We start from the raw sequence: 55,120 nt of genomic DNA on the forward strand, positions 1-55,120 counted from the left end.
GCGAGGTCAGCACCCGGCCTTCCCTGCGCCCTCTTGGACAAGAGGGTGGAGCGACCAGGCAAAGCTCGGGCGAATTGAGCCGCGAGGCTGCGAAGGCGTGTCTGCGATTCAAATGCAAGCTGGAAGAGCGAAGCTGCTGCCTCATGCTCCGTCATTACGAGCGCAGCGACTCGTCCGCCGAAGCCTTTGGCGAAGGCGGAAGCAATCCAGAATCTTTCCGCAACGGCAGTCTGGATTGCTTTGTCGCAAGGGCGCCTCGCAATGGCGGCGTGAAGCGATCGTGCTCTATCGCTCTACACGTCCGGCCTCACCGTCCCGCTGGTGCCGACATCGCGCCGTTGGTGTAGCGCGACCAGTCGGGCGTGGTTGGCTGCGACGGCCAGATCGCGGCGTTGGCGTCGCGTACCGACTGGGTGATGGGGGCGGGTTGCGCCTTGCGGGCGTGGTGGCGGTCGCTGGCGGTGGCGGTCTGGATGGTGGCGGCGGCAATCAGTGCGGCGCCGAGAATGGCAAAGGTCTTTCGCATGGTTGTTTCTCCCGTGACGACGCTCCGGCTGTGAAAAATGTCGTCGTCGCCGCTGACATGGCGATGCGTCCCGCCGAATGTCAGCAGCGCTGGCTTCACGAACGGAAGCGCTGCCATCAAATTGGGGCGAGCAAATTTCTTGGGCCTGGCCAAAAATTCGGCAATCGCCTCGCACCTCCGGTGGACTTGACCGGTGCAATCCGATTGAATGGGCTCCAATCGAGTTTTCAGGCGACAACGATGTCGAAATATCTGCTAATCCTCCTCCTGATCGCCTCGCCGGCGGCCGCGCAAGTCAAGCCCGCGCCAAAGACCTCGGCGGCGCATCCGGACCCCTGCGCCCCGATCGGGCGCACCGCGGACGGCAAGCTGGTCTACTCCATGAAATGCGAGAACCTGCCGGCGCCGCCTCCGCCTCCACCGCAGGCGGAACTGAGGGAGGCACCCGCGCCCGCCGCCGAGCCTGAGCCCGAGACGCGCCGGAGCGGCATTTTCGGCTGGTCCTACGACCGCAGGTGACTTGAGGTGACTTGCCGCGCCCCTTGCGCGATCCTGTCTGGAATGCTCTTTGCTTGAAAGTTCCCCGTGGGGCGCATCGCCCCCGATCCAGAGAGATGAGATGAGCAAACTCGTTATCCGCGCCGGCGATTTCACCTTCGATGCCCGCTTCGAGGAGCAAGCGGCGCCCAAGACCGTCGCCGCGTTCCGTAAAGCGCTGCCGTTCGAAAGCCACATCATCCATGTGCGCTGGAGCGGCGAAGCGGTGTGGATGCCGCTCGGCGACCTCGATTTCGGCGTCGGCTACGAGAACCACACCAGCTATCCCGCACCCGGCCAGATCATTCTCTATCCCGGCGGCATCAGCGAGACCGAGATCCTGATGGCCTATGGCGGCGTGAGCTTCGCCAGCAAGATGGGCCAGCTCGCCGGCAATCACTTCATCACCGTGACCTCGGGCCTGGAGAATCTGGCGACCCTCGGCAAGAGCGTGCTCTGGAAGGGCGCGCTGCCGATCCGCTTCGAGGAAGTCTGAGTGACTGATACACGCTACCCGCGCGATCTCCGCGGTTACGGCCGCAACCCGCCGCATCCACAGTGGCCCGGTAACGCGCGGGTGGCGGTGCAGTTCGTCGTCAATTTCGAAGAGGGCGGCGAGAACAACATTTTGCACGGCGACCGCGCCTCGGAGGCCTTCCTGTCCGATGTGCTGGGCGCGCAGCCCTGGCCGGGCCAGCGCCATGCCAACATCGAATCCATGTTCGAATACGGCTCGCGCGCCGGCTTCTGGCGGCTGTGGCGGATGTTCAGTGAGCGGAAGTGGCCGACCACCGTGTTCGGCGTCTCCACTGCGCTGAAGCGGAATCCGGAGATCGTCGCGGCGATGAAGGAGTCCGGTTGGGATATCGCAAGCCACAGCCTGAAATGGATCGAGCACAAGGACATGACCGAGGCGCAAGAGCGCGCCGAGATCGCCGAGTCAATCCGCGTCCATAGCGAGGCGACCGGCTCGCGTCCGCTCGGCTGGTACACCGGGCGCTCCTCGATCAACACCAACAGGTTGTTGATGGAGGAGGGCAGCTTCCTCTATCTCTGCGACTCCTATGCCGACGATCTGCCCTATTGGGTCAAGGGCGCGAAGGGCAAGCAGCTCATCATTCCCTATACGTTGGACGCCAACGACATGCGGTTCATCAACCCGCAGGGCTTTGCCGAAGGCGAACAGTTCTACACCTATCTGAAGGATGCCTTCGACGTGCTCTACGCCGAAGGTGAGACCGCGCCGAAGATGATGTCGGTCGGATTGCACTGCCGTCTCGCCGGACGTCCCGGCCGCGCCGCGGGGCTGATCCGTTTCCTGGATTATATCGGCAAGCACGAGCGTGTCTGGGTGCCGACGCGGCTCCAGATCGCGCAGCATTGGCACGACACGCACGCGCATCTGGCGGCGGATGCGTTCGAGATCGGATGAAGCTGTGATGTCGCAAATTTCGCTCGCCGATCTCAACGTTGCAAGCAAGGCCGACTTCGTCGCCGCGCTTGCCAATGTCGTCGAATATTCGCCGTGGATCGCCGAGCAGCTTGCCGCGCAGCGGCCGTTCGCCGGCATCAATCAGCTGCACGCGGCGCTGATGGCGGCGATCCAGGCTGCCGAGCCCGACGTGCAGCTGGCGCTGATCCGGGCGCATCCCGATCTCGCCAACAAGACCCAGCGTGCGGCGGGCCTGACGGCGGAATCGACCGACGAGCAGAACAGCGCCGGCCTCGATCGTCTGTCGGATGCCGAATACGCGGCGTTCGAGCGCGTCAACAATGCGTACCGCGAAAAATTCGGCTTCCCCTATATCGTCTGCGTGCGCCGTCATACCAAGGATTCCGTGCTGCGCGACTTCGAGACGCGGCTGCTCAACATCGGCAAGACCGAAACGCGACGCGCGATCGAGGAGATCGGCCGCATCTCCGCGCTGCGGCTCGACCAGCTCGTCATCGCCAACGACAAGCTCAAGGTGCACGGCCGACTCTCGACGCATGTGCTGGATAATCACGCCGGCAAGCCCGCGCCCGGTATTCCCGTCGAGCTCGTCGAGCTCGCCAATCTCGGCGAGAGCCGCGTCATTGCACGCGCCGTCACCAACGCAGACGGTCGCACCGACCAGCCATTGATCGGCGGCCGCCCGCTGCCGATCGGTCGCTACGAGCTTCGCTTCAGCGTCGCGAAATATTACGCCGAGCGCAACGTGCCGCTGTCCGACCCCCCGTTCCTCGACGAGATCCCGCTGCGCTTTGCGATCAGTGAGCCGGAAAATCACTATCACGTGCCGCTGCTGGTGACGCCGTGGAGCTATTCGACCTATCGCGGCAGCTAGACGTGCTGCGCGGATGATGCGGCTGCCGCAGCATCGGCCTCCGCCGCTGCACCGCCGCTCAATCCGTTGAAGAAGGCATTGAGCAGCACCGAGACCACCGCACAGAGCAGGATGCCGGACTCCAGCAGCGGCTGGAGATCATGCGGCAGGTTCCGGAAGAAGCCAGGCGCGGCGAGCGGGATCAGGCCAAAACCGATCGAGATCGCGACGATGAAGAGATTGTAGCGGTTGGTGCGGAAATCGACCGCGGTGAGGATGCGCGCGCCTGTTGCCGCGACCATGCCGAACATCACGAGGCCGGCGCCGCCGAGCACCACCAGCGGCACCGCCTCGACCAGTGCGGCGAGCTTGGGCAACAGCCCGAGCACGAGCATGATGCCGCCGCCTGCGATCGTCACCCAGCGCGAGCGCACGCCTGTTACCGAGACGAGTCCGACATTCTGCGAGAACGAGGTGTAGGGAAAGGTGTTGAAGATGCCGCCGAGCAGCGTCCCGACGCCGTCAGCGCGCAGACCCTTGCTCAGCGCTTCGCGGTCGATCGACTTGCCGGTGATGTCGCCGAGCGCGAGGAACATGCCGAGCGACTCGATCATCACCACGATCATGACGACGCACATGGTGATGACGGGCACCAGATGGAATTGCGGCATGCCGAAGCGGAACGGGATCACGATCGCGCCCCAGGAGGCCGCTGTGACCTTGTCGAAGTGCATCACGCCCAGAACGGTCGCTAGCACGGCGCCGGCGATGATGCCGAGCAGAACGGAGACGTTGGCGAGGAAGCCGGTGCCCCATTTGATCAGGCCGAGGATGAAGAGCAGCACGAACAGCGAGATGCCGAGGCCCTGCAACTGCCCATAGGCCGGATTGGGAAAGCTGCCGGGGATGCCGTCGACCACCTTCGTCAGCGTCGGTAATCCGCCGCCCGCCCAGTTGATGCCGACCCGCATCAGGGAGATACCGATGACGAGAATGATGGTGCCGGTGACGACGGGTGGAAACAGCGGCAGCAGCCGGCTGACGAACGGCGCGACGATGATGCCGAACAGGCCGGCTGCAATCACCGACCCGTAGATGCCGAGCAGGCCGATGTCAGGTGAAGCCGCCATGGACAGCATCGGGCCGACCGAGGCGAACGTCACGCCCATCATCACCGGCAGGCGGATGCCGACGCCGGGAAGACCGAGACATTGCACCAGCGTCGCAAGCCCGCAGGCGAACAGATCGGCGCTGATCAGGAAAGCGACGTCCTCCGGCGGCAGCTTCAGCGCTCGTCCGATGATGAGGGGCACCGCGACCGCGCCGGCATACATCACCAGCACATGCTGGAGCCCGAGTGCGAGTAGACGCGGGACAGGCAGAACCTCGTCGACGGGATGCACTTCGCTGGTCATGGATCAATCCCCCGAAATATGCCTATCCAAATTTGTCGTGCAGCGCCGGAAACAGTCGGTCCGGCTTGAAGGGCGGCGCCGTGAAGCGGATGCCGGTCGCATCGGCAATCGCATTGCCGAGCGCAGCGGCGACCGGATTGTAAGGACTCTCGCTCATCGACTTCGCGCCGAGCGGACCGATCGTGTCGGACGTCTCGGCGAAGAAGACCTCCATGCGCGGAACGTCGGCGAAGGAGGGCAGGTGATAGTCGCGGAATTTCGGGTTGGTGACGCGGCCGGTCGCGTCGATCACCATTTCCTCGTAGAGCGCAGCACCAAGCGCCTGCGCCACGCCGCCCTCGACCTGGCCGCGGCACTGCATGGGGTTGGCGACGACGCCTGCATCCGCCGCCTGCACGCTGCGGAGGATCCTGAGCTCGCCGGTGCCCTTGTTCACGGCGACGCGAAAGCCCTGGACGTTGAAGCCGACCGAGCGTGGCGTTCCGCCGGAATTGCCGCTGGCCGCGAGCGGTTGACCACGTTCGCGTGCAAGCTTCGCCAGTTCGGTAAAGGACATCCGCCGAACGCCGCTGACAACCGTCTCGCCCTCGAGCGTACAGGTTCCGACGTCGCACAGCCACGCGTCCGCGGCGGCCGCCTTCAGATCCGTCGCAAGCTGCATTGCCGCGGTATGCGTCGCCTTGCCGGCGACGAAGGTGCCGGCGCTGCCGTAGGCGCCGGTGTCGTGGCCGCCATGGGCGGTGTCGGACTGGCGCAGGCGGATTCTGTCGACGGTTGTCGCGAGCGTCGTCGCCGCGATCTGGCGGTGCACGGTGCTGGTGCCGTTGCCGAACTCGGCGGTGCCGACGGTGAGATCGAAGCCGCCGTCGTCGCTGAGCGCGATCATGGCGTCCGCGATGTGGCCGGCCGGCGGCACCGTGTCGATCATGGTCAGCGCAACGCCATCGCCGATCAGCCATTCCGGCGACAGCTCCGGCTGCGGGCCATCCGCCTGCATTGCACGCTCGACGAGGTCGAGACACTGGTCGAGCCCGTAGGAGCCGTAGAGCACGTCGTGAAATTCGGACGGCGGCGGCGACAGCATGGGATCGCCGGGCTTGACGATATTGCGCCGGCGCATGTCGTAAGGGCTGATGCCGAGCTGCTTTGCGAGCTCGTCGATCGCGGCTTCGACCGCGATCAGCGTCTGTGGCAGGCCGTAGCCGCGAAACGCGCCAGCCGGCACCGTGTTGGTGTAGACGGCGTAACCGTCCACCCGCTTGTTCGGGCAATTATAGACGCTGATGGACTCTCCCATCGCGTGGAACATCACGGGGCCGGCGTGATTGCCATAGGCGCCGGTGTTGGAGAGCACATCGAGCTGGAGCGCGGTGAGCTTGCCGTCGGCATCGGCGCCGGCCTTGATGTGGACCCGCATCGGATGCCGCGTCGAGGTCGCGATGAACTGCTCCTCGCGCGTCAACTCCAGCTTCACAGGCCGGCCGGTCTTGAGCGCGGCGAGCGCAAGAATGTCCTCGACGAACATCTCCTGCTTGCCGCCAAAGCCGCCGCCGACGCGCTCGCAGAACACGCGGACCTTGTCCATCGGAAGCTTGAAGATGTCCGACAGCGCGCGCCGGGTCAGGAACGGCACCTGCGTCGAGGTGCGGACGTTGAGCACGCCTGTTGCATCGAGCCAGGCGAGGCCGCCATGAGTCTCCAACGCCGCATGCTGCACGCGATGGCTATGGAAGGTTGCCTCGTAGGTGACGGCCGATGTCGCGAGCGCAGCCGCCACGTCACCGTACTCGCCATGCGTCTCCGCAACGAGGTTGCGCTGGGCGTCGGCGACGCGATTTTCGGTGGTGCGGTCGGGATGAATGATGGGCGCACCCGGCGCCATCGCCTGTTCGGGATCAATCAGCGCAGGCAGGATCTCGTACGCGACCTTGATCCGGCGACAGGCCTCCTCCGCAGCGCCCTCGGTCTCGGCCACGACCGCGGCAACTTTCTGGCCGATGAAGCGGACGACATTATCGAGGATGCGGGTGTCCTCGGGGTCCATCCAGTCCTTCTCATGCCGCGCGGTCGAGATCAGCACCGATGGCGCATCCTCATGCGTGAGCACCGCATGCACGCCGGCAACACCGAGCGCCTCCGACGTGTCGATCGCGACGATCCTTGCGTGCGCATGCGGCGAACGCAGCAGCTTGATGTGCAGCAGACCGTCGATGGCGGTGTCGAAGGTGTAGCGCGCCTTGCCACGCACGACGTCCGGACCTGCGGGCGCCGGCAGGCTGCGGCCGAAGGCAGCGCCGGCCTCGACGCTCTCCTCGACATTGGTCTTGCCGAGGATCGCATCCTCGATCGCGCGATAGCCGGTACAGCGGCAGATATTGCCCTTCAGCGCCACGCCGAGATCGGTGCGCTGCGCCTGGTTCAGCGAGGCGCAGGTCAGGATCATGCCGGCGGTGCAGAAGCCGCATTGAAAGCCTTGCGCGTCGAGGAAAGCCTGCTGCATCGGATGCGCGCCGCTCTCTCCACCGAGTCCTTCGATCGTAGTGACGATGTGCCCCTCGGCGCGAAATGCCGGGATCAGGCAGCTATGCACGGGCTCGCCGTCGAGCAGCACGGTGCAGGCGCCGCAGTCGCCGGCATCGCAGCCCTTTTTCACGCCGAAATGGCCAAGCTCGCGCAGGAACGTGCGCAGGCACTGCCCAGCGCGGGGCTCCTGCGGAAACGTCGTGCCATTGACCTCGAAGCTCATGACGACGCTGCTCCCAGGAGTTCGCCGCGAATCTCTTCGGCGAGCCGCAGCGTCATGTGCTTGCGCCAGAGCGGCTTGCCGTGGATGTCGGTGTGGTACAGGTCATCGGTGATTTGCTGCATGATCGCGTCGCGAAGCGCATTCGCGTCCGGCGCTTTGGGAAAAGATAGCCGGATCGGCCGTACGGTCGAAGCGGTGACCGTGAGTGCGAACGTGCCATCGGTGTCAAAGCTGCCGATCAGAAGTGCCGCCGAGCGGCCGACCGGAGCGAGCGAGATCTGGCGAAACGCCGTGCGGCGCTTCAGCGCGGCAATCGGGATATCGATTTGCCGGAGCAGGTCGCCCGGCGTCAGACGATTGCGCTGATTGCCCGTGACGAAGTCGATGACGGGAATCTTCAACTCGCCGCCGCCAGCCTTCCAGATCGTGCAGACGCCGTCGAGTGCTGATGTGAGCGAGATCATCGGACCCGCCGGCAGCGACATGCAGAGATTGCCGCCGACGGTCGCGGTCTTCCAGATCTTGAAGGAAGCAAGGAAGGCGCGGCAGCATTGGCCGATCAGCGGTGCAGCGAGCCAGTCAGGTGGGCAGGTGAATGCATCGAGTTGTGAAATAGTGCAGGTGGCGGCGATGGTGAAATGGTTCTCCGCGATCGCCAGTGCCGGCCATTTAAGATCGGCAAGATCGATCAAGCGTGTCAGGTGCGCCTGCGGTTCGGAGAACAGCCAGGTGCCGCCTGCGAGCCAAGCATCACCTGACGTCCAAACGGGCAGTTGGGAACGCGTTTGCGGATGGGCGACCGCTGTGATGGTATTCAAATCCATGGCTGCGCCGACGCTTGCCCCGAGTGATTTGTGCTGAGGGAAAGTCTTGCAAGACCAGCGCCAAGTGGCAACAACAAGTCGGAGCAATCACGCGATTGGGCTGGCCTCAGCCTTGCAGGCCAGTCGTTAACACGGGTGAGGAGAAGCAGATCATGAGCGACGCAAAGCCGATCTGGATCATGGATCCGCTGGCCATCCTTGCCGACGGGGCCGAACGCGGGGTCGTGATCCGCGATGGCCGGATCGTCGAGCTCGTGCCGGCCGGGGGTGTGCCTGCGACTGCGGATGTCGCGGTGTTCGATGCAAGCGACCACGTCGTGCTGCCGGGCCTCATCAACACTCATCATCATTTTTACCAGACCCTGACCCGGGCGCTGCCGGCGGCGATGGACCGCGAGCTGTTTCCCTGGCTCCAGGCGCTCTACCCGGTATGGGCGAAGCTGACGCCGGAGCGGCTGCAGCTCGGCGTCACCGTGGCGATGTCCGAACTGCTGCTCTCGGGCTGCACCACGACGACGGACCACCACTACGTCTTCCCCGCAGGGCTGGAGGAGTCGGTCGATATCGAGGTCGACGTCGCAAAGCGACTTGGTGTGCGCGTGCTGCTGACGCGCGGCTCGATGAACCTGTCGCAACGCGACGGCGGCCTGCCGCCCGACAGCGTCGTGCAGGACGAGGACACGATCCTCGCCGACAGCGCGCGCGTGGTGACGAAATATCACCAGCGCGGCGCGGATGCGATGGTACAGATCGCGCTGGCGCCATGTTCGCCCTTCTCAGTGACGACGTCCCTGATGCGCGCCACCGCCGATCTCGCCGACAAGCTCGACGTCCGCCTGCATACCCATCTCGCCGAGACCGAGGACGAGAACAAATTCTGCCAGCAGATGTACGGCTGCCGCCCGCTCGACTATCTCGAGCAATGCGGCTGGCTCAACGCGCGGACCTGGCTCGCCCACGGCATCTTTTTCAATGCCGACGAGATGAAGCGGCTCGGCAAGGCGAAGACGACCATCAGTCATTGTGCGTGCAGCAATCAGATTCTCGCGTCGGGTTGCTGCCCGGTGTGCGAGATGGAGGAGGCCGGCGTCGGCATCGGGCTCGGCGTCGACGGCTCGGCCTCGAACGACGGCTCGAACCTGATGCAGGAGGTGCGCGCCGCGTTCCTGCTGCAACGGGCACGCTATGGGGTGACGAAGGTCAGCCATAAGGATGCGCTGCGCTGGGCCACCAAGGGCTCGGCGGCCTGCGTCGGGCGGCCGGAGCTCGGCGAGATTGCCGTAGGCAAGGTGGCCGACCTCGCGCTGTTCAGGCTCGACGAGCTGCGCTTCTCCGGCCATGGCGATCCCTTGGCCGCATTGGTGCTGTGCGGGGCGCATCGGGCCGACCGGGTGATGGTGGCGGGGAAATGGGCCGTGATCGACGGAGCGATCCCGGGCCTCGAAATTGCCGATCTCATCCGGCGCCACAGTTCCGCGGCGCGGGCGATGCAGGCGGGATAATCTGCGCAAAAATAGAAGGAGGGGGCGACCACAAGTGCCGGGTGCTTCTGGCCACCCCCTCCGAACCTGTTCCGGGAGGAGCAGGTGATTTGGGCAATGCAAGAAGCGTGCTACTTGCCCGGCAGCTTGTCGTCGATGCCCTTGACGTAGAAATTCATACCGAGAATCTGGCCGTCAGCGAGATTGGCGCCGCCCTTGCACTCGACCTCCTTGCCGTCCTGCCCAACGACCGGGCATTTGAACGGGTGCAGCTTGCCCGCGGTGATCGCGGCCTGGGCATCCTCGGCGATCTTTTTCACGTCGTCAGGCATGTTGGTGTAGGGCGCCATCGCGAACATGTGGCTGTCGAGGCCGCCCCAGGTGTCTTCGGACTTCCAGGTTCCGGCGAGCTCGGCCTTGACGCGCTCGACGTAGTAGGGGCCCCAGGTGTCGAGGATCGAGGTCAGCTGGGTCTTCGGACCGAACTTGATCATCTCGGAATCCTGGCCGAAGGCGAACTTGCCGCGTTCGCTGGCAATCTGCATCGCCGCCGGCGAGTCCGTATGCTGCATGATGACGTCGGCGCCCTGGTCGATCAGCGCCTTGGCGGCATCGGCCTCCTTGCCCGGGTCGAACCAGGTGTTGGCCCAGATGATCTTCACCTTGATGTTCGGGTTGATGGTCTGCGCCGCCAGCATCGTCGCGTTGATGCCGGAGACGACCTCCGGGATCGGGAACGAGCCGATATAGCCGAGCACGCCGGACTTCGACATCTTGGCCGCGATCAGGCCCTGGATGTAGCGGCCCTGGTACCATTTGGCCGAGTAGGTCGACATGTTCTTGTCGCGCTTGTAGCCGGTCGAGTGCTCGAAATGTACGTTCGGGTACTTCTTGGCGACCTTCAGCGTCGGGTCCATGTAGCCGAAAGACGTGGTGAAGATCAGCTTGTTGCCGGCGCGAACGAGCTGCTCGATGGCGCGCTCGGCGTCAGGACCTTCGGGCACGTTCTCGAGCGTGGTGGTCTCGATCTTGTCGCCCAGTTCCTTGACCAGCGCGAGACGCCCCTGCTCGTGCTGGTAGGTCCAGCCGAGGTCGCCCACGGGGCCGAGGTAAATGAAGCCGACTTTCAGCTTGTCGGCGGCGGAGGCTGCACTGACGCTTCCAGCAAGCAAAAGCCCGGCAGCGAGCGCAAGAACTGATTTCCTCATCATCAATCTCCAAACATCAGGGGAAAGCCACGATCCGCAACACGTGCGCCCCATCGCACACGCCGCGGAAATGAAACTCAGCGGTCAGGCACGAACACGGTGCCGAGCGCGGCCGGTGCGGTCGAGCCGCCGGTGCGCGCGCGGGAGAGCAGGACCAGCACGATGACGGTCGCGAGGTAAGGCAGAGCCGACATGAATTGCGAGGGAATGCCGACGCCCCAACCCTGCGCGTGCAGTTGCAGGATGGTCACCGCGCCGAACAGATAGGCGCCGACGACGAGCCGGCCGGGCCGCCAGGACGAGAACACCACCAGCGCCAGCGCGATCCAGCCGCGGCCTGCGGTCATGCCCGGAATGAAGAACGGCGTATAGGCGAGCGGCAGGTAGGCGCCAGCGAGACCTGCGCAGGCGCCGCCGAACATCACGGCGAGGGTGCGGATGCGCAGCACGGGATAGCCCAGCGCATGCGCGGAGACGTGGTTGTCGCCGCAGGCGCGCAGGATCAGTCCCGCGCGCGTGCGGTAGAGGAACCACCAGACACCGATGATGAGAGCGACGGAGAAGTAGACGAACGCATCTTCACCAAACAACACGCGGCCGATCAGCGGCATGTCGGTGAGGCCTGGAATGTAAAGATGCACCGCCGGCGTGATGCGTTCGCCGACGAAGCCGGCGCCGATCAGGCCGGAGAGACCGACGCCGAGAATGGTCAGGGCGAGACCCGTCGCGACCTGGTTGACGGCGAGCCCGAGGGCCATCAGCGCGAAGATCAGCGACATCAGCGTGCCCGCGACGATGCCGAACAGCGCGCCGATGAAAATCGAGCCGGTGAGCCACGCCCCGCCAAAACCGCAGGCCGCGCCGACGATCATCATGCCCTCGACGCCGAGATTAAGCACGCCGGAGCGCTCGGTCACGAGCTCGCCGGTCGCTGCGATCAGCAGCGGCGTCGACGCCGCGAGCACCGCCAGGATGATGGCTTCAATGAGTTCCACTGGCCACCTGTCGGTTCGGGAAGATAAGCTTGAAGCGGTAGAGAATGAGGGAATCGCAGGCGAGCACGTAGAACAACAGAATGCCCTGAAAAACCTTGGTGACATCCAACGGGATCTTCATCGCGATCTGCGCCTGCTCGCCGCCGATAAAGGTCAGTGCGAGAAAAAGGCCTGCAATTAGTATTCCAAGCGGGTTCAGCCGACCGAGGAAGGCGACGATGATCGCGGTAAAGCCGTAGCCCGGCGAGATGCCGGGCTGGAGATGTCCGACCGGACCTGCGACCTCGATGATGCCGGCGAGACCTGCCAGCGCACCGGAGACGGCGAAGGTCAGGATGATCAACTGGTTGGCGTTGAAGCCGCCGAACCGTGCCGCGCGAGGCGCTGCGCCGACAACGCGGATCTCAAAACCCTTGATGGTCCGTCCGAGCAGGATTGCCGCTGCTGCGACGACGAGCAGGGCGATGATCGAGCCGAGATGCAGCCGGCCGCCTTCGATCAGCAGCGGCACCGTTGCGACCGGATCGAATTCGGCCGTGGTCGGGAAGTTGAAGCCTTGCGGATCGCGCCACGGGCCGCGCACGAGATAGTCGAGGAAGAGGTCGGCGACATAGACCAGCATCAAGCTGGTCAGGATCTCGCTGGCGCCGAATTTCACCTTGCAGATCGCCGGGATCAGCGCATAGAGCGCGCCTGCTGCGGCTGCGAGCACGAACATTGCCGGCAGCACCCAGACGCCGGCATCGGTGCCTTGGGTCTTGACCGCGATCCAGCTTCCGGCGACCGCGCCGATCAGGAATTGTCCTTCGGCGCCGATGTTCCAGGCATTGGCGAGATAGCAGAGCGATAACCCGATCGCGATCATCACCAGCGGTGTCGCCTTCACCGCGATCTCCTGCAGCGAATAGCTGTCGGTGAGCGGCGCGATGAAATAGGCATGCAGCGCGAGCAGCGGATTCTTGCCGAGGATCGCGAACAGGATGGTCATGGTGACGATGGTCAGGCCGATCGCAATCAGCGGCGAGACCAGCGCGATCGTGTTGGAGCGCTCTGCGCGCTTCTCAAGCACCAACTGCATGCGCGGCCTCCTTCGGCTCCAGGCTGCTGCCGCCCATGAGAAGGCCGAGCTTTTCGCGGGTCGCCTCGCTCGTTGCGAGCGGTGCTGAAAGATGGCCGTGGAACATCACGGCGATGCGGTCGGCGATCTCCGCGAGCTCGTCGAGATCCTGGCTGGTCACCAGCACGGCGGCACCGGCCGTCGCAAGATCAAGCAACGCCTGGCGGATGACGGCGGCAGCGCCCGCATCGACGCCCCAGGTCGGCTGGCTCACCACCAGCACCGCCGGGTTGCGCAGGATTTCGCGGCCGACGATGAACTTTTGCAGATTGCCGCCGGAGAGGGATGCTGCTTCGGGATCGCGCTTGGCCTTGCGGACGTCGAACGTCTCGGTCGCGCGGTCCACGGTCTTCAGCGTGGCCGCGGTGTCGATGAAGCCGTGATTGACCATGCCGCTGGCGGCATGCCCGGTCAGAAGCGCGTTCTCCGACAGCTTCATGCGCGGTGCCGTGCCGTGGCCGAGCCGCTCCTCGGGCACGAAGGCGGCACCCAGCTTGCGCCGTTGCGTGATCGACAGATGCCCGGCCGCAATGCCCTCGATCACCACCGTGCCGGGGTCCTTCGAGAGTCGCTCGCCGGAGAGCGCGGCGAACAGTTCGTCCTGGCCGTTGCCGGCGACGCCGGCGATGCCGAGGATTTCGCCGCCTTTGAGCTCGAACGAGATGTGCTCGAGCCGCACGCCGTGCGCCTCGGCTGGTGCGAGCGAGAGATCGTTGACGACGAGCCGCGGCACGGTGGTCTTCCGGCCAGCGGCAGCCTTCACTTCCTTGATCTCACCGCCGACCATCATGCGCGCGAGCGAGGCGGCGGTCTCGAGCCTGGGATTGCAGGTGTCGACCTTCTTGCCGCCGCGCAGGATGGTGGCGGTATCGCAGAGCCGCTTCACCTCCTCGAGCTTGTGGCTGATGTAGAGGATGGCGCGGCCTTCGGCCTTGAGGCGTTCCAGCACGATGAAGAGCTGGTCGGCTTCCTGTGGCGTCAGGACGGCGGTGGGCTCGTCCAGGATCAGGAATTTCGGGTCCTGCATCAGCGCGCGGACGATCTCGATGCGCTGACGTTCGCCGACCGACAATTGCCAGACCTCGCGCCGGGGATCGAGCGGCAGTCCGTAGGTCTTCGACACCTGCTCCAGCCGCGCCGACATGTCCTTGAAGGATTCCTTGCCGTCGAGACCGAGCGCGACGTTCTCGGCGACAGTGAGATTGTCGAACAGCGAGAAGTGCTGGAACACCATGCCGATGCCGCGGCTGCGAGCTTCCGACGGACCGGACAGCAGGATTCGTTCGCCCTGCCAGCGAATCTCGCCGGCGCTGGGCTGGATCAGCCCGTAGATCGACTTGACCAGGGTCGACTTGCCGGCGCCGTTCTCGCCGAGCAGGGCGTGGATTTCCTTCGGCCAGATATCGATGTCGATGGAATCATTGGCGAGGAAATCCCCATAGCGCTTGGTGAGCCCGAGCGTCTGGAGCAACGGCGACTCGCCGGAATGCAGGCCGTTAGGCGTCGAATCTAACATTCGCTGATGCACTTGCATGGGTGAAGTGCCTCAATACTGGGCTAGTTTGAACCGCCGCGTAAGGTGTGAAAAAGCGTCATCCCTTGCTCAACGCTTCGGCAGGCGATTGACGTTGGCGAGTCGTCGCTCCTGCCGGGCGAGGATCGGATCAAGCGGTATTGGGGAGCGCCGTTGCCGTCCTCTCCCCCGCGTAGTGCCTGTTGCAAAATTGTGACGCTTCAACTCAAATCGGAACCTGCTGTGCAGGTCTGACGTGAAGTTGAGCAAAACCGCGCCAGCACGCGTATGCAATTCCTGATCGAGATCACAATCGCGTCCGACCATCGTCCCTGCACGCTTCGTTCGACATAAAAGACAAACAAAATCAAACGGGAATGACCGACAAGGACTGATATTGCGGAGCCGCGCGCACGCCACGGCGAAGCGCAAAAATCCTCAAAATTCCGAGGTGGAATACCGCCGGCTGCCAAAACATGCGGCATGCCTTGAAAGAAGTTGAGGCTTCTCACTCCTGGAGATCGGCGCAAGTGTCGCACCCAAGGGACGTTCATTTTTACGTGTCCAAACTTGGGGGTATTCAGGATGTCGTTTCGTTTGAAGGCAATTGCAGCCGCAGCGCTGTCACTTGCCACGCTCGCCACCTCTGGCCTGGCTCAGGCGGCGGATCTGCCGGTCAAGGCGGCCAAGAAGCCGGCCGACCTCCCGTTCTTCCTGGTGATCGATGACCGCGTGTCGTTCTCCTGGATGCCCAAGGGTACCGATCCCGGCATGTGGAGCCGGCGTCCGGACGGCAGCATCAACGGCACCACAGCCAAGCAGGTCTACTCTTTCACCCACTTCGACCTCTGGGCCTACGGCACCAACTTCTTCACCATCTCGATGTTCAAGTCGGGGTCGAACGACCCGGCGTCGCCCTGTATCGCGCCTGGTCTGTCGGCGGCCCTTACGCCTGCCAGCTGCGCTGGCGCGACCGAGATCTATGGGCTGTTCCGTTCGACCTTCGGTTGGAACGAGCTGTTCAACACCAAGGCCTTCAGCATGGGGCCGCTGCACAACATCTCGTTCGAAGTCGGTATGGATGGCAACTCGGAAAACACCTACCTCGCGCCGGCCAAGCGTGACGTGGTGGCCGGTCTGCAGTTTGCCTTCGATCTTCCCTACAAGGGCTACATTAACGTCGCTCCGTTGATGTACTGGGAGTTCTCGAACCGCAACGCCTTCACCCAGTGCGGTGGCGGTTTTGCCGGTGGCGCGATTCCGGGCGTGAGCTGCAACCTGAATGGCAACGTCAGCTACGACCCCACCTGGGCGGTCGAAATCAACTACTACATGGACCTCGGCTTCCTGCCGCCGAACATGCAGTTCTGGTCGATCAGCGGCCGCGCCGGCTGGTACGGCCCGAAGGGCGACTCGAACGGCCTCTCTGCGCTGTCCGGCGCCGGTATCTTCAGCACCAAGTCCAAGGTCGAGCTGAACAGCGAACCGATCCGTCTGACCTTCGACGCTTCGAAGGCGGTCTGGGGTGACAAGTATTCGCACTTCGTCGACCTCTGGGTCGCCTACCGTTACTGGCAGAACAAGTTCGGCCTTGATCATAACGCCATGGCCGGCGTCTGCACGGTCGCTGCGACTGGCGAGAGCACCAAGAGCTGCACCGAGTCGACGGTTTACGGTGGCATCACTGTGAAGTTCTGATCGGCTGACGGCCTTTGAATTACAACGATGGCGTCGTGCAGGAATGCGCGGCGCCATTGGTGTTTTCGTAGGGCGGGCAAAGGCGCAAAGCGCCGTGCCCACCATCCTCCCAGACGATTGGCGATTGGTGGGCACGCTTCGCTTTGCCCACCCTACGATTTCGAGATTGTGGTAGCGCTTATCTCGTCCACACGCCGTCGTGCAGCGCTTCGGCTTCGTCTTCCAGCAGTGGCCCGATGACCTCGGTCGGCCGCTGGCCGCTGGCAAAGACCTCGCGGCAGGGCAAATCGAGCGTGGGGTTCTCCGGATGGTTGCCGGTGACGCCGCGCAGGCGGTGCTCGCTGAGGCCGTAGACGACGCGGCCGATCCCAGCCCAGTAGATTGCGCCAGCGCACATCGCACACGGTTCGGCCGAGGAATAGAGCGTGGCCTTCGCCAGCACCTCGCGGCTGAGCGCGCGGCAGGCCTGCGTGGCGGCCAAGCGCTCGGCATGCGCTGTGCCGTCGTGATCCGGCATGTAGCCGTTCTCGGTTTCGATCAGCACCTTGCCGTCCGCATCGACGACGATGCAGCCGAAGGGATGATTGCCATGGGTAAGCGAACGGCGGGCAACCGCGAAAGACAGACGCAGAAAGTGCTCGTCGCGTTCTGACGCGCTGTCCATCGATGCTCCGCGGTTAGTGGCCCGCCATATGCCGGCCGACCACGGTGAGGTCGGCTTCGCTGGTCGGTGCTTCATACACGAATTCGCCGTGGAACATCACTACCAGCCGATCGGACAGTTCGAGCAGCTCGTCGAGATCCTCGCTGACGAGCAGCACGGCCGCGCCGCGGTTGCGCGCGGCCATGATCTCGGCGTGGATCTGCGCGACCGCCGCGAAGTCGAGGCCGAAGCAGGGATTGGCCGCGATCAGCACCTCGACGTCGCCCGCAAGCTCGCGGGCGAGCACGGCGCGCTGCACGTTGCCGCCCGACAGCGCCGAGATCGGCGTATCCGGCGTTCGGGTCTTGATCTTGTACTGGCCGATCTTCTTCTTCGCATCATCGCGGAAGGCGCCGCGGTTGAGCCACCAGCCGCCGCTCGCGAACGGCGCGCGGTCGAACTCACGGAAGGCGATGTTGTCGGCGACGCTCATGCCGCCGACGCAGGCGTTCTTTAGCGGCTCCTCAGGTAGCAGCGACATCTTGTGACGGCGCATCTCCTCGCGGCTGGCGTGATAGGGATCGCCAGCGACACGGATTTCGCCGCGTTCGGCCTCGCGTTGGCCCGCCAGCACCTCGACCAGCTGGCGCTGGCCGTTGCCGGAGACGCCCGCGATGCCGACGATCTCGCCAGCGCACACGGTGAGCGAGACGTCGTGCACGGCGATCGCGCCGGCATCGTCGAGCGCGCGGACTTTCTTCAGCTCGAGGCGGGCCCTGCCGGCTTCGCCGGTGCGCGGCGGCTGGACTGTCAGTTCCTCGGCACCGATCATGGTGCGCGCCATCTCATCCGGCGTCAGCTCGGCGACTTTGCCGGCTCCGGCCAGCTTGCCGCGCCGCAGGATCGTGACTTCGTCGGCGAAAGCCATGACCTCGCGGAATTTGTGCGTGATCATCAGGATGGTCAGCTCGCCCTTCACGACCATGTCGCGGAGCATGCCGAGCACCTCATCGGCCTCTGCCGGCGTCAGCACCGAGGTCGGCTCATCCAGGATGAGGAAGCGGCGCTTGAGATAGAGCTGCTTCAGGATCTCGCATTTCTGCCGCTCGCCGGCGGAGATGTCGGAGACCTTTGCCGAGAGCGGCACTTTGAAGGGCATGCGGGCGAGGAACGCCTCGAGCTCCTTCATCTCCTTCGACCAGTCCACCACGGCCGGCACATTGTCGCGGGCGAGCACGAGGTTCTCCGCAACCGTCATCGCCGGCACCAACGTAAAATGCTGGTAGACCATGCCGAGCCCGAGCGCGTGGGCGTCCTTGGGGTTGGCGATGGCCTGCTCGCGACCGCCGACAATGATGTCGCCTTCGGTCGCGTGGTAGTAGCCCATGATGCATTTGACGAGCGTCGACTTGCCGGCGCCGTTCTCGCCGAGCAGCGCGTGGAACGAGCCCGGCCGTACCTTCAGCTCGACATTGTCGAGCGCGAGGAAATCGCCGAAGCGCATGGTCATGGCGATGGCGTCGACGCCGAAGGCGCCTGACGGCGGAGGCGTCTCGCCGATAATCACGAAATCGCTCCAATGAAGGCGTCCGAGGTCGAGACCGCGCCGAACACGCCGCCCTGCATCTTGATCATCTTGAGCGCATGCTCGTGATTGCTCTTGTCGGTCGCGCCGCAGCAATCGTGCAGCAGCACGCATTCGAAGCCGCGGTCGTTGGCCTCGCGCATGGTGGTATGGACGCAGACGTCGGTGGTGATGCCTGTGAGAACGATGTTCTCGATACCGCGCACGCGCAGGATCAGCTCCAGATCGGTGGCGCAGAACGAGCCCTTGCCGGGCTTGTCGATGATGGGCTCACCCGGCAGGGGGGCAAGCTCCTCGATGATGTCCCAGCCGGGTTCGCCGCGGATCAGGATGCGGCCGCACGGGCCGGGATCGCCGATGCCGGCACCGATCTGGCGCGAGCGCCAGCGCTTGTTGGCGGGAAGGTCGGACAGATCAGGCCGATGGCCTTCGCGGGTGTGGATGATGTGGAAGCCCTGGGCACGCATCGCTGCGAGCAGCCTCTTGATCGGCTCGATCGGCGCCCGCGTCAGCGAGAGGTCATAGCCCATCTTGTCGACATAGCCGCCGACGCCGCAGAAATCGGTCTGCATGTCGATGATGATCAGCGCCGTGTTCTCGGGGCGGAGATCGCCATTGTAGGGCCAGGCATAGGGCTCGGACTTGATGGTGCGCTCGGGCATGGACGACCTCGTGCGGGTTTACCGGGTGATCGAGAGTTCTGCGGGGGCGCCGGTCAGCGTCCGCTTCGGCGAGCAGGTGATGATCATGATCGCCAGCGTCAGGATGTAGGGCGCGGCGTTGAAGAGGTGATAGCCGGAGGTCACGCCGACCGATTGCAGCGCGGGTCCCAGCGCCGCGGCGCCGCCGAAGGCGAGCGAGGCCCACAGGCAGAGCAGGGGATCCCAGCGCGCGAAGATCACGAGCGCGACGGCGGTAATGCCCTGTCCGGAGGACAGGCCCTCGTTCCAGCTGCCGGGATAGAACAGCGACAGGAACGAGCCGCCGATGCCGGCAAGGAAGCCGCCTGCCATGGTCGCGCGCAGGCGGATCAGCAGCACGGAGTGGCCCATGGCGCGTGCGGCATCGGAACTCTCGCCTGCCGTGCGGATGAGAAGGCCCCAGCGTGTGGTGCGGAATGCCCAATAGAGGATCGGCGCCAACGCGACGCCGATCAGGAAGAGGACATTGACGCGTAGTGCCGCGCGCAGCTGCGGGATGTCGCTCCACCAGCCGAAATCGATTGCTGGCAGCCGCGGTGCGGTCGGCTCGATCAGCGGCTTGCCGAGATAGAAGGCGAGCCCCGTGCCGAACAGCATCAAGGCGATACCGACCGCAACGTCGTTGACGCGCGGCAACGAGCAGATACCGGCATGTAGCGCGCCGAGCAGGGCGCCGGTAATGCCGGCAGCAAGCACGCCCAGCCAGGGCGACCCGGTAACATAGGAGATGCCGTAGGCGCTCATAGCGCCCATCACCAGCGTGCCTTCAAGGCCGAGATTGATGCGGCCGGAGCGCTCGGTGATGCATTCCCCTAAGCTCACGAACAGGAACGGCGTGGAGACGCGAATGGCGCCGCCGAGCACCGCAAGCGGGACGGTCCAGAGTCCGATCGATCCGTCTGCCATCAGGACTTGCCTTTCAGGAACCCGATGCGGCCGTAGAGCGCATCGCTGGCCAGCACGAAGACGAAGATGATGCCTTGCAGCACCAGCACGGAGGCGTCGGGCAATCCGAGGCGGCGTTGCAACAAGCCGCCGCTGGCGCTGATACCGCCGAGCAGGATCGCGACAGGAATGATCGCAAGCGGATTTTGTCGGGCGAGGAAAGCGACGAGGATCCCGGTGAAGCCGTAGCCCGCCGCGAGGTTGGCATTGGTGCGCCCCTGCACGGCTGCGACCTCGACCATGCCGGCAAGACCCGCCGCACCACCGGCGAGGAAGCAGATGGTCAGGATCAGCTTGCTGACGCCGAGGCCGACGATCTTCGCAGCGCGGATGTTGCCGCCGGCAACCCGCGCGGCGAAGCCAAACACGGTGTGATAGATCAGGATGTAGGCGGCGATCGCGGCGATCAGGCCAAACACGAGGCCCCAATGCACGTCGGTGCCGGGGATCGAGCCGATCATGTTGGCGGCACCGATCTCGCGAGTCGACGGCTTGTTGAGGCTGGCGGGATCGCGCATCAGCCCCTCGACGAGATGGTTGAGGATCGCGAGCGCGATGTAGACGAGCAGCAGGCTCGAGATGGTCTCGTTGACGCCGCGATACTGCCGCAGCGCACCGGACAGCATGATCCACAAGCCGCCGCCGACCACGCCTGCCATGACCATGGCAATCTGCACGATGAGTGGCGGCATGCCCTGAAGCATCAGTGCGGCACTGGTCGCCGACAGTGCGCCGATCAGCAGCGCGCCTTCGCCTCCGATGATCACCATGCCGAGCTGCGCGGGCAGCGCAGTGCAGAGCGCGGTGAGGATCAGGGGCGCGGCTCGCGTCAGCGTGTTCTGCCAGGAGAACCAGGTGCCGAAGGCGCCGTAGTACATGTAGAAATAGAGGTCGAGCGGGTTCTTGCCGAACATGGCGACGAAGATGCCGAAGACCACGAGCGCGCCGGCCAGCGCTGCGCCCGGGATCAGGATATATTCGATCGTGCCGCCATGGCGTTGGAGAAAGCCAGGGTCGGCGGCCGGGGCAATCGTCCCGGCCGCCTCGGCGGAATCCGCCGCTTCCGATGTCACGAAGTCGCTCCGATCACGCCTTCGACGAGATAGTCCATCTTCTCGAGCTCAGGATCTTTCTGGCCGCGATCGGTGCCCGCCGCGATGACCGTCTTGCCCTTGTTGTCGACGAGCCCACCCTTGAAGATGGCGTAGCCTTCGGCCGACAGGAATTTTGCCTTGACCTCGTCGGCATGCTTGCGCGCTTCGGCGGAGACCGCCTCGCCATAGGGCGAGGTCTTGACGATCTCTTCCTTGAGGCCGCCGCGATAGAAGTTCGGGATGCTCTCACCGGCTGCGATCATCTTGACGAATTTCGGATAGAGGGCTTCCCAATTCCACTCGGCGCCGGTGAGATACGCCTTCGGCGCGAGCGGCGACTGGTTGGTGTGGTAGCCGCAGACGAAGGCACCGCGGCGTGCCGCGTTCTCGACCATGGTCTTCGGACCGTCGACGTGGCAGGTCAGCACATCCACGCCCTGATCGATCAGGCTGTTGGTGGCTTCGGCTTCCTTGACCGGCATCGACCAGTCACCGGTGAAGATCACCTGCGTGGTGGCTTTCGGGTTGGCGAGCTTCGCCCCAAGCGCGAAGGCGTTGATGTTGCGCAGGACTTGCGGGATGGGCTTCGCCGCGACGAAGCCGAGCTTCCCGCTCTTTGAGGTGTAGCCGGCGACGATGCCGGAGATGTACTGGGCTTCGTCGATATAGCCGAAATAGCTGCCGGCGTTCTTCGGATCCTTGTCGCTCCACAGGCCGCCGCAGTGCTCGAAGCGCAGCTTCGGGAACTTGTTGGCCATCTTGATCATGTGCGGGTTGTAGTAGCCGAACGAGGTCGGGAAGAGCAGCGTGGCGCCGTCGAGGTTGATCATGGACTCGATCGTCTTCTCGACCGCGTCGGTCTCCGGCACCTTCTCTTCTTCGACCACCTTGAGGCCGGGAATCTTCTTCAGCGCTGCCGCGCCCTGCGCATGGGCCTGGTTGTAGCCATAGTCATCGCGCGAGCCGACATAGATGAAGCCGATGGTCGTGTCGGCCGCGAAGGCTGGGCGGACGCCCGCTGCCGCGCCGAGAGTGAGGGCCGCGCCGCCTTGCAACAAATGCCGTCGTGAAATCCTGCCAAAATCCATTGCTTGCTCCCCTGGCGGATGCACCGCCTTGATCTCGCGGCTACCACCGGTTTGGCGGCGCCCGGATAAGTTGTCGCAAGCTTCGTGCCAGAGACTACGAAGCATGCATTTTGATGCAAGCATCTGAAAAATAACGGATATACCTCTTATAAAGATCTTGCCGAGGAAAATGGCAGATCAATTTATAGGCAATATTATTTGATTGTATGCAGTGGAGTTAAGCAGTCTTAACCAGCTCTCGCATGTGTATGACAGGCGTCGGACGGTCTGCCGGCAAGGCGCATTCATGCTAACCACGCGCTGATTGGGATGGCGCTGGCTGCGCGATTTTGCTGGCACCGAACTTGTATCGATTGTGGCCAGGGCCGCCGCCGTGGTCCTTAGAAGATGGGAAGCTCGCCGAGATGGGTGCTGGTAACGCCGTTCACGATGCATCGCTCGGCAAGGAGATCGTTCGCCGCATCAACGAGCTCGGCGCGATCTCGGACGAACCCGAAAGGCTCACCCGCATCTATCTCAGCAAGGAGCTGCGCAAGGCCGCGGATCTCATCCTGACCTGGATGCGCGAAGCCGGCATGAGCGCGCATCTTGATGCGATCGCCAATGTCTGCGGCCGCTATGAAGGTGAACGGCCGGGTGCGCCATGCCTGATGCTCGGCTCGCACTACGACACCGTGCGCGATGCCGGCAAATGGGATGGGCCGCTGGGTGTGATCACCGCGATCGCTTGCGTCGCCGACCTCAACCGCCGTGGCAAGCGCCTGCCGTTCGCGATCGAGGTCATCGGCTTTGCCGATGAGGAGGGTGTGCGTTTCGCCTCCACGCTGCTCGGCAGCCGTGCCGTGGCCGGCACCTTCGACGAGAGCGTCCTCAATACGCGCGACCGTGACGGTGTGTCGATGCGCGATGCACTCGTCAAGTTCGGTCTTGACCCCGATCACATCGGCGCGGCCGCGCGGGCCCGGCGCGAGCTGCTCGCCTATCTCGAACTCCACATCGAGCAGGGTCCGGTGCTGGAGGCACAGAACCTGCCTGTCGGCGTGGTCACCGCGATTGCGGGTGCGACCCGGCTCGCCGCCCGCCTCACCGGCATGGCCGGTCACGCCGGCACCGTGCCGATGGCGCTGCGCCGCGACGCGCTCGCTGGCGCTGCCGAATGCATCGGCGCGATCGAGCAGTTCTGCCGTACCGACGAGGGCGGCCTGGTCGGCACCGTCGGCTATATCCAGGCGACGCCCGGTGCCACCAACGTGATCCCCGGCGAGGTGTCCTTCACCATCGACATGCGCGCTCCGACCGACATGCATCGCAAGCGTGCGGTGGCCGACATCGTTCGCCAGATCGAGGCGATCGCAAAGCGCCGGCAGTTGGCGCTTCAGCTCGACGTCACCCATGAGAACCGCACCGCGCCGTGCGCGCCCTGGCTCAGGGACCAGATCGCGCAGGCGATCGCGGCAGAAGGTTTTTCCGTGTTCGAGCTGCCGAGCGGGGCAGGGCATGACGGCATGGCGATGATCGACATCGCCGATGTCGGCATGATTTTCGTCCGCTGCCGTGGCGGCATCAGCCATCACCCGGACGAGCATGTCGAGCTGGCCGACGCCGACGCCGGCGCGCGGGTGCTGCTCAAGGTGATCGAGAATTTCAGGCCGCGGGAGGGATAGCGGGCTCGAACTGTCAGGAGTTCGCACGTCATCGGGGCGAGACACGAATCAGCCATGCTTGGGATGGTGACCGGCCGGCGCCGGGATCACGAGACACCAGGCGCACATGAACAGCGATATTTCCTTGCCGTCACATCGCGGAAACCGATTTTACCAGGGCATGGCTGCGACCTTCGTCGCCAACGCCCTTCAAGCGGTCAATTTTCTCGGCGATCGATTACTAAGAAGGTCGCATCATTCGTTGTCGGCGATCGAGGACCTTTACCGGCACTCGATGGACAGCGCTTTTTCGGTGACCGAGTCCTTTCTCGTCACCGGGGCGCCGCACGCATCCGCCTACTATCCGCGTGACTTCGCCTGGTTCTACCCCGATGTCCTCGACCCCGAAACCATCATGGATGCGCAGGACGCAGTGCGCCGAGCCCGGTTGCTCGAAAAGAGCGTCCGCCTGTTGCTGGAGGCGGTTCGCGCCGACGTCGTCACCACGACCATCGTTCCTGCGGGACGCGGTCGATATCTCGGCGTGAACTATTTCTCGCGGCCCTCGGATACGCTGCTCGGCATTCTCGCCGGTCTCCAGCAGATGATGAGCGCCAACGAGAGGGCGTCATCCTATCTGGCGATGTCGCAATGCGCGCATGCCGGCCGCCTGCTGCTGGCCGAATACGGCGGCGACCTCAAGCGTGCGATCCTCCAGCTCGCAAGCGAGCTGGAGCCGTTCGACGATGACGGTGTCAGGTATCTGCTCTGCGACGCCCGCGCGCCGCGTTCCGCGGCGACAGACACGCGTGCCGAACGCAGGCGTTTTGTCACCAATGCCTGCGTCTATACGACCTTCGTGTGGGGCGTGCAGCTCGGGGTCGTCGACGAGGGCGAGCTGACGCGGCTGCTCGGGCGCGACCTCGCGCACTACAAGAAGGACCTGCTCCGTCTGTTCGGCAGCGGGGGCTATATCAGGCACTCCCTGGACGGTGCGGCTAGTTCGCCAGTGTTATCGGTCGCGCTGGATTTTGTCAGCGTGCATCGTGGCTTCTGGGATATGAGCGATGAGGGCGAGCGCGCGCTGTTTGCGGCCACGACGGATATGATCCTCGTCGAACCGCGGTTTCGCATCCCCAGCACCTTCCACTTCCTGGTATCCGCCGATAATCCCCGGAACAAGATGATCCACAAGATCGCGGCACCGGCCTATCAGGGGCGTTCCTCCTGGCCAACATTCAACGTCGAGTTTGCCGATCGCATGCTGGATTTTGATGAAGCCTCAAGGAGCGATACCTATCGGGCCTGCGCGCAGGGGATATTGAAGGATATCCGGACAGCAACCGAGGTCCACGGCGGCTATCAGGAACTGATCTCGGAGCAGGGTCTGAAGTATCGCACCTGGGCCTACAAGGGCGCCGTGGCGCACTCATGGTTTCCACGCTTCCTGTCCGTCTGGAGGAGGGCGTACGGAACGCCGCTCCTCCGTTGGGATGACGGGCGCTAACCCGCGGTCACGTCGACCAGCTCGCCGCCCTCGAGAACCTTGGCCGCCTTGGCGCGGTCGAGGTCACCTTCCCAGGCGGCGACCACGACCGTCGCCACGCAGTTGCCGACGAGGTTGCCAAGCGCGCGGGCCATGCCGATGAACCAGTCGACCGAGAGCACCAATACGAGGCCGATCGCGGGAATGCTCGGCACCGCATTGAGCGTCGCGGCCAGGATCACGATGGCCGAGCCCGGCACTCCGTGCGCGCCTTTAGAGGTGATCAGGGAGACGCCGAGCACCAGCAGCAGATCGCCAAAGGAGAGCGGCGTGTTGGTCGCTTGCGCGATGAACACGACGGCAAGCGTCAGGTAGATCGAGAAGGCGTCGAGGTTGAAGGAATAGCCGGTCGGAATCACGAGTCCGACCACGGAATCCTTCACGCCCATGCGCTCCAGCTTCTTCATGATCTGGGGCAGCACGGCGTCCGAGGACGCGGTCGCGAGCACGATGGTGAGCTCCTCGCGCAGGTAAGCGAGGAATTTGAGGATGTTGATTCCGGCAAGCGCCATTACGCTGCCGAGTACGCCGAGCACGAAGATGCCGACCGAGACGTAGAACAGCATCACCAGCGACACGAGCTGCTTCAGCGAGCCGACGCCGTATTTGCCGACGGTGTAAGCGACCGCGCCGAGCACGCCAAGTGGAGCGACACGGACGATAAGGCCCATGATACGGAACAGCACGGTGGAGGCCGCGTCGACGATGGAGGTAACGAGTGCTCCCTTCTCGCCACCGACGAGTGCAAGGCCGACGCCGAACAACACGGCGAAGAACAGCACCTGGAGCACGTCGTTGCGCGACAGGGCGTCGAACGAGGTGGTCGGGATCACGTTCATCAGGAAGGCGCCGATGCCGCCGCCGGACAGCTTGTGGGCGTTGTCGGCGTAAGTGTTGAGCGCCTTGGCATCCAGCGTCGAGGGATCGATGTTCATGCCGTGGCCGGGGCCGAACAGGTAGGCGAGCAGCAGGCCGACCACGAGGGCGACCGTCGTCATGACCTCGAAATAGAGCAGCGCCTTGACGCCGACCCGGCCGACCTTCTTGAGGTCGCCGGCGCCGGCAATGCCGTGGACGACGACACAGAACACGATCGGCGCCACGATCATCGAAATCAGCTTCAGGAAGGCGTCGCTGAGGATCTTGAGTCCGATGGCGAAGTCCGGGACGGCCATCCCCAGGATGACGCCAAGCACCAGCGCAGCCAGGACCTGGACGAACAGCGAGGCGTAGAGCGGTTTGCGCTCGGCGGCCGGGGCCGCAGCAATGGTCGACATGATGGACTCCCCCGATTTGACGCGTCTTCGACGTCAAAAGGAGCAACTACCGTGCCAGAATGTCGCGGTGAGAGCCGAAAACGCTCTATTCCGCCGCCTTGGCCGTCTTGCCGAACATCCGTGTCGGGGCCGGGAAGCCGCAGGAGCTGCCGTCGGTGACCTTGACCTGGTCTTCCCACGGCAGGCGATAGGTGCCGGCGACCATGTCCTGCATGAAGGTATAGGGGCAGTCCATCGCGCCGCCCTTCACCGCGACATAGCCGCGGTGCCAGAGCTGATAGATGTTGTTCTCGACGCCCCAATTGATGCGGGCCTCGCGCACGAGATCGGGCCGCACCTCGGCGGTGATGATCTCGTCGGCGCGGCCGGTGGTGCCGTGCGCCAGCACCGTTCCGTCGAAATTGACGATCATGCCTTCGCCCATGGAATCGAACGAGCCGTCGCTGCCGCACATGCAGACGTTTGCGGTCACCATCAGGTTCTGGAACGAGTTGGCCTGGTTGGTGAAGCGCCAGGCGTCGCGGATCGGCGCGGTGTAGCCGGCGGTGCGGATCATGATCTCTGCGCCCTTGTAGGCGCATTCGCGCGCCATCTCCGGAAACATGCCGTCGTGGCAGATGATCAGTGCGATCTTCGCGCCGTTCGGCCCCTCGATCACGGGAATGCCGACGTCACCGGGCTCCCACGGCTCGACCGGAATCCAGGGATGGAGCTTGCGATAGTAGAGCTTGATTTCGCCGTGGTCGTCGATGATCAGTCCTGAATTATAGGGATTGCCGTGCGGGTTGAACTCCATGATGGAGAAGCAGCCCCAGATCTTGTTGTCGACGCAGGCCTTCTTGAAGGCCGTGACTTCGGGCCCGTCGAGCCGGCACATGATCTCGGGATTAGTGTCCATCGAGAGGCCGTGCAGCGAGTATTCGGGGAACACCACCAGATCCATGGTGGAGAGATTGCGTCGCGCCTTGCCGACCATCCAGACGATGCGCTCGGTCTGCCTGGCCAGATCGGCCTGCGTCACGACATTCGGCAGTTGTAACTGCACCAGCCCGATGACCACGCCGTTGGGAGATTTGTTCAGCCCGCCAAGCCCGTTCATGATCAGCTCCCTTGCCGTCCGCGCGGCGGCTCCCTTGCCGTCCGCGCGGCGCCGTTGCACGCGGTTCTCGGCAGAGCAAATCCGATTTCGGCGACGCGCAAAAGTCCATTTTTCAGGCGGCGGGGGAAAGTCGGTCGCGCGAGGACCGTGGGTGTTCCCCAGAGGAGGCTGACGCCCATTGTTGCAGCGCTGAGTGCCTCAAGTCTCGGCTTGACCCTCCAAATCGCCTGATGTCAGACTTATGACATGAGTACAGCAAAACGACATATCGCCAGCCTTCGTGACGAATATGCCGAGATGACGCGGCAGCGCATCGTTGCCGCTTTCGTCGAGACGCTGGAGGACGAGGCGGCCGACGACATTTCCATGGCCGCCGTGGCCAAGCGCGCCAAGGTGGCCGAGCGGACCATCTATCGGCACTTCAAGACCCGTGCGGAGTTGTCTGCTGCGGCCGGCGAATGGATCGAGGACAACGTCTTCAGCTACATTCCCTTCACCTCGCCCGATGAGCTGCCCGAGATTTTCCGCAAGCTGTGCAAGCGGTTTGATCGTCATCCGCATCTGGCGCGCGCCATTGCGGTGACGCGGGCGGGCAGGCGGATGCGCGCGGACTTCCGGCGACACCTGATCGGGCAGCATCACAAGGCGATGGCGCCATTGGTGCGGCATCTTCCCGCGAAGGAGGTTCGGCAAGCGGAAGCGCTCGCGTCTTATCTCAACAACGTGCTGGCCTGGAATGCGATGCGCGAGGACTTTGGCATGTCCAGCGCCGAGATCGCAGACGCGATCGAGTGGGCGCTCACCACCCTTTTGAAGGATGTCCGTCAGCGCGACGCCGCCGCGGCGCGCGGCAGCAAGGCCGGGAAACCGGCGCGGAAGCGAGCCGCGGCCGCGAAAGCACCGGCGTAGCGTGAGGCAGACCATGAATGCGATCCCCGACGATCTCCTGATCAACGCGGCCGACGAGGTTCGCATCCGCCAGGATCTGGTGCTGACGGCGCTCGGCCGCGGCCCGGCCGATCGCTGCTTGCGGGTAGGCAGGTTGCTCGACGTGCACACCCGCAGCTGGAGCGAGGATCAGGAGATCGTCTTCAAGGGGCGGCGGATCGCCTGGGTTGGGCCGGCCGGCAGCTATCCCGGCGAGGTGCGCGAGCGCGTGCATCGGCCGGATCTTGCGGCCGTCCCCGGCTTCGGCGAGGTGCACAAGCATATCGAAAGCTCGCATCTGACGCCGGAATGGGAAGCGGCGCTGGTGCTGCCGCATGGCAATACCTGGACCTGCGAGGCGAGCCACGAGTTCTCCAACGTCAACGGCGCACGCAATCTCGAATTCTGGTTCGAAGCGCGCCGCCGCGGCTCGCCGCTCAAGATCTTTCCGCAACCCGGTTCGGCCGTGCCACCGACGGCTTACGAATGGGGCGGCGGCTGGTATGGCCACGATGAGCAGGCGCGCTTCATGGCCGAGAGCCTGATGGTCACCGGGCTTGACGAAGTCATGGACTGGCCGGCGGTGTGGAATCCCGACAATCCCTCCTACAAGCGGCTCTGGGGCATGATCGAGGCGACGTTCGCAGCGCGCGGCGTCGTCGAAGGCCACGCCTCCGGCTTGCGGGATCTGCCTTCCATCAACGCCTTTGCCGCTGCCGGGCTCGCGTCCGACCACGAAGTGCAGACTCCGGAGGAAACCTGGGACAAGCTCACCCGCGGCTTGTTCATCGAGCTGCGTGTCTATGCCATGGACGAGATCGTCAAATGGCTGCTCGCGAAGGGTTTGCAGGACTGGTCGCAGATCGCGTTCACGACGGATGACCGCAGTGCCAGCCACACGCTCGAGCTCGGCGCCAGCGATCACAATGCGCGGGTCGCAATCGAGGCCGGCCTCGCGCCTGAGATCGCAATCCAGTGCCTCACCATCAATCCGGCGCGGCACATGCGCATCACGCCGTTCGTCGGCAGCCTGGCTCCGGGGCGTTTCGGCGACGTCGTGTTGCTCTCGGATGTTGCCAAGCTGACGATCGCCGAGGTGTGGGCCGATGGCGCGCAGGTCTCCGAAGGCAAGCGTTACGTCGGCCAAGTGCCCGAGATCCAGTGGCCGGATTGGGCAACGAAGACGGTCAACATCAAGCGCTCGATCAAGCCTCAGGATTTCGAGCTGCGGGCCGAGGCCGGCCGTGCCACGATGAAGGCGGCCGTGATCCGTCCCTTCCATTGGCATCCCGAATTCTACACGCTCGAACTGCCGGTGCGTGACGGGGCGGTGCAGCGCGACGAGAGCGAGGCCATCACCAAATTCGCCATCGTCGACCGCTTTTCCGGTGACGGGCGCGTCGCGAAGATGTTTTGGCGCGGCTGTGGACCGCGCACGCCGGACACGGCCGTTGCTTGTTCGGTGGCGCACGACAAGCACAATATCTGGGTGGTCGGCTCGTCCGACGCGGCGATGGCAAAGGCGGTGAACGCGCTGATCGAGCTTCAGGGCGGCTGGGCGCTGGTGCGCGAGGGCGAACTCGTCGCCACCGTACGCTTCGAGGTCGGCGGGCTGATGAGCTGTCGCTCGGCGCAGGCGCTCGATGCCGAGATGCAAGCGCTCTACGCAGAAGGCCGCAAGGTCGAGTGGATGTACGAGCCGACGTTCCGGCCGCGCTGGTATCCGGGATTCCCGGAGCGGCTGATGTTTGCGACGCTGACCTGTGCCCCCTGGAGCTGGGTGCTGGTGGCGCCGTGCGAGCAGGCGCCGCTCGGATTCATCAATGTGCAGACCGGCGAAGCACACCCGGTGGTCTGGTAGGGGATTGAGATGAACGAGATGACGAAGCCGCAAGCTGCTCCCGCCGAGCCGGCGCCGCCCGCAGCCTCGGGGCTGCTGGATCGTGCCTTCCGTCTCACCGAGCGTGGCACGAGCGTTGGCCGCGAGGTGATGGCTGGCGCGACCACGTTCGCGGCGATGGCCTACATCATCGCCGTGAATCCCGCCATCATGTCCAACGCTGGAATGGATCGCGCCGATCTCGTCAGCGCCACAGCACTCGCCGCGATCCTCGGCTCGGTGATGATGGGGCTGTGGGCCAACCTGCCGCTCGCGGTCGCGCCCGCGATGGGATCGAACGTCATCTTCACCTATGTCATCGTCAAGCAGATGGGCATGCCCTGGCAGGGCGCGCTCGCCATGGTCGCCTTCACCGGCGTGCTGTTCCTGATCCTGAGCCTGTCGAAGCTGCGCGAGAAGGTTGCGAAGGACGTACCGGAAGCGCTGAAGATCGGTATCCAGGCGGCGGTCGGCACCCTCATCGTCTTTATCGCGCTGCGAGGTGCGGGATTTGTCGTGCAGAATCCATCGACCTACATCGCCATGGGATCCCTGCGCAGCCCTGCGGTGTTGCTGACGCTATTCGGCCTCCTACTCACGCCGGTGCTGGTCGCGCGCCGGGTGCCGGCAGCGCTGATCCTGTCGATTGCGTTGCTCACCGTGATCGGCTTCTTCGTTCCCGGCGCCAACGGCAAGATGGTGACGTCGGTGCCATCAGCGATCATGTCGTGGCCACGCTGGCCGACCAGCACCTTCATGGCGCTCGATATCGGCTATCTCTTCAGCCATTTCGTCGTGGCGCTGCCGCTGCTGTTCTATTTCCTGTGCGCTGAATTCTTCTCGACGCTGGGCACGCTGATCGGCGTGACCGGAGCGGCCAATCTGCGCAAGCCCGACGGCTCGATCCCCAATGCCACCGCTGCATTCGCAACCGATGCGACGGCGTCCATCGTCGGCCCGTTGCTGGGCACGTCGGTGGTGACGGCCTATATCGAGTCGATCACCGGTGTGCAGGCGGGCGGACGCACCGGCCTGACGTCGCTGACCGTCGCAGGGTTCTTCTTTCTCGCGCTGTTCTTCTGGCCGATCTTCGTCATTATCCCGGCGCAAGCGACCGCGCCTGCGCTGGTGCTCGTCGGCGTGCTGATGATGCAGGGCCTCGCCCGCATCGACATGACCGATCTCGGCAATGCGGTTCCGATCGTGCTGACGCTGCTCGTCACCGTGCTGACCAACAACCTCATCAACGGAATGGCCTTGGGCACGCTGAGCTACATCGCCTTGGAAGTGGCAGTCGGCCGGCGGTCGCAGATTCCGGCGATGGTGTGGGGCCTGGGCGTCGTGTTCATCGCTTACGCGATCGTGATCGCACAGATATTCTGACGCGTGCGTTAAGCCGCGAGGTCCAGCAATCTGCACGATCCGCGTACCAGCGCCTTGCGTCCGGCCGGTGTCATCGCCGGAACGCCGTCATCAACTGCGACAAGGCCGAGATCGACCAGGCTTTTGACGACATAAAACTTCGATAGGCGACCGTTCAACACCGGATTGCGAAGTGCCTTAAGCACTTCCCACTGGTCGGGCGAAAGATCGAAGTCGAAATCGTTGCTCATGTTGCCTCAAGCGGTAGTAACGTTCGTGCGCCTCTGTTAGCGGCGCTGCATGAAGACCATGCGACGACAATGAGTCGGGAATTCGGTGAGCAGTCTAGAACGTCTCTTCACGAATTGCCGCACTTCGTTGCGTCACAAGAATTAAGATCGTTTGCGCACGAATATCGTCCCGCTCTCCGATCACTAATTGATGATTTGCGCTTGATCGCGCGGCGAGAGCGCCGCAGTGCACGGGAAGCATCACTGTCCCATTCTGCGTCGCAATATGCACAGAAATCGTGAGGCGAGAGGGACGTGATTCTGCTACGCTGATTCGCGGGGATTGGCTTCACACGACAGGAGTGTGAGTGCATGAAGAGGCTGGTGGAAATTCGCAGTCAGGAATTCCTCTGCCGCGAGCGTGCGGCGCTGGATGCGGAGCGCCGGGTGTTTTGGCTCGCGCAGGCCCAGGAATGGGAGCAGCGCGCGCTCGACGAAATTGCGTATCACTTTCGGGAGTGCAACCTCGTCCAGGCCGAGTTGGCTGCCGCCTGACGCCGGACGACAGGTTTGATCGCCGTCTACTGATAAGTCGCCACGATGTCGGACACGGCGCGCTCGAGCTGCTGCGCGGTGGCGCATTGGCGCACCACGCTGCAAAACGTCGCATAGCGCGGCATCTCGGAATCGCCAAAGCCCCAGGCGAGCCGTCCCTCGGGATTGAGCCAGACCAGCCGCTTCGAGCGTTCGGAGATGCGGCGCAGGATGTCGGCGCGCGGATCGAGATTGTTGCTGCGGGCATCGCCGAGCACGATCACTGTGGTCTGCGGCGTCAGCGTGCTCATGAACTCCTTCTCGAAATCGACCAGCGAGGAGCCATAGTCGGACGAGCCGAAGCCGACCTTCGACATGATCTCGGCCATCGCCTCTTCCGGAGATTTCTTCTCCAGGATGTCGCTGACCTCGATCAGGTGCGAGGAGAACGCGAAGCAGTGGACGTCGTCGACCACCTCGTGCAGCGAGTGAATCAGGAGCAGGAAGAAGTCCGAGACCTGCGCGACCGAGCCGGAGACGTCGCAGATCGCGACGATTTTCGGCCGGTCGCGATGTTTGCGCTTCCATGCGGTGAGGAAGGGCACGCCGCCCCAGGCGGCGTTGCGGCGGAGCGTGCGGCGGACGTCGAGATGGCCGCGGCGCTGGCGCTTGCGCGGCTTGGAATAGCGCTCGCGCAGGCGGCGCGCGATCTGGCGGATGAGGGCGCGCATCTCCGCGACCTGGCGCCGCTCGATGCGGGCCAGCGGTGCATTGCGCAGGATCTCGTTGCGGAGGTTTTCGGTCTCCTCGCGGGCATAGAGCGCAAGGCCTTGGGCGACGGTGTCGCGGACTGCTTCGCGCAAGGCGTCCAGCGCGCCGCGGAGGCGCTCGGCCAGCGACGGATTGGTCGCGGCGAGTTCGTCGAGATCGTCGCGCAGGCGCTGTAGGCCCATGGCGTCGAGGATGCGGCTGGAGAAGATGCCGCGCTGGGTGGAATAGCGGATGTCGGATAGGGAAGCGGCACCGGACGCGCTGGCGATGGCCGCCGCGAGCGCATTGCGGTCCTGCGACAGCAGCATCTGCGCAAGCGGGCCTAACCCTTCAGGGGGCTGGCCTTCGCCTGCTTCGCCTGCTTCGCCGACCGGGCTGGAGGAGGGCGACTGATCTGCATCCTGCGTCGCATCGTCGGTATTGGCCTCGGGCTGGTCCTGCCGCGATTCCGGCTGGCTGAAGAACAGATCGAAGCAGTCGCCGAGTGCAAGCTTCTCATCTTGCGACTTGGCGAGCGTCAGCAGCAGCGCGTCGCGCAGAACGGTTCGGTCGGAAAATCCGACCTGCGACACCGCGCGCATCGCATCGATGCTTTCGGCAGGCGAGACGTGGACGCCGACGCCGCGGGCCGCCCGAAAGAAACGATGAAGGTTCTCGCGCATCGGCGTCAACCGAAGACGTTGGACCGGGCCGCCTTGGCAATGAAGGTCGTCACTTGCGGCGCAGCAGCCTCGATGTCGGCCTCGTATTTCAGGAGCACGTTGAGCGTGTCCTTGACAATTTCCGTATCGAGCTCCGTGGCCTGAAGCAGCACCAGCACGCGGGCCCAGTCGATGGTCTCGCTGACCGAAGGCAGCTTCTTCAGATCGAGCGAGCGGATTTCGTGGATGAAGCCGACCATCTGCCGGCGCAGCGTCTGCGAGATGCCGGGGACGCGGCTCTCGACGATACGCTCCTCCAGCCGCTGCTCGGGGAAGCCGATGTGCAGATGCAGGCAGCGCCGCTTCAGGGCGTCGCCGAGGTCGCGTTCGCTGTTGGAGGTGAGGATGACCGTCGGCGGCGTGATCGCCGAGACGGTGCCGAGCTCGGGGATCGTGACCTGGAAGTCGGAGAGGATTTCCAGCAGCAGCGATTCGAATTCCGCGTCCGACTTGTCGATCTCGTCGATCAGGAGCACGCAGCCGCCGGGCTGTTCCAGCGCCTGGAGCAGGGGGCGCGGCTCGACGAATTCTTTCGAGAAGAACACGTCGCCAAAGTCATGGAGCTGATTCAGCGCATCGTGCAGCGTCTGCGCGCCGCCGAGTACTTCGCCGAGCTTGTCCTTGAGGATCTGGGTGTAGAGAAGCTGTTTTGCGTATTTCCACTCGTAGAGCGCCTTGGCCTCGTCGAGGCCTTCGTAGCATTGCAGGCGGATCATCTTCATGCCGCGCCAGCCGGCTATCGCCTTGGCAAGCTCGGTCTTGCCGACGCCCGCGGGGCCCTCGACCAGGATCGGCTTCTCGATCTGTTGCGACAGATAGACGGCGGTCGCGATCTGCCGGCTCGCGATGTAGCCCTGCGCGGCGAGGCCGCTCTCCACTGCCTCGATCGCGGTCGAGGGCTTTTGATCAGCCACGAAATGGCGCTCCCAAAGGTCTTTCTTGAAGCTTGTTCTGCCTGCGTTCCCGGCAAAGAACAAGCCTCGTTTGGGAGACATCTGACCCGCGCGGACGCCGTTTTTTCCGCTGAACGCAAATAGTTGAGCGGTTCGCCGATCGTGCGATCAGTGCCGGAGCAGCTCGCCCTTGCGGATCGTCTGCCGGACCTCGGCGCCACAATCGGCGCATTCATAGACGAAGTCGATCTTGGCAAGGCTCCAATGCGGCTCGACCTCGCGCACATACATGGGCAGGAACCCCATGCAGGTGGGGCAAATCACAGGCGCGATTTCGATGTCCTGATGATGCTGTACATAAGCTGGCATCTCGGCTCTCCTTCGCAGGCGACCACCAAACCCCGCACAAAGGCTACTGCGGGTTGCTCCAAGGCCGTCATCAACTCTTTCGAACAGAGGCGGAACGGCGGGCGTTTGTCGTTCGCTGTGACATTCTTGTTACGTCTTCTATACTGTAACAGGCGGACCAAATGCCTATTTCACAAGCCGATCCGCTTTCCACGGACCTTCACTGCAACGATAAGGGAGCAACCCCATGACGCATGCCATTCGCTTTCACAAGACCGGCGGTCCGGAAGTCCTGGTCTGGGAGGAGGTTAGTGTCGGCAAGCCCGGACCGGGCGAAGCGCGCATCCGCCACACTGCCGTCGGTCTCAACTTCGTCGACATCTACAATCGCTCCGGTGTGTATCCAGTGCAATTGCCGAGCGGTCTTGGCAGCGAGGGAGCCGGTGTCGTCGAGGAAGTCGGGTCCGGTGTCACCGATCTGAAGCCCGGCGATCGCGTCGCTTATGGTGCCTCGCCGCTCGGCGCCTATGCCGAGGCGCGGTTGATCCCAGCCGACCGTCTGCTGAAGCTGCCCGATGGCGTCGACGACAAGACCGCGGCGGCGATGATGCTGAAGGGGCTGACCACGCAATATCTGATCCGCCAGACCTACCGCGTAAAGGCCGGCGACACGATCCTGCTCCATGCCGCGGCCGGCGGCGTTGGCCTGATCCTGAGCCAGTGGGCCAAACATCTCGGCGCGACCGTGATCGGCACTGTCAGCAGCGATGAGAAGGCGAAGCTCGCCAAGGCGCATGGCTGCGATCACGTCATCATCTATACGCGAGAAGATTTCGTGAAGCGCGTCGACGAGATCACCGGGGGCAAGAAGGTGCCGGTGGTTTACGACTCCGTCGGCAAGGACACGTTTCTGAAGTCGCTGGATTGCCTCGCGCCGCTCGGCGTCGCCGCGCTGTTTGGTGCATCCTCCGGCGCGGTCGAGCCGCTCAACCTCGGCCTGCTCGCGCAGAAGGGGTCGCTCTACGTCACCCGGCCGACGCTGTTCACCTACGCCGCCAAGCGCGAGAGCCTCGTGGCGATGGCGGGTGAGCTGTTCGACGTCGTGAAGTCCGGCGCGGTCAAGATCGAGGTGCACCAGACCTATCCGCTGAAGGACGCCGCCAAGGCGCATGCCGATCTCGCCGCGCGCAAGACCACGGGATCGACCGTGCTCACGGTGTGATCTCCGGCCGGGCGCAGGCTCGCAAGCGCGTTTTCGAGCGAAGTGGATACCGGTTCGCGTAAAGAAAACGCGTCAAAAAGGAATCTAGAGCCAGTTTCGATTCTATCGGAACTGGCTCTAGGCCTGCGTCACGTCCGTTCGTGCTTACGCAGGTCGCGGGCGTGATCGAGACGGGTCGCCTGAAGCTCGACGTCATCGGGCTCGACCTCGGGGAGGGTTGCCTCGACGAGGATGGCTTCGGTCACGTCCTCGACCGAGCTCTCCACGATCTCGTGAATAAACGAGATATTCTGGTATTCGCCCGAGGCGACGCGGGAGATGACTTCGCGTCTTGTGATTTCGGGGTCGACGATCGCCTCGCGGCCGCGCCGCCCATAATCGATCATCACGACGAAATATTGCATGGAACAATCCTGTCGCGCCCGTGGTCAGGGTACGGCAGGATTATTTCTGAAAAACAGAACTTAGTCAAGCGAGATTTCCAAAAATCGGAAATCAATGCGCGGGGTGTCTATCTGCCCTTCTTGCGGGGGCGCGCCGACTTGGCACGCAGCCGTTCGAGCTGGCCCTTCGGCATCGAGAGACAGATCTCCCCGACCCAGTCGAGCTTGACGCCGACGATCGGCTTGGCGTTGAAGCTGTTGAGATTGACGACGGAGGGGGTTTTCCCCCGTTCGATGGTCTTCAAATAGCGTTCGCCGGTCTTGAGCCGGACCACGGCCTCTTCGCCGTAGAAGCTCGACAGCGGATGGCGCTGGTCCTTGTAGACCACGATCACGTCGCCGCTCTCGTATTTGGGCAGCATCGAATCGCCGACGATCTCGAATGCGACGGTTTCTTCCATGATCGGGAAGGGCAGCGCGATGTCGCCGAGACCTTCCGGGGGAACCTGTTCATAATCCGGCTCGATTACCGCGCCGGCGCCGACACGGCCCATGATCGGCGCGAGATTGAGCTCAAGATATTCCATGATCGGAATGATTTCGGACGCCTTCACCAGGCGCTCACCGCCGAGGATCTCCGACACCGCGCCGGGCCGTACGCCCATCGCCGCCGCGAGCCCGCCCTTGCTCTTGCCCGTCTTCTCCAGGCCCCGCTCGATCATCGCAACGTCCAACATGGTGATTCCCTCGATTGCTCATCGTCTCGCCTCTTGTAATCCGAAATTCGGAATTGATGCAATTATGAATATCAGAATTATTACTTGACGGATGCTTCGGAATACCGGAATGTGTGTCTCGCCGCCGGTCGTGCGATCGGAGGAGGCGCATCACAGGACAGCATCATGGAACCGGGCCATTGGTCGTCGGAGCACTCCGACGTGCTTCGAGACTGTTTTCTCAAGGGAATGTCTTACGCGGAGATCGGAAGGCGGATTAATGCAAGGTTTGGAACGGCTTACACGCGCAGCGCAGTGGTCGGCCGCGCCAAGCGGCTCGGGCTCGTTTTGCCGACATGGATGACGAGCCCCTCAATCGCACCGTCGTTGCCGGGCGAGGCCGGTCTGCCTCCGCCGCGCCGATTGGCGTTACCGCAGCTGAATCTGCCGCCGCAGTCCGCAATGAAGCCTGCGCAGGTGAAGTTGCGCTGTGTTGGCGTCCAGCCGCGCCTGATCCCGCTGGTCGAACTTGAACCGGCCGACTGCCGCTATCCCTATGGCGGCGACAAGGACGGGGAGGAGATCACCTTCTGCGGCCATCCGCGCCAGCCCGGCTCCAGCTATTGCGCGCCGCATGCGCGCCTGACGTGCCGCTCGGGAGCTGCGTCCGCCCGTGCCGCGGGGCCCGTGGTGCTGAAGCTCGTCTCCGCCGCCTGACGTTGCGGCCAGCCGTTCAATCGACAATTTTGCAAGGAGGATCCGAGTGGCACATGCCCGACGCAACAAGTCCTACAAATTGACCGAGATCCACGACCGGCGGTCCCGCGAGGTCCCGTTCAATGCCGAATTGGCGGAGATCGAGGTCGATAATCCGCTCGCGCTCGATCCCGGCGAGAAGATCATGGCCATCCGGTCCATCCGGAGCGATCCGCTCGGCCGGCTGCACGCGCACCACCAGATCGACGAGGCGCAATATCGCGGCGGGCGCGCCTTCCAGAACGATTGGGAGCGCGCGGAGCGGGGGCCTCAGGCGGTCGATACGACGCGCGAATATGTCGATGGTGCCGGCACGCGCGAGCCTGTCACCGAGAGCCAGCGACAGGCGGTGCTGCGGCTGAACCGGGTCGAGCGCGAACTCGGCACCGACGGTGCTGCGCTGGTGCACGACGTGCTCGTGCTGGGGCTGACCATGGATCAGATCGGGGAGCGCCGTGCCGTCCGGACGCAGCGCTGGAACGACTATTTCGCGCGGCGTTTTCGCGAATGCCTGGACCGGCTGGCGCTGATCTACGGCTTTGCAACGAAAACAGGGACACAGCGTGCAAGCCAGCGCAGATGATTGCAGGCACGCTGGCGGCCTCGGCCGCCAGCGTGCCGATCTGCTGTTTAGGGATGCGGTACGATCTGGTAGGGCGTCGTATAGGGCTCGACGCGGAGTGAGGCGTTGGCCAAAAGCCCGATCTTGGCGGTCGGCGCCTGCTGCAACTCACCGTTCGGGCCACGGTGCACGTTGTATTGCCAGACGGTGAGATCACCCTTCTGCGCCAGCGCGTGTGCAACCGCGCTCGCATCATTGCCGCCGAGGGCCTGAAGCTCGTCCGCGGACAGTCCGACGACGATTTCGTCCTTGATGGTGACGATTTTGAACAGGTTCATCCTGGTCTCCTGCGCCCATGCGCCTTGTATCGAGAGAGTGAATAGCGCGACCGCGGCGCCCTTGATGAGATCGCAGCGAGAAAGCATGCCGTCGTCCTTTGGTGCTGACGCGCGCCCGAATCAGGTCAATCCGTCAGCCATGGCGCCCGTGATCTGCGTGGCCGTTTCGCAACCGCTTGGTCGCCCGATCCTGGACAACGGTTCATGGGCGGAAAGATATCGGGAGCGATGAACCTTGATGCGACGAGGCGAGTCCAAGCCGGAAGCTCAAGGGGATATGTCAGATGAAATTCGCCGGCGCTGTTTGCCTCCTCGTGTCTGTTGGTGCAGCAGGCATCGCCGCGGCCGCCGAGCCCTTCATCGGCAGCTGGACATTCACGGCCGCCGTAATCGCGCCATGGGCCGATCCCCAACGCAAGCCCGACGATACCGAGCGCGCGCGGCTGATGGGCAAGGCAGTCGTCCTGAAGGCGAAAGAGATATCGGGACCGCGGCCCATTGCCTGCGCCAAGCCGCAGTACAAGGTGACGGATTATGGCCCCGACATGATCTTCCAGGGCGCATTCGACGAGATGCGGCGTGCTGACAAGAAGGCCGATCCCAAGGCGCTTGCCGCCTCGCTCGGCTTCGCCGGCACCCCGATCAAGACTCTAGAGACCGGCTGCGAGATCGACGTTCACTTCGTCGACGATACAACCGCTGAAATTGGACTCAACAATTACGTGTATACGCTGAAGAAGCGCTAGGCCGGCTCCACCAATGTCCATTCATATCGGAAACAAGGCGAAACGCCCGCGCCTGTTGACGTCGATCGGGCTCATGTGCGTGATTGATGCTGCTTCTTGACGCAGGCGGGTGACGGCGGTTCATATTCCTGTTATCCGGAATTGCCGTGCTGCGATGCAGATGAAGCATCGCTAAGCCGGTGGTTGGGCTTGCCGGAAGGGTTGTTCCTTGGCATAATTGCAACCTGCTAGCTTGGGCCGATCTGTTTGGTTGTGTCGTTCAGCGTGCTAATCCGCCGGGGCCCTCCCGGCCTAGAGTTCGTACTGGCCGTGGTGTCCGGTCGTGGCATTGGGCTCTCGTGCGGGACCTCGATGTCGGATCAGGAACGCCGATGCTTGTCATAGGTGCGAGATGAAGAACCTCAATTTCGCGGCTGAACTGCACCTCAAGCTGGGCGCGCCTGCGAGCGGCACTGTCGAGAGTCTGCGCCTGCTCCGCGCTTTTTTGAAGCTGGCGCCTCGACAGCGTTTTGAGGTCATCAAGCTGGTGGAAGACCTCGCCACCGAAGAAGCCCTTCCCGAACACCCCCTGTCCTGAGCCGGGCCGAGCGCCTTAGGCCTTTTCCTTCGTTTTTCCGCCCAAGCCGGACAGCCGGGGACGTTCCCCCGGGGGTCGCCGCTGGAACGCGGTCCGGCAAGTGTGGTATTCAACTAAGAAAAAGGGAGGAGTGCGACCATGATCGAACCAAAGCTCGAAGTTCCGGCCGAACTGCGCGACCTGGCCGAGAAGACGATCGACCAGGCGGAAAAGGCATTCGGCATGTTTTTCGAGGCCGCCACCAAATCGATATCGTCCGTTCCGGGAGCGGGCACGGAGGTGTCGAAGCAAGCGCTCGTTTTCACCGAGCAGAACATGAAGTCGGCGTTCGAACATGCACGCAAGCTCGTGCATGCCACTGACCTTCAGGAAGCGATGCGAATTCAGTCCGACTTCCTGCGCAGTCAGTTCACCAGTGCCGGGGATCACATGCGTCAGATGACCGGCAGTTTCATGCAACCCGGGAAGGGGAAGTCCTGATTTCCGGCGTGTATACAGCGTGCCCACAAATTGATCTTGCGCGGCATGGCGATCCGATCTTCGATGTGAACGCAGGTCCATGATGGGCCACCGAATGGTCCTCATTCGCCGTCCATCATCCTTTCTGCTGATCCCTGTCGGTCCTCCGGCAGGGATTTGCAGTTTGTAGCGGGTGTCGCGATTGGCCAGCGCGCTTTGGCTTATTGTTTGAGCATGGTCTCCGCGCAAACGCGTTCCGCGTTTGTCGCGAGGGAAAATCGCTGCGCACTTTTCTGGATCATGCGCTAGCGCAGCGATCCGATATAGGCGGAGATGTCGCCGGCTTCGGTCCGGCTCAAGGGAAAGTTCGGCATCTTCGGATGCGGGTCGAGCAGGAAGAACGCGAGCTTCTCCGAATTGAAGTCCGGCCGACGCGCAACGGATGTAAAGGAGGGGACATCAGCGCTGGCCGTGGCCTGGCCATTGGCCACGACATGGCAGCTTGCACACCAGCGCTTGGCGAGGTCGGCACCATGCCCGGCATCTGCGGCGAGAGCGGACGACGAGCCGAAGCTCGAGGTCGCAGCGAGCAGCAGGCAAATTCGTCTCAAATGCTCGTGCATGGTGCAACCTTCATGCGTTCGCTTGCGGCCGTGTTCATCCGCAGCATGATCCCGGAAATTGCGAAAGATCGATACGGGCGATGATCGACCGCAGCAGCCTGCGGGCCGCGCGATAGAGATGCCGCGCAAATGCCGGCGTTCTCGTCGCGGGCAGGCCGAGGCCTTTCGTATCAAGACTTTCGGTATAGTGCGACACGTGTCTCTCCGACGCTACATGGCCTTTCTATCGTGGCCGGCCCGGAGCAACCTTGATCTGCCGCAAAGCTCCCCGGGACTAATAGTCGGCGGGGTTCATGATCATCGGGCTCTTCGTATCGGCAGGCGCGAGCGCGCTGCTGGCGCTGTCGCGCAGGAAGCGGTCGAGCGTCTCCTGGATCTTCTCCTTGACGGAGTCGGGACCGCGATCGCTCATCTCAGTGTGTTGTGCGCCGGTATGGACGATGTCGATGCCGCGCGCCCTGGCCTCTTCCGGCGTCGGCAGTACGCCCGGGTCGGTCTGGAAATGCGGATCCTTCGAGCGGAACGACAGGATCTTCATGTTGTCGCTGAGGACAAACGGCACCCGCAGATTGTCGAGCGTGATCACCTTCGACACCAGCTCCGGGTGCTGATGGGCAACATACATGGAGACGTCGCCGCCGTTGGAATGCCCAACGAGCGTAACGTGATCGTAGTCGACGTTCTCCTGCCGCCGCTTCAGTTCGCCCAGCGTGAAGAGGATGTTGGCCTCGCAGCGGATATAGACTTCACGCCGGCCGACATATTGCTGGCCGACATGGGTCATCAGCGGCGGATCGCTCGGCAGGTCCTGCTGGATGCTGGCCACGAGATAACCGCGCGCCGCGAGCGCGTTGGCGAGGAAGGAGTACTCGGTGGCCTTGACGGTATTGCCGTTGCTGATGATGGCAAGCGGCAGCTTCCAGAGACCGAGATTGGCCTTGGTCTCGTAATCGCGCCGCACCGCGATCTCGACCGAGATAGGCCGCTGGCGCGAGGCGTCGAACAGGGTCAAGGTCTCATGGCGGATCGCGAACCGGCTGACGACGAAATATTCGCCGACGCCGAGGACGCAAAGAAACGCCAGAATTGCAAACACCCTCTTCATGGTCCCGTCCAAATCACTTTCGACTGAAAATGGTCATTCAAAGCCCCCGGATCGAGCGATCGTGAGCAGGTTACGGGATTAAATTTAGGCAAGTCTGTGAGCAAGGCCGCAAAAGGGCCGCATGCCGGGGTGCGTAGCGCGCGGGCCTCGCCGCTAGAGACAGCCGCCCCTGCCGCGTTCAGGGCAGAGCCGGAACGCGCTCGACAATGTGAATAGGAAGCGCGGGCTGCGGCGCTCGTTGTCCGGCGCCCGGTAGCTCAAGGGGACCGCTACGCCGAGATCGGCCTGGAGATCGTCCGGCAGGAAAAACCGCACGCCGACCCCGGCCGACGTCAATGACAGGCCGTCGCTCAGGCGGTAGCCGTCGTTCCAGACTGCGCCGGCGTCGCCGAAGGCGTAGAGCTGATAGCCGGTCCAGTAGCGGAAATTGAGCTTCTGGTCGAAACGTACCTCGAGCGAGCCAGCAAGGCCGTTATCGCCGCTGATCTCGGCCGCGCCATAACCCCGGCCGAAGGCCGCGCCGCCGAGATAGAATTGCTGCGAGGTGAACAGCGGCCGCGATGCGGTCTGGCTCGCTGCAGACAGCTTGAGCGACCAGGCGTCGTTGAGCGACTGGTAGCGCGTGAACCAGATATTCAGCACCGAGAAGTTCGAGGCGGCGCCATCGCGCGACAGCAGATCGTCGTCGAAATGCGAAGCGCCGAAGATGTCGAGGCCCTGGCGGTAGGTCAGCGTCGCGAAATTGGTGCCGCCAAAGCGATCCTGGAGCCGGTAGTCGGCGGTCAGGCTCGCGGTTCTGATGTGGTCGTTGTACCAGGGGCCGTAAAGGTCGTGCTCGGATACGTTGCTGAACGTCCCGGCCATGGTGAGCGTGAGCCCCGATGATTGCGACATGAAGGGCACAGTGCTCGCCCGCACCTCGAAGGCCTCGGTCGTGGTGATGTCGCTGTCGAGGCGGCGCGCGTCGCCCGGCCGCACCGCGCTGTACAGGACGGACGCACCGAGCCGCACGCCGTCGACGCCGACGGGCGCGTCATAGGACAGCCTGGCAAAGCCGAGTTCGCGCGGATCGTTGGCGATGGTCGAGAGGTTGGCCGCCAGCGTGTCGCCGGGTGTGAGGTAGGAATTGAACGCCCCGGTCGCATAGGTCTGCCACGGTCCGACCGAGGACGAACCGAGATTGTCCAGGCCGAACGATGTGAAGACGTGCCAGGTCTTCAAATAGACAACAAGGCGGAAGCGGCCGGTCGCACCACCGATCTCCTCCAGCGCGGTGTCGGTGATCCGGACACCCGGCCTGCCGTTGATGAGGAAGAGCTGGCGTTCGAGCGTCGCCAGGCGCGACGGCTGCTCGGCCAGAACCGGCCCGAGCATCGGTCTGATGCCGAATTGCTCGGCGCCGTCGCCTTTCAGCTCGGCCTGCACGATGGCGCCTTCGATCACCTGGATTCGGACCTGCCCGTCGGCGATGTCTTGCGGCGGCACGATCGCCCGGCTGAGATGGAAGCCGCCGGCGCGGTAGAGATCGCTGATCGCGCCGGCGATTGCGGCGAGGTCGGCTTGCGAGACTTTCTTGCCGAGATAGGGTTGATAGACCGCAGCGATGCGATCGCCAGAGATGGCATGGGCGCCGCGGACGTTGATGCCGCGCAGCACGAATTGAGGTTGGCTATCGCCGCCGGTGTTGGGCTGGCTGACCGCCGGGAGTTTGACCGGGGGCCGATTCAGCGTTTCACGCTCGGTTTGGTTTTCAAAATATTTCTCGGGCTGCCGCGGATCGAAGCCCGGCTGGTTCGCCTGCTGCGCGAGGGCTTGCGGAATTCCTGTGAAGATCGGCGCGATCAATACCAGTGTGGTAAGGAGATGCCGCTTCTCAATGCGCACAACGAGCCGTTCTCCGTAGTTTAACGGAGAAGTGCCGATGAGCCGGTAAGAGTTCGTTAGCCGCATGATTTTTCATAGGTTTTTATGGTCAATGATTGGTTAACGGAGCCGCCCGACTTGCCGCTTCCCGCTAATTCTATCTTGAGTGATTTCGGATACGCCTCAGGACTGGTTGTAACGCTGACTGAGGATCGTCATGCTGGGCAGAGTTGGAATGCGGTGCGCCTTCGTGGCCGCGCTGATCCTGGGAACGGCTTCCGGCGCGTCCGCTGCGGATGATGGCGTCTGGTCGGTTAGCAAGTCCTCGGGCGAGGTCTGGGTTGCGGCGGACGGCGTGCAGCCTGTGTCGCTCAGTCAGGAAGGGACGCTGAAGGCCGGCGACACCATTCGCACCGGACGCAACGGACGCGTGCTGCTGGTCCGCGGCGAGGAAACGATTCTGATCTCTCCAAACTCGGTGGTCGGCTTGCCGGCGGAGAAGAAGGAGGGGCTCTCGACCACCATCATCCAGCAGGCGGGTTCGATCCTGCTCGAGGTCGAGAAGCGCAACGTCAAGCATTTCGAGGTCGAGACGCCCTATCTCGCTGCCGTGGTCAAGGGAACGCAGTTCAGCGTCACCGTTGGTGCGGGCAGCACCAAGGTCGGCGTGCTCCGCGGCCAGGTCGAAGTGTCCGACTTCAAGACCGGACAGATCGCGCAGGTCATGCCTGGACAAGCGGCCACCGTTTTTGAGCGCGGCAAGCCCGGCCTCAGCCTGAGCGGCGCCGGCACTTTCAATCCGATCGAGCACGGCAAGCCGCGCGCCTCCACGATCGAGCGCATCCCCGTGCCGAAGTCGGGCCTGGCTGCGCCGCGTAACGCGGCAAACGGCCATGCGATCCACGCGCTCGGTCCGATCGACAAGGGGACCAAGACAGCGGGTGCACCGATGCAATCGCATCAGGCGGCCGGAGGTCAGGTGCCCAAGCCCGGCGTCGTGCGGATATCGAGCTCGCTCGGAGAAGTGAAGCTGAATTTCCACAAGGTCACGAATGGTCTCGCCCACGGCGCGGTCGCGCCGGGCCGCGTGCGCAATGCGACCGCCAGCACCAGCACAGCCACGGTCTGGAGCGAAAGCTCGACGAGCACCGCCACCACAGCTTCCAACAGCTCCACCGTGACAGCCGTCATCGCAAGCAGCAGTGCATCCACCGCCAGCGCCGCATCGACGTCGTCGAGCGCAACGACGACTGTTGCGACCACGGCCGGGTCGAGCGGCGATGTGTCCAGCGGAAGCTCGGGGAGCGGAAGCAGCGGGACGGGCGCGACCGGTAACGGAAGCAGTGGCACCGGCAACAATGGCAACAATGGCAACAATGGCAACAGCGGAAACGGCAATAACGGCAACAACGGCCATCACTACGGTTGGTACAAGCATCACTAGGACCGTGCCGTTGCCATGAGGGGGAGCACGTAGCGGCGTTCGCCGCCGGTGCAGGGGAACAAAGTGAAACGCTATCGGCCGCATATTCTTGTCGTGATCGCACTGGCGGTCGTGCTGTCCACGGGCTGGCACGGCGCGCTTCGCAACGCGCTCACCGATCTGCGGTTCACCTGGCAATCGCGCGCGGCGAGCGGCAATGTCGTCGTGGTTGCGATCGACGCGCCCTCAATCGACCAGATCGGGGTGTGGCCCTGGCCACGCCGGCTTCACGCGGAGCTCCTGCACCGGCTTGAGGCGGCGGGAGCGCAGGACATTGCCTTCGACGTCGATTTCAGCACGCCGTCGGATCCGGCCTCTGACGAGGCTTTTGTCACAGCGCTTCGCGAGGTCGGCGGTTCGACGATCCTGCCGTCCTTCAAGCAGCCGACGCCGAATGGTGGCGCGGCTCACATCAATCGCCCTCTGAAGCCGTTTGGCAACCAGTCGTGGCCGGCCGTCGTCAATGTCGCGGTCGAGTCCGACGGGCTGGTTCGCCGTTACCCGTTCGGCGACAAGCTTGGCGACGCCTTGATGCCGTCGATGGCCGTCGTGCTGGCCGGGCAGGATGCCAATCGGCGGGCCCCCTTCCTGATCGACTTCAGTATCCGGGCGGCGTCCATCCCGCGCGTCTCCTATGCCGACGTGCTGCACGGCGATACCGCGACACTCGACAAGCTGAGAGACAAGAAGATCATTATCGGTGCCACGGCGCTCGAATTGGGTGACCGGTTCAGCGTTCCCAATGGTGGCATCCTCTCGGGACCCGTCCTTCAGGCGCTGGCGACGGAATCGATCCTTCAGAACCGGATGCTGCGCTGGACGTCCGATGCCGGCATGATCCTGGGCCTCGGCGCGATCTGCCTGTTGATGGTGTATTCGTGGCGCCGCTTTGCGCCGGGATTGCGCGTCGCGGTCCTCGTCGCAGCCGGAGTGGCCGTCGAGCTGACCGCGGTCCTTGTGCAGGCAAGATGGCCTTTCGTCATCGACACATCGCTGTTGCATATTGCGATCATCGCCTATCTGACGGCGATCGCGCTGGATGAGATCGATTTCCGAAGTCTTCTGGGGCGCATCGCAGAGAGCCGTTTTCATCGCATCGCGATGTCGCTTGGCGACGGTCTCGTTTGCACTGACGAGGATCACCGGATCACGGTTTGGAATCCCGGCGCGAGCGCGATCTTCGGCTATATGCCGACCGAGATCATCGGCCGTCCGTTCGAAACACTGTGCGCCGTGCGAGCTGACGGCGAAGCGGCGCCGTCCATGAGTGGTGCCGCGCGCCAGGCGCTCCTGGTCCCCGGTGGCGCGGTCGTCGTCGAGTTCGAGGGCCGGCGCAAGAACGGTGAAACGTTCCCCGTCGAAGCGAGCTTCTCGGGCTGGCAGGGAACGGACGGCTTCCAGTACGGCGCGATCTTGCGCGACATCTCGGTCCGCAAGCGCGAGGCCGAACGCGTCAGATATCTCGCCGAACACGATGCACTGACTGGCCTTGCCAACCGCAACATGCTGCATGCTGGCCTTACCAGTCTGATCGCAGAGGCGGAACGGCGATCTTCCAATGTCGCACTACTCGTGCTGGGGCTCGACGGCTTCCAGCAGATCAACGACATGCTTGGACATACGGCTGGCGATCTCGTGTTGCGAGCCGTCGCCGAGCGTCTCTGCACCGAAGCGAATGGTAAGGCGGTTGTTGCCCGGCTCAGCGGGGACGAATTTGCCATCGCGCTCGACTGCGCGGAGGCCGGCGAGCCGATTGCGGAGTTCGCCGAGCGGATCGCGCGCGCGTTCGAAGCGCCGCTTTCAACGGGCGCACGACAGCATCGCGTCAGGATCAGCATCGGGGTCGCCGTCTATCCCGAGGGTGGACACAACGCCGATGATCTCTTGAGCAACGGCCATCTCGCATTGAGCCGCGCGAAGGCGACGCGGCGCGGTGGCCATGTGATCTTCGAGAGTGCAATCAGGCAGGATCTCGAGAACCGGCTGACGCTGGAGAGTGAACTGGCCCTCGCCGCGGATCGCGGCGAGTTCGAACTGTTCTACCAGCCCCAGGTTCGCCTGGTCGACGGCAGCCTGGTTGGGGCCGAAGCGCTCATCCGCTGGCGGCATCCCGTGCGCGGCTACGTTTCGCCCGGAGAGTTCATGCCGGTGGTCAATACTTCGGCCCTGTCCGAGCGGATCGCAAACTGGGTGATGGAAACTGCCTGTCGGCAGGCGCGTGCCTGGGAAGCGTCCGGTAACAGCGTGCGCGTCGCGATCAACCTCTCCCCATCGCAGCTGCACTCCGGCGACCTCGCGCATGCGGTTGCAGCTTTGCTCGAGGCGACAGGGCTGACGCCGTCGCTGCTCGAGCTTGAGGTTACCGAAGACATCCTGCTTCATGACGAAGGCCGCGTGCTCGACATGTTCAAGCGGATCCAGCAGCTCGGCGTCCGCGTCCTGTTCGACGATTTTGGCACGGGCTACGCGAGCCTGAGCTATCTGAAGAAGTTTCCGCTCGATGGGCTCAAGATCGACCGGTCATTCGTGCTCGATCTGCTCGCCGATTCCGACGACGCCGCTATCGTCGGCTCGACCATCGGCCTCAGCAAGCAGCTCGGGCTCACGGTCGTGGCCGAAGGTATCGAGAACCGGGCGACAGCCGATTTCCTCGTCAGCATGGGGTGCGAAGAAGGGCAGGGCTATTTCTTCGGCCGTCCGATGCCTGTCGCGGCATTCGAGAAGCAATTCCTCGCGTCCGGGCTCGAAGCTGTCAGCGCCGCCTGACCCGCCTTAATTCTGTTCGCTAACGCCGACGCGCGACCGCTATACCAAACAGGAAAGCGACCAACAGGCTGGCAAGCGGCGCTTCGCGCGTGATCGCTGCGACGGTCGAGAGCGGGCGGCCGGGCTTTCGCGCCTCATCGATCGCGTAAGTGAGGTGATCGACGGCGGCGCGTAGGCCCCCCGCGACCTCACCGATCGTGTGGGAGACGTCGGTCGCGACATCAACGACTCGTTCGGCCATGCCGGGCTCGGGAGGCGGCTGCGGAATCTCCGTGCTCAAGTTCGTAAACTCCGCTTCTGATGAGTAAATGAGGCCGGCTCCTTTGGCTATCCGCGCGAGCGCTCGTTTTGAACAGCGGGTCCGAAGACCTTTGGCTATCCGCGACAGGCGCCGTTTTGAACGGCGGGAGCCGGCCTCGCAGTGAAAATGCGGTGCGCGGGAATTAGTTCCGAGATGGACGCCTGGGCCGTGAACTTTCGTAGTCGGCATACCCGGGAAACGACGGAGGCGAATCTCTGCTAGGCTGGCTCAACCTTGCTTGTCTCGGGAGACGGCCGTGACCGATCGGACCATGACGGATCGAGCCCGGCGTATCGCCTTGCTCGGCGCCCCCATCGACATGGGCGCTTCGCAGCGTGGCACCCTGATGGGCCCCGCGGCGCTGCGCACCGCGGGCCTTGCGACACTGCTCGAGAGCCTGGATCTTGAGGTCGTCGATTACGGCGATCTCTCCGCGGCCGAGATCAGGGACCTTGCCGACAAGCCGCCCGACAAGGCCAACCATTACCGCGAAATCCAGCGGTGGACGCGCGTGCTGAGCCGCAGAGGCTATGAGATCGCGAAAACCGGTGCGCTCCCGATCTTCCTTGGCGGCGATCACACGTTGTCGATGGGCTCGGTCAATGCGATGGCGCGCCACTGGCAGGAGCGCGGGCGCGAGCTGTTCGTGCTCTGGCTGGACGCGCATGCTGACTACAATACGCCGGAGACGACGATCACGGCGAACATGCACGGCATGTCGGCGGCGTTCTTGTGTGGCGAGCCGGGCCTCGATGGCCTGCTCGGCGATGACCCGCGTGCCCCGATCGATCCTGACAGGCTCGATCTGTTCGGCGCGCGCTCGATCGACAAGCTTGAGAAGGAATTGATGCGTGCACGCCGGATCAGGGTTGTCGACATGCGCCAGATCGACGAGTTTGGTGTTGCCGTTCTGATCCGCCGTGTCATCGAGCGCGTCAAGGCCTGCAACGGCGTGCTGCATGTCAGCTTCGACGTCGATTTTCTCGACCCCTGCGTCGCCCCCGGGGTGGGTACGACGGTGCCGGGAGGAGCAACCTACCGCGAGGCGCACCTGATCATGGAGCTGCTGCACGATTCCGGCGCGGTGGGATCGGTTGACATCGTCGAGCTCAATCCGTTCCTCGACGAGCGCGGCCGGACAGCGCGCACCGCGGTCGAGCTGATCGGTAGCCTGTTTGGGCAGCAGATCACCGACCGTCCGACGCCGAGTAACGCGATTGCTCCGGGCGAGTGATGAAGCGGGTGGGCGGCGATTGTGCGCTGCAAAGAAAGGAACTGCTCTTGCAGCCGGCTGATTTAGATCAGCCCTGATCGAAATCGCCTGCTTTTGAAACGGCTGCGAATTGCAAATGCCGTTGTCGGACTGTTTCATGCGGGCTCAGCGTCAGCCGAGGGCCCGCAATGAGCAGCACGATACATTCCGACAATGATCCCGTGACGGCCACACGGCGCCGTTTCCTGACAGCCGGCACGGCTGCGATTGGAGGCGCCGTTCTTGGCGCGGGCGCTGCTGCTGCGGAGACCGACAACCTTCCGCCGAATGTTCCGGAATGGATGAAGGCGCCGGGCGAGCCGACGGGAGGCCAACTCTACGGCACGCCGTCGCCGTTCGAGAAGGGTGTCGTCAGGAACATCTCGAAGACCCTCAAGCAGTACATCTCCGCGTCCAGCCGTTCGCCCTTGCAGGATCTCGACGGCATCATCACGCCGAACGGGCTGTTCTACGAGCGGCATCATGGCGGCGTTCCGACCATTGATCCGGTGCAGCACCGGCTGATGCTTCACGGTTTGGTCGAACGCCCTCTGATCTTCACCGTCGACGATCTCAGGCGTTTCCCGTCGGAGTCGCGCATCCACTTTCTCGAATGTTCGGGCAATCCCGGCTACAGCAAGCCATATGGCAAGACGGCATCGGACCTCGTGGGTTTGGTGAGCTGTGCCGAATGGACTGGCGTCAGCTTGAAGCTGGTGCTTCAGGAGGCTGGGTTGAAACCGGAGGCCAAGTGGGTGGTCGCGGAAGGTGCTGACGCAGCTGCGCTGACGCGAAGCATCCCGATCGAGAAGTGCCTCGAGGACGCCATGCTGGTCTACAGCCAGAACGGCGAGCGGCTGCGTCCGCAGCAGGGCTATCCGCTGCGGCTGTTCCTGCCCGGTTTCGAAGGCAATATGAGCGTGAAATGGCTGCGCCGCCTGCATGTGACCGCGGAGCCGGTTTATTCGCGCGAAGAGACCTCGAAATACACCGACCTGCTGCCTGACGGCACCGCGCGCGAGTTCTCCTTCTATATGGAAGCGAAGTCGATCATCACGCGTCCCTCGGGTGGCCAGCGTCTGAGCGCGCCCGGCTTCCACGAGATCACAGGCATCGCCTGGAGCGGGCACGGCAAAATCGTGCGGGTCGAGATATCCGTCGATGATGGAAAGAGCTGGCAGGACGCGCGACTGCAGGAGCCGGTGCTGACGCGGGCCCTGACGCGCTTCCGTTTGCCGTGGCAATGGGACGGCAAGCCCGCCGTGATCCAGAGCCGTGCGATCGACGAGACAGGCTACGTACAGCCGATGCTGGCCGAACTGCTCGCAGTGCGCGGCGAAAACTATTTCTACCACAACAATGCGATCTGGCCTTGGCGCATCGCGGCAGACGGCGAGGTGACCAATGCGCTGGCGTGAGATTTGCGGCATTGCCTTTGCGATCCTGCTCGTCGGCGCAAGCAGAGCGCAGGCACAAAATCCTTATGGCATCGGGCGCCCGGCGACGGCTGCAGAGATCGCGGGCTGGAATATCGATGTCGGACGCGACGGCAGCAATCTGCCGAAGGGAAGCGGTGCAGTCAGTCACGGGCGCGAGGTGTTCGCCCAGCAATGTGCCTCATGTCACGGCGACAAGGGCGAGGGCGGTTTGGGCGACCGGCTTGCCGGCGGGCAGGGCACGATCGGAACGCCAAAGCCGATTCGCACCGTCGGCAGCTATTGGCCCTATGCATCGACGCTGTTCGATTACATCCGCCGCGCCATGCCGCTGAACGCGCCGCAGTCGCTGAGTGACGAGGACGTCTATGCGGTGTCCGCCTACATTCTCAATTTGAACGGGCTGGTGGGAGCGGACGCAACGCTTGATGCAAAATCGCTCGCGGCTGTCAAAATGCCGAACCGCGACAAGTTTGTCGGCGACGCGCGACCCGACGTAAAAAAGTGAACGCATCGTGATGAATGAGTTCCATGCAATGGCTCGGAACTTGCTTAGACGAGCGCTGGAACTCGCGGGACGCATCTGAATTAACCCGTGAGAGGAAACGATACGGATCTTTCGATGACAACTGATCGCTTCGCAAACTCCATGTCCTCAGCGCTTCGTCATCCTGGTGTGATTGCGCTGATTGTGGCCGGCTTGACGATTGCGGCCATGCTGATCGTCGACCACGGACCATGGAGCCGCGCCAAAACGCAGCCGGCACACGTCGCGATGTATGCAACCACGGGAGAGGCTGCACACGCCATCGGCGCCAAGGTGCTTCAGACCGAACCGAGATCGCCGGTCGAGCCGGAACGGCCGGGGCCGAAGATGTCCCCGACCGTCAATCCCGTGACGCCGTAATCCGCTAGCTTTTGCGACCGTAATTGAGGAGGCCGCCGCTGGTCTTCGGCGGGTGCGCACGCAGTGCTTCCTCGTTCGGCTCGGTGCCCCAGCCGGGCCGGTCCGGGATGACCAGGTGGCCATCCTGAATTTCCGGCTCGTGGGTGAAGAGTTCGCGGTCCCAGGCGAGGCGATCGATGTCGATCTCCATGATGCGCAGGTTCGGCACCGCGGCGCAGAAATGTGCGTTCATCATCGAGCACAGATGGCCGTAGAAATTGTGCGGAGCGACGTTGACCTCGAACGCTTCCGCGGCGGCGGCGATCTTCATCGATTGCCAGACGCCGTTCCAGGGCGTGTCGATGATCGCGACGTCCATGGCCTGCTCATGGAAATAGGGCAGGAATTCACGCAAGCCGAGCAGCGTCTCGCACGATGAGATCGGATGCGGACTTTGCCTGCGGATATAGCCGAGCCCTTCCGGATTGAAGCTGTCGATCTCGATCCAGAACATGTCGAGGTCCGCGATGGTGCGCAGGATCTTCAGATAGCCCTCGGTTTTGGCGTTGAAGTTGCAGTCAAGCAGGATATCGACGTCGGGGCCCGCGCCATCGCGGATCGCTTCCAGGTGCATGCGCAGGTCGCGCAGGATCTTGCGGTCGACATTGATCTCGGGCGCGAAGGGCGAGCCGAAGCCGGGGCGCCAGCCGGTTGGCTTGCCGTCGTCATAGGAGAAGATGTTGGTCTTGAGGGCTGTGAACTTCTTCTCGTGCACTTCGCGGCCCATCGCCTTGACGCCGTCGAGGCTTTCGATCGGCGGCTTGTACCAGGACGGATGATTGATCCGCCACGTCGCGCAATGCGACCAGTAGACCCGGACACGGTCGCGGATCTTGCCGCCGAGTAGCTCGTAACAGGGCACACCGAAGCACTTCGCCTTGGCATCGAGCAGTGCATTCTCGATCGCGCCGAGTGCCTGGGCCACGACGCCACCGGCCGCGGGGCGGGTGGCTGCGAACAGCTCGGCGTAAATGCGCTCGTGCTGAAAGACGTTCTGCCCGATCACGCGGGCGGACAGGCGCTGGATCGCAGCGCCGACGCCGGGCGAACCAAAGCCCTCGTCGAACTCGCTCCAGCCGACGATGCCGTCTTCGGTCGTCAGCTTGACGAAATGGTAGTTTCTCCAGCCGGCATCGCAGGCGAGGATTTCGAGGCTTGTTGCTTTTGACGATTTGGTCATGTCGCTCCCTATGGCCCGGCGGGCCTTGTTTTTCTAGTGGCGGGGTCGCAAGCCCGGCGCTGATCGTAACTGTAAGGCCAACCAAGGACCCGCGTGAAGCCCGCCGCGGTGCGGTGAACGGTGCGTTTATGCCCGTTTTTGCGGGAAGATCCGTAGAATCCGGTGTTGATGGCCATGATCTTTCCCGGGATCGTCCCGAAATCGCACCAGGCTCTGACATTTTCGGCCACAATCGGGGCCGACCTTCTCGCCATGAAATTTCTGGCCACGATTTCGATTCTGGCGCTGCTCACGATGAGCGGGGCTGCCATTTCCGATCGGTTTCTGACGGCCGATCAGCACGTCGCGCAAGGGGCGGAGTAGCGCGGCGGGCGAGGGTGCTTTGTCTTAAAACTATCTTGGTAGTTTGTCTTGGGGGAGACAGCGATGCTTTCGGTAGACCAGTTCTTGCGCTTCATCAGCGTGCCGGCCGTGTTTGCGGCCTTCATCATCGCCTCGCAGATCTCGGCGGCATTGTCGCAAGGTTAGTCAGCCAATTGCCGACGAGCCGAGCAGGGCGAGGACCGCCAGCGCCATCAGCGCGGTGCCGAGCCAGCCCAGCGCGACCAGCCACGACCGGGCCTTGAAACGGCCCATGATCGTGCTGCTCGAGACGATCAGCATCATCATCGCCATGATGGGAACGGCGACGATGCCGTTGAGCACGGCGCTCCAGACCAGCATGTGAATTGCGCTGATGCCGGTGAAGCCGAGCCCGAAGCCGATCGCGGTTGC

At 63.7% G+C, this 55,120-nt stretch carries 55 protein-coding genes (1 of these 55 cut by a window edge); 26 read left to right on the plus strand and 29 right to left on the minus strand.

Annotated elements, in window-relative coordinates:
- Nucleotides 1–307: 307 nt before the first annotated feature.
- Entirely contained in the window at nucleotides 308–526 is a 219-nt protein-coding gene (locus AC1RR3_RS08820; protein ID WP_492821459.1) for a hypothetical protein, read from the minus strand.
- Nucleotides 527–766: 240 nt separating this feature from the next.
- Between AC1RR3_RS08820 and AC1RR3_RS08825 the strand changes: the two genes are divergently transcribed.
- The 4 genes from AC1RR3_RS08825 (at nucleotide 767) to uraD (ending at nucleotide 3,390) form a co-directional block, all read left to right on the plus strand.
- Entirely contained in the window at nucleotides 767–1,045 is a 279-nt protein-coding gene (locus AC1RR3_RS08825) for a hypothetical protein (RefSeq protein WP_492821461.1), read from the plus strand.
- Between the two features lie 100 nt (nucleotides 1,046–1,145).
- Nucleotides 1,146–1,559: a DUF3830 family protein gene (locus AC1RR3_RS08830; RefSeq protein WP_092022597.1), complete on the plus strand. Its 414-nt coding sequence runs from the start codon at nucleotides 1,146–1,148 to the stop codon at nucleotides 1,557–1,559.
- Nucleotides 1,560–2,495, plus strand: a complete 936-nt coding sequence (gene puuE, locus AC1RR3_RS08835) for an allantoinase PuuE (protein ID WP_492821464.1) — start codon at nucleotides 1,560–1,562, stop codon at nucleotides 2,493–2,495. It abuts the gene before it with no gap.
- A 7-nt stretch (nucleotides 2,496–2,502) separates the two neighbouring features.
- Nucleotides 2,503–3,390, plus strand: a complete 888-nt coding sequence (gene uraD, locus AC1RR3_RS08840; protein ID WP_492821466.1) for a 2-oxo-4-hydroxy-4-carboxy-5-ureidoimidazoline decarboxylase — start codon at nucleotides 2,503–2,505, stop codon at nucleotides 3,388–3,390.
- Here the strand turns inward: uraD and AC1RR3_RS08845 are convergent.
- The 3 genes from AC1RR3_RS08845 to AC1RR3_RS08855 are packed head-to-tail and all read right to left on the minus strand — an operon-like array spanning nucleotide 3,387 to nucleotide 8,354.
- Entirely contained in the window at nucleotides 3,387–4,784 is a 1,398-nt protein-coding gene (locus tag AC1RR3_RS08845) for a nucleobase:cation symporter-2 family protein (RefSeq protein ID WP_492821468.1), read from the minus strand. The two genes, uraD and AC1RR3_RS08845, sit on opposite strands and share 4 nt — an antisense overlap.
- Before the next feature lie 22 nt (nucleotides 4,785–4,806).
- Entirely contained in the window at nucleotides 4,807–7,530 is a 2,724-nt protein-coding gene (locus tag AC1RR3_RS08850) for a molybdopterin-dependent oxidoreductase (protein ID WP_492821470.1), read from the minus strand.
- Nucleotides 7,527–8,354 carry an FAD binding domain-containing protein gene (locus AC1RR3_RS08855; RefSeq protein ID WP_492821472.1) on the minus strand — a complete coding sequence of 276 codons (828 nt, stop codon included), beginning with the start codon at nucleotides 8,352–8,354 and terminating at the stop codon, nucleotides 7,527–7,529. Before AC1RR3_RS08855 ends, AC1RR3_RS08850 begins: the two co-directional genes overlap by 4 nt.
- Before the next feature lie 152 nt (nucleotides 8,355–8,506).
- Here AC1RR3_RS08855 and AC1RR3_RS08860 point away from each other — a divergent pair, with 152 nt between their 5' ends.
- Nucleotides 8,507–9,856 (plus strand): 8-oxoguanine deaminase, encoded by a 1,350-nt coding sequence (locus AC1RR3_RS08860; protein ID WP_492821474.1) that lies wholly within the window; start codon nucleotides 8,507–8,509, stop codon nucleotides 9,854–9,856.
- Between the two features lie 110 nt (nucleotides 9,857–9,966).
- On the opposite strand, the gene AC1RR3_RS08865 is transcribed toward AC1RR3_RS08860, so the two are convergent.
- The 4 genes from AC1RR3_RS08865 to AC1RR3_RS08880 form a co-directional block, all read right to left on the minus strand.
- On the minus strand, nucleotides 9,967–11,043 hold the full coding sequence (locus AC1RR3_RS08865; RefSeq protein WP_492821476.1) for a BMP family ABC transporter substrate-binding protein: 1,077 nt from the start codon (nucleotides 11,041–11,043) through the stop codon (nucleotides 9,967–9,969).
- A 77-nt stretch (nucleotides 11,044–11,120) separates the two neighbouring features.
- Nucleotides 11,121–12,038: an ABC transporter permease gene (locus tag AC1RR3_RS08870; RefSeq protein ID WP_492821478.1), complete on the minus strand. Its 918-nt coding sequence runs from the start codon at nucleotides 12,036–12,038 to the stop codon at nucleotides 11,121–11,123.
- On the minus strand, nucleotides 12,025–13,116 hold the full coding sequence (locus AC1RR3_RS08875) for an ABC transporter permease (RefSeq protein WP_492821480.1): 1,092 nt from the start codon (nucleotides 13,114–13,116) through the stop codon (nucleotides 12,025–12,027). The genes AC1RR3_RS08870 and AC1RR3_RS08875 overlap by 14 nt, the downstream gene beginning before the upstream one ends.
- Nucleotides 13,100–14,671, minus strand: coding sequence for an ABC transporter ATP-binding protein (locus AC1RR3_RS08880; protein ID WP_492821482.1), 1,572 nt, complete (start codon nucleotides 14,669–14,671; stop codon nucleotides 13,100–13,102). The genes AC1RR3_RS08875 and AC1RR3_RS08880 overlap by 17 nt, the downstream gene beginning before the upstream one ends.
- Before the next feature lie 582 nt (nucleotides 14,672–15,253).
- On the opposite strand from AC1RR3_RS08880, the gene AC1RR3_RS08885 reads away from it, so the two are divergent.
- The gene (locus AC1RR3_RS08885) at nucleotides 15,254–16,366 is read left to right on the plus strand and encodes a hypothetical protein (protein WP_492821484.1); all 1,113 of its coding nucleotides are present in this window, start codon (nucleotides 15,254–15,256) and stop codon (nucleotides 16,364–16,366) included.
- Between the two features lie 178 nt (nucleotides 16,367–16,544).
- Here AC1RR3_RS08885 and AC1RR3_RS08890 read toward each other — a convergent pair whose 3' ends face one another.
- From AC1RR3_RS08890 to AC1RR3_RS08915, 6 genes are read right to left on the minus strand one after another with little or no spacing between them, the layout of a single operon-like run.
- Nucleotides 16,545–17,030, minus strand: coding sequence for a nucleoside deaminase (locus tag AC1RR3_RS08890; RefSeq protein WP_492821486.1), 486 nt, complete (start codon nucleotides 17,028–17,030; stop codon nucleotides 16,545–16,547).
- 13 nt (nucleotides 17,031–17,043) lie between these two features.
- Complete coding sequence (locus tag AC1RR3_RS08895) at nucleotides 17,044–18,576, minus strand: ABC transporter ATP-binding protein (protein ID WP_492821488.1); 1,533 nt, start codon at nucleotides 18,574–18,576, stop codon at nucleotides 17,044–17,046.
- Entirely contained in the window at nucleotides 18,573–19,256 is a 684-nt protein-coding gene (biuH, locus tag AC1RR3_RS08900; protein WP_492821490.1) for a biuret amidohydrolase, read from the minus strand. The genes AC1RR3_RS08895 and biuH overlap by 4 nt, the downstream gene beginning before the upstream one ends.
- Nucleotides 19,257–19,274: 18 nt before the next feature.
- Nucleotides 19,275–20,201, minus strand: coding sequence for an ABC transporter permease (locus AC1RR3_RS08905; RefSeq protein ID WP_492821492.1), 927 nt, complete (start codon nucleotides 20,199–20,201; stop codon nucleotides 19,275–19,277).
- Nucleotides 20,201–21,313, minus strand: coding sequence for an ABC transporter permease (locus AC1RR3_RS08910; RefSeq protein ID WP_492821494.1), 1,113 nt, complete (start codon nucleotides 21,311–21,313; stop codon nucleotides 20,201–20,203). The genes AC1RR3_RS08905 and AC1RR3_RS08910 overlap by 1 nt, the downstream gene beginning before the upstream one ends.
- Nucleotides 21,310–22,422, minus strand: coding sequence for a BMP family ABC transporter substrate-binding protein (locus AC1RR3_RS08915; RefSeq protein ID WP_492821496.1), 1,113 nt, complete (start codon nucleotides 22,420–22,422; stop codon nucleotides 21,310–21,312). Before AC1RR3_RS08915 ends, AC1RR3_RS08910 begins: the two co-directional genes overlap by 4 nt.
- A gap of 404 nt (nucleotides 22,423–22,826) precedes the next feature.
- On the opposite strand from AC1RR3_RS08915, the gene AC1RR3_RS08920 reads away from it, so the two are divergent.
- Both AC1RR3_RS08920 and AC1RR3_RS08925 read left to right on the plus strand, forming a co-directional pair.
- Entirely contained in the window at nucleotides 22,827–24,086 is a 1,260-nt protein-coding gene (locus AC1RR3_RS08920; protein WP_492821498.1) for an allantoate amidohydrolase, read from the plus strand.
- 106 nt (nucleotides 24,087–24,192) lie between these two features.
- Entirely contained in the window at nucleotides 24,193–25,572 is a 1,380-nt protein-coding gene (locus AC1RR3_RS08925; protein WP_492821500.1) for a hypothetical protein, read from the plus strand.
- Here the strand turns inward: AC1RR3_RS08925 and AC1RR3_RS08930 are convergent.
- Together AC1RR3_RS08930 and AC1RR3_RS08935 are read right to left on the minus strand one after the other, a co-directional pair.
- Nucleotides 25,569–26,888 carry a dicarboxylate/amino acid:cation symporter gene (locus tag AC1RR3_RS08930; RefSeq protein ID WP_492821502.1) on the minus strand — a complete coding sequence of 440 codons (1,320 nt, stop codon included), beginning with the start codon at nucleotides 26,886–26,888 and terminating at the stop codon, nucleotides 25,569–25,571. The two genes, AC1RR3_RS08925 and AC1RR3_RS08930, sit on opposite strands and share 4 nt — an antisense overlap.
- Before the next feature lie 85 nt (nucleotides 26,889–26,973).
- Complete coding sequence (locus AC1RR3_RS08935; RefSeq protein ID WP_492823123.1) at nucleotides 26,974–27,987, minus strand: formamidase; 1,014 nt, start codon at nucleotides 27,985–27,987, stop codon at nucleotides 26,974–26,976.
- A gap of 246 nt (nucleotides 27,988–28,233) precedes the next feature.
- On the opposite strand from AC1RR3_RS08935, the gene AC1RR3_RS08940 reads away from it, so the two are divergent.
- Genes AC1RR3_RS08940 through AC1RR3_RS08950 form a run of 3 tightly spaced genes read left to right on the plus strand, consistent with a single transcriptional unit; the run spans nucleotide 28,234 to nucleotide 32,176 of the window.
- The gene (locus AC1RR3_RS08940; protein ID WP_492821504.1) at nucleotides 28,234–28,896 is read left to right on the plus strand and encodes a TetR family transcriptional regulator; all 663 of its coding nucleotides are present in this window, start codon (nucleotides 28,234–28,236) and stop codon (nucleotides 28,894–28,896) included.
- A gap of 13 nt (nucleotides 28,897–28,909) precedes the next feature.
- The gene (locus AC1RR3_RS08945; protein ID WP_492821506.1) at nucleotides 28,910–30,775 is read left to right on the plus strand and encodes an adenine deaminase; all 1,866 of its coding nucleotides are present in this window, start codon (nucleotides 28,910–28,912) and stop codon (nucleotides 30,773–30,775) included.
- 9 nt (nucleotides 30,776–30,784) lie between these two features.
- A complete protein-coding gene (locus AC1RR3_RS08950) occupies nucleotides 30,785–32,176 on the plus strand; it encodes an NCS2 family permease (protein WP_492821508.1) in 1,392 nt (463 codons plus the stop codon).
- 8 nt (nucleotides 32,177–32,184) lie between these two features.
- Here the strand turns inward: AC1RR3_RS08950 and AC1RR3_RS08955 are convergent, their stop codons facing one another.
- A complete protein-coding gene (locus AC1RR3_RS08955) occupies nucleotides 32,185–32,406 on the minus strand; it encodes a hypothetical protein (RefSeq protein WP_492821510.1) in 222 nt (73 codons plus the stop codon).
- A gap of 351 nt (nucleotides 32,407–32,757) precedes the next feature.
- On the opposite strand from AC1RR3_RS08955, the gene AC1RR3_RS08960 reads away from it, so the two are divergent.
- Entirely contained in the window at nucleotides 32,758–32,940 is a 183-nt protein-coding gene (locus AC1RR3_RS08960) for a hypothetical protein (protein WP_008130260.1), read from the plus strand.
- A gap of 26 nt (nucleotides 32,941–32,966) precedes the next feature.
- Here AC1RR3_RS08960 and AC1RR3_RS08965 read toward each other — a convergent pair whose 3' ends face one another.
- From AC1RR3_RS08965 to AC1RR3_RS08975, 3 genes are all read right to left on the minus strand, one after another.
- Complete coding sequence (locus AC1RR3_RS08965) at nucleotides 32,967–34,352, minus strand: vWA domain-containing protein (protein WP_492821512.1); 1,386 nt, start codon at nucleotides 34,350–34,352, stop codon at nucleotides 32,967–32,969.
- Nucleotides 34,353–34,357: 5 nt separating this feature from the next.
- Nucleotides 34,358–35,305 (minus strand): AAA family ATPase, encoded by a 948-nt coding sequence (locus tag AC1RR3_RS08970; protein WP_492821514.1) that lies wholly within the window; start codon nucleotides 35,303–35,305, stop codon nucleotides 34,358–34,360.
- A 147-nt stretch (nucleotides 35,306–35,452) separates the two neighbouring features.
- The gene (locus tag AC1RR3_RS08975) at nucleotides 35,453–35,653 is read right to left on the minus strand and encodes a hypothetical protein (protein ID WP_008130254.1); all 201 of its coding nucleotides are present in this window, start codon (nucleotides 35,651–35,653) and stop codon (nucleotides 35,453–35,455) included.
- A 226-nt stretch (nucleotides 35,654–35,879) separates the two neighbouring features.
- Between AC1RR3_RS08975 and AC1RR3_RS08980 the strand changes: the two genes are divergently transcribed.
- Complete coding sequence (locus AC1RR3_RS08980) at nucleotides 35,880–36,854, plus strand: quinone oxidoreductase family protein (RefSeq protein ID WP_492821516.1); 975 nt, start codon at nucleotides 35,880–35,882, stop codon at nucleotides 36,852–36,854.
- A 128-nt stretch (nucleotides 36,855–36,982) separates the two neighbouring features.
- On the opposite strand, the gene AC1RR3_RS08985 is transcribed toward AC1RR3_RS08980, so the two are convergent.
- Both AC1RR3_RS08985 and AC1RR3_RS08990 read right to left on the minus strand, forming a co-directional pair.
- Nucleotides 36,983–37,258, minus strand: a complete 276-nt coding sequence (locus AC1RR3_RS08985; protein WP_492821518.1) for a hypothetical protein — start codon at nucleotides 37,256–37,258, stop codon at nucleotides 36,983–36,985.
- A gap of 107 nt (nucleotides 37,259–37,365) precedes the next feature.
- Complete coding sequence (locus tag AC1RR3_RS08990; RefSeq protein ID WP_492821520.1) at nucleotides 37,366–37,974, minus strand: S24 family peptidase; 609 nt, start codon at nucleotides 37,972–37,974, stop codon at nucleotides 37,366–37,368.
- Between the two features lie 165 nt (nucleotides 37,975–38,139).
- Between AC1RR3_RS08990 and AC1RR3_RS08995 the strand changes: the two genes are divergently transcribed.
- Nucleotides 38,140–38,670, plus strand: a complete 531-nt coding sequence (locus AC1RR3_RS08995; RefSeq protein WP_492821522.1) for a GcrA family cell cycle regulator — start codon at nucleotides 38,140–38,142, stop codon at nucleotides 38,668–38,670.
- A gap of 46 nt (nucleotides 38,671–38,716) precedes the next feature.
- Nucleotides 38,717–39,292 (plus strand): hypothetical protein, encoded by a 576-nt coding sequence (locus tag AC1RR3_RS09000; protein ID WP_492821524.1) that lies wholly within the window; start codon nucleotides 38,717–38,719, stop codon nucleotides 39,290–39,292.
- A gap of 47 nt (nucleotides 39,293–39,339) precedes the next feature.
- Here the strand turns inward: AC1RR3_RS09000 and AC1RR3_RS09005 are convergent, their stop codons facing one another.
- A complete protein-coding gene (locus AC1RR3_RS09005) occupies nucleotides 39,340–39,696 on the minus strand; it encodes a hypothetical protein (RefSeq protein WP_492821526.1) in 357 nt (118 codons plus the stop codon).
- Between the two features lie 197 nt (nucleotides 39,697–39,893).
- Here AC1RR3_RS09005 and AC1RR3_RS09010 point away from each other — a divergent pair, with 197 nt between their 5' ends.
- From AC1RR3_RS09010 to AC1RR3_RS09020, 3 genes are all read left to right on the plus strand, one after another.
- Nucleotides 39,894–40,355, plus strand: a complete 462-nt coding sequence (locus AC1RR3_RS09010) for a hypothetical protein (protein WP_492821528.1) — start codon at nucleotides 39,894–39,896, stop codon at nucleotides 40,353–40,355.
- Nucleotides 40,356–40,746: 391 nt separating this feature from the next.
- Entirely contained in the window at nucleotides 40,747–40,932 is a 186-nt protein-coding gene (locus AC1RR3_RS09015; RefSeq protein ID WP_007601490.1) for a hypothetical protein, read from the plus strand.
- 138 nt (nucleotides 40,933–41,070) lie between these two features.
- Nucleotides 41,071–41,412 carry a phasin gene (locus tag AC1RR3_RS09020; protein WP_492821530.1) on the plus strand — a complete coding sequence of 114 codons (342 nt, stop codon included), beginning with the start codon at nucleotides 41,071–41,073 and terminating at the stop codon, nucleotides 41,410–41,412.
- 284 nt (nucleotides 41,413–41,696) lie between these two features.
- On the opposite strand, the gene AC1RR3_RS09025 is transcribed toward AC1RR3_RS09020, so the two are convergent.
- The 3 genes from AC1RR3_RS09025 to AC1RR3_RS09035 all read right to left on the minus strand — a co-directional run bounded on the left by AC1RR3_RS09025 (nucleotide 41,697) and on the right by AC1RR3_RS09035 (nucleotide 44,775).
- Nucleotides 41,697–42,014 (minus strand): c-type cytochrome, encoded by a 318-nt coding sequence (locus tag AC1RR3_RS09025; RefSeq protein ID WP_492821532.1) that lies wholly within the window; start codon nucleotides 42,012–42,014, stop codon nucleotides 41,697–41,699.
- 274 nt (nucleotides 42,015–42,288) lie between these two features.
- Complete coding sequence (locus tag AC1RR3_RS09030) at nucleotides 42,289–43,119, minus strand: alpha/beta fold hydrolase (RefSeq protein WP_492821534.1); 831 nt, start codon at nucleotides 43,117–43,119, stop codon at nucleotides 42,289–42,291.
- 153 nt (nucleotides 43,120–43,272) lie between these two features.
- Nucleotides 43,273–44,775, minus strand: a complete 1,503-nt coding sequence (locus AC1RR3_RS09035; protein ID WP_492821536.1) for a ShlB/FhaC/HecB family hemolysin secretion/activation protein — start codon at nucleotides 44,773–44,775, stop codon at nucleotides 43,273–43,275.
- A gap of 9 nt (nucleotides 44,776–44,784) precedes the next feature.
- Between AC1RR3_RS09035 and AC1RR3_RS09040 the strand changes: the two genes are divergently transcribed.
- From AC1RR3_RS09040 to AC1RR3_RS09050, 3 genes are all read left to right on the plus strand, one after another.
- On the plus strand, nucleotides 44,785–45,027 hold the full coding sequence (locus AC1RR3_RS09040) for a hypothetical protein (RefSeq protein ID WP_492821538.1): 243 nt from the start codon (nucleotides 44,785–44,787) through the stop codon (nucleotides 45,025–45,027).
- 172 nt (nucleotides 45,028–45,199) lie between these two features.
- The gene (locus tag AC1RR3_RS09045) at nucleotides 45,200–46,426 is read left to right on the plus strand and encodes a FecR family protein (RefSeq protein ID WP_492821540.1); all 1,227 of its coding nucleotides are present in this window, start codon (nucleotides 45,200–45,202) and stop codon (nucleotides 46,424–46,426) included.
- Between the two features lie 63 nt (nucleotides 46,427–46,489).
- The gene (locus AC1RR3_RS09050; RefSeq protein WP_492821542.1) at nucleotides 46,490–49,231 is read left to right on the plus strand and encodes an EAL domain-containing protein; all 2,742 of its coding nucleotides are present in this window, start codon (nucleotides 46,490–46,492) and stop codon (nucleotides 49,229–49,231) included.
- A gap of 19 nt (nucleotides 49,232–49,250) precedes the next feature.
- On the opposite strand, the gene AC1RR3_RS09055 is transcribed toward AC1RR3_RS09050, so the two are convergent.
- On the minus strand, nucleotides 49,251–49,511 hold the full coding sequence (locus AC1RR3_RS09055) for a hypothetical protein (protein ID WP_492821544.1): 261 nt from the start codon (nucleotides 49,509–49,511) through the stop codon (nucleotides 49,251–49,253).
- A 277-nt stretch (nucleotides 49,512–49,788) separates the two neighbouring features.
- Between AC1RR3_RS09055 and rocF the strand changes: the two genes are divergently transcribed.
- The 4 genes from rocF to AC1RR3_RS09075 all read left to right on the plus strand — a co-directional run bounded on the left by rocF (nucleotide 49,789) and on the right by AC1RR3_RS09075 (nucleotide 53,127).
- Complete coding sequence (gene rocF, locus AC1RR3_RS09060) at nucleotides 49,789–50,766, plus strand: arginase (protein ID WP_492821546.1); 978 nt, start codon at nucleotides 49,789–49,791, stop codon at nucleotides 50,764–50,766.
- 167 nt (nucleotides 50,767–50,933) lie between these two features.
- On the plus strand, nucleotides 50,934–52,202 hold the full coding sequence (soxC, locus tag AC1RR3_RS09065; protein WP_492821548.1) for a sulfite dehydrogenase: 1,269 nt from the start codon (nucleotides 50,934–50,936) through the stop codon (nucleotides 52,200–52,202).
- Nucleotides 52,189–52,728: a c-type cytochrome gene (locus AC1RR3_RS09070; protein WP_492821550.1), complete on the plus strand. Its 540-nt coding sequence runs from the start codon at nucleotides 52,189–52,191 to the stop codon at nucleotides 52,726–52,728. The genes soxC and AC1RR3_RS09070 overlap by 14 nt, the downstream gene beginning before the upstream one ends.
- A 114-nt stretch (nucleotides 52,729–52,842) precedes the next feature.
- Complete coding sequence (locus AC1RR3_RS09075) at nucleotides 52,843–53,127, plus strand: hypothetical protein (RefSeq protein ID WP_492821552.1); 285 nt, start codon at nucleotides 52,843–52,845, stop codon at nucleotides 53,125–53,127.
- Nucleotides 53,128–53,131: 4 nt separating this feature from the next.
- On the opposite strand, the gene AC1RR3_RS09080 is transcribed toward AC1RR3_RS09075, so the two are convergent.
- A complete protein-coding gene (locus AC1RR3_RS09080; RefSeq protein ID WP_492821554.1) occupies nucleotides 53,132–54,346 on the minus strand; it encodes a mandelate racemase/muconate lactonizing enzyme family protein in 1,215 nt (404 codons plus the stop codon).
- A 168-nt stretch (nucleotides 54,347–54,514) separates the two neighbouring features.
- On the opposite strand from AC1RR3_RS09080, the gene AC1RR3_RS09085 reads away from it, so the two are divergent.
- Nucleotides 54,515–54,709, plus strand: coding sequence for a hypothetical protein (locus tag AC1RR3_RS09085; protein ID WP_492821556.1), 195 nt, complete (start codon nucleotides 54,515–54,517; stop codon nucleotides 54,707–54,709).
- 165 nt (nucleotides 54,710–54,874) lie between these two features.
- On the opposite strand, the gene AC1RR3_RS09090 is transcribed toward AC1RR3_RS09085, so the two are convergent.
- A protein-coding gene (locus AC1RR3_RS09090) for an NRAMP family divalent metal transporter (protein ID WP_492821558.1) crosses the window boundary here: on the minus strand, nucleotides 54,875–55,120 show its 3' portion. It continues 1,044 nt past the right edge of the window; 246 of the gene's 1,290 nt are visible here — the last part of the coding sequence; its start codon lies off the right edge, out of view — the gene reads right to left on this strand; it ends in the stop codon at nucleotides 54,875–54,877.

Source organism: Bradyrhizobium sp. GW821-FHT13H05 (assembly GCF_058804065.1).

What these genes read in the sequence shown, in the direction of transcription:
- AC1RR3_RS08820 (WP_492821459.1), bottom strand. Translation starts at nt 526, where the DNA reads ATGCGAAAGACCTTTGCCATTCTCGGCGCCGCACTGATTGCCGCCGCC.
- AC1RR3_RS08825 (WP_492821461.1), top strand. Translation starts at nt 767, where the DNA reads ATGTCGAAATATCTGCTAATCCTCCTCCTGATCGCCTCGCCGGCGGCC.
- AC1RR3_RS08830 (WP_092022597.1), top strand. Translation starts at nt 1,146, where the DNA reads ATGAGCAAACTCGTTATCCGCGCCGGCGATTTCACCTTCGATGCCCGC.
- uraD (WP_492821466.1), top strand. Translation starts at nt 2,503, where the DNA reads ATGTCGCAAATTTCGCTCGCCGATCTCAACGTTGCAAGCAAGGCCGAC.
- AC1RR3_RS08845 (WP_492821468.1), bottom strand. Translation starts at nt 4,784, where the DNA reads ATGACCAGCGAAGTGCATCCCGTCGACGAGGTTCTGCCTGTCCCGCGT.
- AC1RR3_RS08850 (WP_492821470.1), bottom strand. Translation starts at nt 7,530, where the DNA reads ATGAGCTTCGAGGTCAATGGCACGACGTTTCCGCAGGAGCCCCGCGCT.
- AC1RR3_RS08855 (WP_492821472.1), bottom strand. Translation starts at nt 8,354, where the DNA reads ATGGATTTGAATACCATCACAGCGGTCGCCCATCCGCAAACGCGTTCC.
- AC1RR3_RS08860 (WP_492821474.1), top strand. Translation starts at nt 8,507, where the DNA reads ATGAGCGACGCAAAGCCGATCTGGATCATGGATCCGCTGGCCATCCTT.
- AC1RR3_RS08865 (WP_492821476.1), bottom strand. Translation starts at nt 11,043, where the DNA reads ATGAGGAAATCAGTTCTTGCGCTCGCTGCCGGGCTTTTGCTTGCTGGA.
- AC1RR3_RS08875 (WP_492821480.1), bottom strand. Translation starts at nt 13,116, where the DNA reads ATGCAGTTGGTGCTTGAGAAGCGCGCAGAGCGCTCCAACACGATCGCG.
- AC1RR3_RS08880 (WP_492821482.1), bottom strand. Translation starts at nt 14,671, where the DNA reads ATGTTAGATTCGACGCCTAACGGCCTGCATTCCGGCGAGTCGCCGTTG.
- AC1RR3_RS08885 (WP_492821484.1), top strand. Translation starts at nt 15,254, where the DNA reads ATGTCGTTTCGTTTGAAGGCAATTGCAGCCGCAGCGCTGTCACTTGCC.
- AC1RR3_RS08890 (WP_492821486.1), bottom strand. Translation starts at nt 17,030, where the DNA reads ATGGACAGCGCGTCAGAACGCGACGAGCACTTTCTGCGTCTGTCTTTC.
- biuH (WP_492821490.1), bottom strand. Translation starts at nt 19,256, where the DNA reads ATGCCCGAGCGCACCATCAAGTCCGAGCCCTATGCCTGGCCCTACAAT.
- AC1RR3_RS08905 (WP_492821492.1), bottom strand. Translation starts at nt 20,201, where the DNA reads ATGGCAGACGGATCGATCGGACTCTGGACCGTCCCGCTTGCGGTGCTC.
- AC1RR3_RS08915 (WP_492821496.1), bottom strand. Translation starts at nt 22,422, where the DNA reads ATGGATTTTGGCAGGATTTCACGACGGCATTTGTTGCAAGGCGGCGCG.
- AC1RR3_RS08920 (WP_492821498.1), top strand. Translation starts at nt 22,827, where the DNA reads ATGGGTGCTGGTAACGCCGTTCACGATGCATCGCTCGGCAAGGAGATC.
- AC1RR3_RS08925 (WP_492821500.1), top strand. Translation starts at nt 24,193, where the DNA reads ATGAACAGCGATATTTCCTTGCCGTCACATCGCGGAAACCGATTTTAC.
- AC1RR3_RS08930 (WP_492821502.1), bottom strand. Translation starts at nt 26,888, where the DNA reads ATGTCGACCATTGCTGCGGCCCCGGCCGCCGAGCGCAAACCGCTCTAC.
- AC1RR3_RS08935 (WP_492823123.1), bottom strand. Translation starts at nt 27,987, where the DNA reads ATGAACGGGCTTGGCGGGCTGAACAAATCTCCCAACGGCGTGGTCATC.
- AC1RR3_RS08940 (WP_492821504.1), top strand. Translation starts at nt 28,234, where the DNA reads ATGAGTACAGCAAAACGACATATCGCCAGCCTTCGTGACGAATATGCC.
- AC1RR3_RS08945 (WP_492821506.1), top strand. Translation starts at nt 28,910, where the DNA reads ATGAATGCGATCCCCGACGATCTCCTGATCAACGCGGCCGACGAGGTT.
- AC1RR3_RS08950 (WP_492821508.1), top strand. Translation starts at nt 30,785, where the DNA reads ATGAACGAGATGACGAAGCCGCAAGCTGCTCCCGCCGAGCCGGCGCCG.
- AC1RR3_RS08955 (WP_492821510.1), bottom strand. Translation starts at nt 32,406, where the DNA reads ATGAGCAACGATTTCGACTTCGATCTTTCGCCCGACCAGTGGGAAGTG.
- AC1RR3_RS08960 (WP_008130260.1), top strand. Translation starts at nt 32,758, where the DNA reads ATGAAGAGGCTGGTGGAAATTCGCAGTCAGGAATTCCTCTGCCGCGAG.
- AC1RR3_RS08965 (WP_492821512.1), bottom strand. Translation starts at nt 34,352, where the DNA reads ATGCGCGAGAACCTTCATCGTTTCTTTCGGGCGGCCCGCGGCGTCGGC.
- AC1RR3_RS08975 (WP_008130254.1), bottom strand. Translation starts at nt 35,653, where the DNA reads ATGCCAGCTTATGTACAGCATCATCAGGACATCGAAATCGCGCCTGTG.
- AC1RR3_RS08980 (WP_492821516.1), top strand. Translation starts at nt 35,880, where the DNA reads ATGACGCATGCCATTCGCTTTCACAAGACCGGCGGTCCGGAAGTCCTG.
- AC1RR3_RS08985 (WP_492821518.1), bottom strand. Translation starts at nt 37,258, where the DNA reads ATGCAATATTTCGTCGTGATGATCGATTATGGGCGGCGCGGCCGCGAG.
- AC1RR3_RS08990 (WP_492821520.1), bottom strand. Translation starts at nt 37,974, where the DNA reads ATGTTGGACGTTGCGATGATCGAGCGGGGCCTGGAGAAGACGGGCAAG.
- AC1RR3_RS08995 (WP_492821522.1), top strand. Translation starts at nt 38,140, where the DNA reads ATGGAACCGGGCCATTGGTCGTCGGAGCACTCCGACGTGCTTCGAGAC.
- AC1RR3_RS09005 (WP_492821526.1), bottom strand. Translation starts at nt 39,696, where the DNA reads ATGCTTTCTCGCTGCGATCTCATCAAGGGCGCCGCGGTCGCGCTATTC.
- AC1RR3_RS09010 (WP_492821528.1), top strand. Translation starts at nt 39,894, where the DNA reads ATGAAATTCGCCGGCGCTGTTTGCCTCCTCGTGTCTGTTGGTGCAGCA.
- AC1RR3_RS09015 (WP_007601490.1), top strand. Translation starts at nt 40,747, where the DNA reads ATGAAGAACCTCAATTTCGCGGCTGAACTGCACCTCAAGCTGGGCGCG.
- AC1RR3_RS09020 (WP_492821530.1), top strand. Translation starts at nt 41,071, where the DNA reads ATGATCGAACCAAAGCTCGAAGTTCCGGCCGAACTGCGCGACCTGGCC.
- AC1RR3_RS09025 (WP_492821532.1), bottom strand. Translation starts at nt 42,014, where the DNA reads ATGCACGAGCATTTGAGACGAATTTGCCTGCTGCTCGCTGCGACCTCG.
- AC1RR3_RS09030 (WP_492821534.1), bottom strand. Translation starts at nt 43,119, where the DNA reads ATGAAGAGGGTGTTTGCAATTCTGGCGTTTCTTTGCGTCCTCGGCGTC.
- AC1RR3_RS09045 (WP_492821540.1), top strand. Translation starts at nt 45,200, where the DNA reads ATGCTGGGCAGAGTTGGAATGCGGTGCGCCTTCGTGGCCGCGCTGATC.
- soxC (WP_492821548.1), top strand. Translation starts at nt 50,934, where the DNA reads ATGAGCAGCACGATACATTCCGACAATGATCCCGTGACGGCCACACGG.
- AC1RR3_RS09070 (WP_492821550.1), top strand. Translation starts at nt 52,189, where the DNA reads ATGCGCTGGCGTGAGATTTGCGGCATTGCCTTTGCGATCCTGCTCGTC.
- AC1RR3_RS09075 (WP_492821552.1), top strand. Translation starts at nt 52,843, where the DNA reads ATGACAACTGATCGCTTCGCAAACTCCATGTCCTCAGCGCTTCGTCAT.
- AC1RR3_RS09080 (WP_492821554.1), bottom strand. Translation starts at nt 54,346, where the DNA reads ATGACCAAATCGTCAAAAGCAACAAGCCTCGAAATCCTCGCCTGCGAT.
- AC1RR3_RS09085 (WP_492821556.1), top strand. Translation starts at nt 54,515, where the DNA reads ATGGCCATGATCTTTCCCGGGATCGTCCCGAAATCGCACCAGGCTCTG.